At 62.1% G+C, this 55,566-nt stretch carries 56 protein-coding genes, 1 tRNA gene and 1 other RNA gene (1 of these 58 only partly in view); 43 read left to right on the top strand and 15 right to left on the bottom strand.

Annotation, left to right across the window (positions count from 1 at the left end):
* Positions 1–11 precede the first annotated feature (11 nt).
* From G6N78_RS09750 to G6N78_RS09760, 3 genes are all read left to right on the top strand, one after another.
* Complete coding sequence (locus tag G6N78_RS09750; RefSeq protein ID WP_165217845.1) at positions 12–872, top strand: D-alanyl-D-alanine carboxypeptidase family protein; 861 nt, start codon at positions 12–14, stop codon at positions 870–872.
* A gap of 63 nt (positions 873–935) precedes the next feature.
* Entirely contained in the window at positions 936–1,169 is a 234-nt protein-coding gene (locus tag G6N78_RS09755; protein WP_165217846.1) for a hypothetical protein, read from the top strand.
* A 277-nt stretch (positions 1,170–1,446) separates the two neighbouring features.
* Complete coding sequence (locus G6N78_RS09760) at positions 1,447–2,328, top strand: DMT family transporter (RefSeq protein ID WP_234905772.1); 882 nt, start codon at positions 1,447–1,449, stop codon at positions 2,326–2,328.
* A gap of 179 nt (positions 2,329–2,507) precedes the next feature.
* Here the strand turns inward: G6N78_RS09760 and rcdA are convergent, their stop codons facing one another.
* The 8 genes from rcdA to G6N78_RS09800 form a co-directional block, all read right to left on the bottom strand.
* A complete protein-coding gene (gene rcdA, locus G6N78_RS09765) occupies positions 2,508–3,020 on the bottom strand; it encodes a protease adaptor protein RcdA (protein WP_165217848.1) in 513 nt (170 codons plus the stop codon).
* Between the two features lie 367 nt (positions 3,021–3,387).
* A complete protein-coding gene (locus G6N78_RS09770; RefSeq protein WP_165217850.1) occupies positions 3,388–3,579 on the bottom strand; it encodes a DUF1192 domain-containing protein in 192 nt (63 codons plus the stop codon).
* Between the two features lie 12 nt (positions 3,580–3,591).
* The gene (locus G6N78_RS09775; RefSeq protein WP_165217852.1) at positions 3,592–4,416 is read right to left on the bottom strand and encodes a TIGR00282 family metallophosphoesterase; all 825 of its coding nucleotides are present in this window, start codon (positions 4,414–4,416) and stop codon (positions 3,592–3,594) included.
* Positions 4,417–4,426: 10 nt separating this feature from the next.
* Entirely contained in the window at positions 4,427–5,008 is a 582-nt protein-coding gene (locus G6N78_RS09780) for a 5-formyltetrahydrofolate cyclo-ligase (protein WP_165217853.1), read from the bottom strand.
* Positions 5,005–6,234, bottom strand: a complete 1,230-nt coding sequence (locus G6N78_RS09785) for a hemolysin family protein (protein WP_306416212.1) — start codon at positions 6,232–6,234, stop codon at positions 5,005–5,007. Before G6N78_RS09785 ends, G6N78_RS09780 begins: the two co-directional genes overlap by 4 nt.
* A gap of 354 nt (positions 6,235–6,588) precedes the next feature.
* A non-coding RNA gene (gene ssrS, locus G6N78_RS09790) (6S RNA) lies at positions 6,589–6,747 on the bottom strand.
* A 46-nt stretch (positions 6,748–6,793) separates the two neighbouring features.
* On the bottom strand, positions 6,794–7,171 hold the full coding sequence (locus tag G6N78_RS09795; protein ID WP_165217857.1) for a cell division protein ZapA: 378 nt from the start codon (positions 7,169–7,171) through the stop codon (positions 6,794–6,796).
* 24 nt (positions 7,172–7,195) lie between these two features.
* Positions 7,196–7,468, bottom strand: a complete 273-nt coding sequence (locus G6N78_RS09800; RefSeq protein WP_165221593.1) for a DUF4164 domain-containing protein — start codon at positions 7,466–7,468, stop codon at positions 7,196–7,198.
* Between the two features lie 318 nt (positions 7,469–7,786).
* On the opposite strand from G6N78_RS09800, the gene tkt reads away from it, so the two are divergent.
* Together tkt and gap are read left to right on the top strand one after the other, a co-directional pair.
* Complete coding sequence (gene tkt / locus G6N78_RS09805) at positions 7,787–9,760, top strand: transketolase (protein ID WP_165217859.1); 1,974 nt, start codon at positions 7,787–7,789, stop codon at positions 9,758–9,760.
* 72 nt (positions 9,761–9,832) lie between these two features.
* Positions 9,833–10,843: a type I glyceraldehyde-3-phosphate dehydrogenase gene (gene gap, locus G6N78_RS09810; RefSeq protein WP_165217861.1), complete on the top strand. Its 1,011-nt coding sequence runs from the start codon at positions 9,833–9,835 to the stop codon at positions 10,841–10,843.
* A 79-nt stretch (positions 10,844–10,922) separates the two neighbouring features.
* Here gap and G6N78_RS09815 read toward each other — a convergent pair whose 3' ends face one another.
* Positions 10,923–12,113, bottom strand: coding sequence for a pilus assembly protein TadG-related protein (locus G6N78_RS09815; protein ID WP_234905773.1), 1,191 nt, complete (start codon positions 12,111–12,113; stop codon positions 10,923–10,925).
* 455 nt (positions 12,114–12,568) lie between these two features.
* Here G6N78_RS09815 and G6N78_RS09820 point away from each other — a divergent pair, with 455 nt between their 5' ends.
* The 4 genes from G6N78_RS09820 (at position 12,569) to G6N78_RS09835 (ending at position 17,939) form a co-directional block, all read left to right on the top strand.
* Complete coding sequence (locus tag G6N78_RS09820; protein WP_165217865.1) at positions 12,569–14,473, top strand: potassium/proton antiporter; 1,905 nt, start codon at positions 12,569–12,571, stop codon at positions 14,471–14,473.
* 70 nt (positions 14,474–14,543) lie between these two features.
* Positions 14,544–15,746, top strand: coding sequence for a phosphoglycerate kinase (locus G6N78_RS09825; RefSeq protein ID WP_165217867.1), 1,203 nt, complete (start codon positions 14,544–14,546; stop codon positions 15,744–15,746).
* A gap of 221 nt (positions 15,747–15,967) precedes the next feature.
* Positions 15,968–16,867, top strand: coding sequence for a fructose bisphosphate aldolase (locus G6N78_RS09830; RefSeq protein WP_165217869.1), 900 nt, complete (start codon positions 15,968–15,970; stop codon positions 16,865–16,867).
* A 154-nt stretch (positions 16,868–17,021) separates the two neighbouring features.
* Complete coding sequence (locus G6N78_RS09835) at positions 17,022–17,939, top strand: PhzF family phenazine biosynthesis protein (protein WP_165217871.1); 918 nt, start codon at positions 17,022–17,024, stop codon at positions 17,937–17,939.
* A 12-nt stretch (positions 17,940–17,951) separates the two neighbouring features.
* On the opposite strand, the gene G6N78_RS09840 is transcribed toward G6N78_RS09835, so the two are convergent.
* Positions 17,952–18,113 (bottom strand): hypothetical protein, encoded by a 162-nt coding sequence (locus G6N78_RS09840; protein ID WP_165217873.1) that lies wholly within the window; start codon positions 18,111–18,113, stop codon positions 17,952–17,954.
* Positions 18,114–18,355: 242 nt separating this feature from the next.
* Between G6N78_RS09840 and G6N78_RS09845 the strand changes: the two genes are divergently transcribed.
* Together G6N78_RS09845 and G6N78_RS09850 are read left to right on the top strand one after the other, a co-directional pair.
* Entirely contained in the window at positions 18,356–19,612 is a 1,257-nt protein-coding gene (locus G6N78_RS09845; protein WP_165217880.1) for an MFS transporter, read from the top strand.
* 115 nt (positions 19,613–19,727) lie between these two features.
* Positions 19,728–20,546, top strand: a complete 819-nt coding sequence (locus G6N78_RS09850; RefSeq protein ID WP_165217882.1) for an MBL fold metallo-hydrolase — start codon at positions 19,728–19,730, stop codon at positions 20,544–20,546.
* A gap of 33 nt (positions 20,547–20,579) precedes the next feature.
* Here G6N78_RS09850 and G6N78_RS09855 read toward each other — a convergent pair whose 3' ends face one another.
* Positions 20,580–21,083: a pyridoxamine 5'-phosphate oxidase family protein gene (locus G6N78_RS09855; protein WP_165217884.1), complete on the bottom strand. Its 504-nt coding sequence runs from the start codon at positions 21,081–21,083 to the stop codon at positions 20,580–20,582.
* A gap of 161 nt (positions 21,084–21,244) precedes the next feature.
* On the opposite strand from G6N78_RS09855, the gene G6N78_RS09860 reads away from it, so the two are divergent.
* The 3 genes from G6N78_RS09860 to G6N78_RS09870 all read left to right on the top strand — a co-directional run bounded on the left by G6N78_RS09860 (position 21,245) and on the right by G6N78_RS09870 (position 23,628).
* Positions 21,245–21,991, top strand: a complete 747-nt coding sequence (locus tag G6N78_RS09860) for a YebC/PmpR family DNA-binding transcriptional regulator (RefSeq protein ID WP_165217886.1) — start codon at positions 21,245–21,247, stop codon at positions 21,989–21,991.
* Positions 21,992–22,143: 152 nt separating this feature from the next.
* Positions 22,144–22,887: a sulfite exporter TauE/SafE family protein gene (locus G6N78_RS09865; protein WP_165217888.1), complete on the top strand. Its 744-nt coding sequence runs from the start codon at positions 22,144–22,146 to the stop codon at positions 22,885–22,887.
* A gap of 114 nt (positions 22,888–23,001) precedes the next feature.
* Entirely contained in the window at positions 23,002–23,628 is a 627-nt protein-coding gene (locus G6N78_RS09870; protein WP_165217890.1) for a hypothetical protein, read from the top strand.
* 46 nt (positions 23,629–23,674) lie between these two features.
* On the opposite strand, the gene G6N78_RS09875 is transcribed toward G6N78_RS09870, so the two are convergent.
* A complete protein-coding gene (locus G6N78_RS09875) occupies positions 23,675–24,673 on the bottom strand; it encodes an LLM class flavin-dependent oxidoreductase (RefSeq protein ID WP_165217891.1) in 999 nt (332 codons plus the stop codon).
* 146 nt (positions 24,674–24,819) lie between these two features.
* Positions 24,820–26,133 (bottom strand): hypothetical protein, encoded by a 1,314-nt coding sequence (locus G6N78_RS09880; protein WP_165217893.1) that lies wholly within the window; start codon positions 26,131–26,133, stop codon positions 24,820–24,822.
* Between the two features lie 189 nt (positions 26,134–26,322).
* Between G6N78_RS09880 and ruvC the strand changes: the two genes are divergently transcribed.
* The 23 genes from ruvC (at position 26,323) to G6N78_RS09995 (ending at position 47,275) form a co-directional block, all read left to right on the top strand.
* On the top strand, positions 26,323–26,835 hold the full coding sequence (ruvC, locus tag G6N78_RS09885; protein WP_165217895.1) for a crossover junction endodeoxyribonuclease RuvC: 513 nt from the start codon (positions 26,323–26,325) through the stop codon (positions 26,833–26,835).
* 57 nt (positions 26,836–26,892) lie between these two features.
* Positions 26,893–27,144 (top strand): AbrB/MazE/SpoVT family DNA-binding domain-containing protein, encoded by a 252-nt coding sequence (locus G6N78_RS09890; RefSeq protein WP_165217897.1) that lies wholly within the window; start codon positions 26,893–26,895, stop codon positions 27,142–27,144.
* Positions 27,145–27,146: 2 nt separating this feature from the next.
* Positions 27,147–27,563 carry a type II toxin-antitoxin system VapC family toxin gene (locus tag G6N78_RS09895; RefSeq protein ID WP_165217899.1) on the top strand — a complete coding sequence of 139 codons (417 nt, stop codon included), beginning with the start codon at positions 27,147–27,149 and terminating at the stop codon, positions 27,561–27,563.
* A 17-nt stretch (positions 27,564–27,580) separates the two neighbouring features.
* Positions 27,581–28,198: a Holliday junction branch migration protein RuvA gene (ruvA, locus tag G6N78_RS09900; protein WP_165217901.1), complete on the top strand. Its 618-nt coding sequence runs from the start codon at positions 27,581–27,583 to the stop codon at positions 28,196–28,198.
* Positions 28,199–28,253: 55 nt separating this feature from the next.
* Entirely contained in the window at positions 28,254–28,514 is a 261-nt protein-coding gene (locus tag G6N78_RS09905) for an AbrB/MazE/SpoVT family DNA-binding domain-containing protein (RefSeq protein ID WP_165217902.1), read from the top strand.
* The gene (locus G6N78_RS09910) at positions 28,511–28,909 is read left to right on the top strand and encodes a type II toxin-antitoxin system VapC family toxin (RefSeq protein WP_165217903.1); all 399 of its coding nucleotides are present in this window, start codon (positions 28,511–28,513) and stop codon (positions 28,907–28,909) included. The genes G6N78_RS09905 and G6N78_RS09910 overlap by 4 nt, the downstream gene beginning before the upstream one ends.
* On the top strand, positions 28,906–29,946 hold the full coding sequence (ruvB, locus tag G6N78_RS09915) for a Holliday junction branch migration DNA helicase RuvB (protein WP_165217904.1): 1,041 nt from the start codon (positions 28,906–28,908) through the stop codon (positions 29,944–29,946). Before G6N78_RS09910 ends, ruvB begins: the two co-directional genes overlap by 4 nt.
* A complete protein-coding gene (locus G6N78_RS09920) occupies positions 29,947–30,843 on the top strand; it encodes a metallophosphoesterase (RefSeq protein ID WP_165217905.1) in 897 nt (298 codons plus the stop codon).
* A 1-nt stretch (position 30,844) separates the two neighbouring features.
* Positions 30,845–31,360, top strand: a complete 516-nt coding sequence (locus G6N78_RS09925) for an NUDIX hydrolase (RefSeq protein ID WP_165217906.1) — start codon at positions 30,845–30,847, stop codon at positions 31,358–31,360.
* A gap of 55 nt (positions 31,361–31,415) precedes the next feature.
* On the top strand, positions 31,416–31,634 hold the full coding sequence (locus G6N78_RS09930) for a hypervirulence associated TUDOR domain-containing protein (RefSeq protein ID WP_165217908.1): 219 nt from the start codon (positions 31,416–31,418) through the stop codon (positions 31,632–31,634).
* A gap of 108 nt (positions 31,635–31,742) precedes the next feature.
* The gene (ybgC, locus tag G6N78_RS09935) at positions 31,743–32,186 is read left to right on the top strand and encodes a tol-pal system-associated acyl-CoA thioesterase (protein WP_165217910.1); all 444 of its coding nucleotides are present in this window, start codon (positions 31,743–31,745) and stop codon (positions 32,184–32,186) included.
* Positions 32,187–32,243: 57 nt separating this feature from the next.
* Positions 32,244–33,665 (top strand): cytochrome c family protein, encoded by a 1,422-nt coding sequence (locus G6N78_RS09940; protein ID WP_165217912.1) that lies wholly within the window; start codon positions 32,244–32,246, stop codon positions 33,663–33,665.
* Positions 33,662–35,335: a CRTAC1 family protein gene (locus G6N78_RS09945; protein ID WP_165217914.1), complete on the top strand. Its 1,674-nt coding sequence runs from the start codon at positions 33,662–33,664 to the stop codon at positions 35,333–35,335. Before G6N78_RS09940 ends, G6N78_RS09945 begins: the two co-directional genes overlap by 4 nt.
* Before the next feature lie 236 nt (positions 35,336–35,571).
* A complete protein-coding gene (gene tolQ / locus G6N78_RS09950) occupies positions 35,572–36,291 on the top strand; it encodes a protein TolQ (RefSeq protein ID WP_165217916.1) in 720 nt (239 codons plus the stop codon).
* A 27-nt stretch (positions 36,292–36,318) separates the two neighbouring features.
* Positions 36,319–36,777, top strand: a complete 459-nt coding sequence (gene tolR, locus G6N78_RS09955) for a protein TolR (RefSeq protein WP_165217918.1) — start codon at positions 36,319–36,321, stop codon at positions 36,775–36,777.
* Positions 36,778–36,786: 9 nt separating this feature from the next.
* A complete protein-coding gene (gene tolA, locus G6N78_RS09960) occupies positions 36,787–37,920 on the top strand; it encodes a cell envelope integrity protein TolA (protein WP_165217920.1) in 1,134 nt (377 codons plus the stop codon).
* An 84-nt stretch (positions 37,921–38,004) separates the two neighbouring features.
* Positions 38,005–39,318 carry a Tol-Pal system beta propeller repeat protein TolB gene (tolB, locus tag G6N78_RS09965; RefSeq protein ID WP_165217922.1) on the top strand — a complete coding sequence of 438 codons (1,314 nt, stop codon included), beginning with the start codon at positions 38,005–38,007 and terminating at the stop codon, positions 39,316–39,318.
* Between the two features lie 182 nt (positions 39,319–39,500).
* Positions 39,501–40,037 carry a peptidoglycan-associated lipoprotein Pal gene (gene pal, locus G6N78_RS09970; protein WP_165217924.1) on the top strand — a complete coding sequence of 179 codons (537 nt, stop codon included), beginning with the start codon at positions 39,501–39,503 and terminating at the stop codon, positions 40,035–40,037.
* A 193-nt stretch (positions 40,038–40,230) separates the two neighbouring features.
* On the top strand, positions 40,231–41,214 hold the full coding sequence (gene ybgF, locus G6N78_RS09975; RefSeq protein WP_165217926.1) for a tol-pal system protein YbgF: 984 nt from the start codon (positions 40,231–40,233) through the stop codon (positions 41,212–41,214).
* A gap of 1 nt (position 41,215) precedes the next feature.
* Positions 41,216–42,637, top strand: a complete 1,422-nt coding sequence (gene tilS, locus G6N78_RS09980; protein ID WP_165217935.1) for a tRNA lysidine(34) synthetase TilS — start codon at positions 41,216–41,218, stop codon at positions 42,635–42,637.
* 42 nt (positions 42,638–42,679) lie between these two features.
* Entirely contained in the window at positions 42,680–44,617 is a 1,938-nt protein-coding gene (gene ftsH / locus G6N78_RS09985; protein WP_165217937.1) for an ATP-dependent zinc metalloprotease FtsH, read from the top strand.
* A 233-nt stretch (positions 44,618–44,850) separates the two neighbouring features.
* A complete protein-coding gene (glmM, locus tag G6N78_RS09990; protein ID WP_165217939.1) occupies positions 44,851–46,203 on the top strand; it encodes a phosphoglucosamine mutase in 1,353 nt (450 codons plus the stop codon).
* Positions 46,204–46,423: 220 nt separating this feature from the next.
* The gene (locus G6N78_RS09995; protein WP_165217941.1) at positions 46,424–47,275 is read left to right on the top strand and encodes an outer membrane protein; all 852 of its coding nucleotides are present in this window, start codon (positions 46,424–46,426) and stop codon (positions 47,273–47,275) included.
* Positions 47,276–47,351: 76 nt separating this feature from the next.
* Here the strand turns inward: G6N78_RS09995 and G6N78_RS10000 are convergent, their stop codons facing one another.
* On the bottom strand, positions 47,352–47,945 hold the full coding sequence (locus G6N78_RS10000; protein ID WP_165217943.1) for a DoxX family protein: 594 nt from the start codon (positions 47,943–47,945) through the stop codon (positions 47,352–47,354).
* A gap of 303 nt (positions 47,946–48,248) precedes the next feature.
* On the opposite strand from G6N78_RS10000, the gene G6N78_RS10005 reads away from it, so the two are divergent.
* From G6N78_RS10005 to G6N78_RS10015, 3 genes are all read left to right on the top strand, one after another.
* A complete protein-coding gene (locus G6N78_RS10005; RefSeq protein ID WP_165217945.1) occupies positions 48,249–49,427 on the top strand; it encodes a phosphoserine transaminase in 1,179 nt (392 codons plus the stop codon).
* Positions 49,428–49,576: 149 nt separating this feature from the next.
* On the top strand, positions 49,577–51,172 hold the full coding sequence (serA, locus tag G6N78_RS10010) for a phosphoglycerate dehydrogenase (protein WP_165217947.1): 1,596 nt from the start codon (positions 49,577–49,579) through the stop codon (positions 51,170–51,172).
* 208 nt (positions 51,173–51,380) lie between these two features.
* A complete protein-coding gene (locus tag G6N78_RS10015; protein ID WP_165217949.1) occupies positions 51,381–52,400 on the top strand; it encodes a Tim44 domain-containing protein in 1,020 nt (339 codons plus the stop codon).
* 3 nt (positions 52,401–52,403) lie between these two features.
* Here the strand turns inward: G6N78_RS10015 and G6N78_RS10020 are convergent, their stop codons facing one another.
* Complete coding sequence (locus G6N78_RS10020) at positions 52,404–52,826, bottom strand: DUF1810 domain-containing protein (RefSeq protein ID WP_165217951.1); 423 nt, start codon at positions 52,824–52,826, stop codon at positions 52,404–52,406.
* Positions 52,827–52,942: 116 nt separating this feature from the next.
* On the opposite strand from G6N78_RS10020, the gene G6N78_RS10025 reads away from it, so the two are divergent.
* From G6N78_RS10025 to G6N78_RS10035, 3 genes are all read left to right on the top strand, one after another.
* Positions 52,943–54,070 (top strand): mechanosensitive ion channel family protein, encoded by a 1,128-nt coding sequence (locus G6N78_RS10025; RefSeq protein WP_165217953.1) that lies wholly within the window; start codon positions 52,943–52,945, stop codon positions 54,068–54,070.
* 156 nt (positions 54,071–54,226) lie between these two features.
* A complete protein-coding gene (gene mnmA, locus G6N78_RS10030) occupies positions 54,227–55,423 on the top strand; it encodes a tRNA 2-thiouridine(34) synthase MnmA (protein WP_165217955.1) in 1,197 nt (398 codons plus the stop codon).
* A gap of 138 nt (positions 55,424–55,561) precedes the next feature.
* Positions 55,562–55,566: transfer RNA gene (locus tag G6N78_RS10035), tRNA-Met, on the top strand; it runs 72 nt beyond the window's last position.

Here is a 55,566-nt window from a genome sequence, read left to right on the forward strand (position 1 = left end):
CAAGGTTTGCCATGTTCTCCTTCCTTCGTTCGCTCCGCATCGCCCTCCTGTCATCCGGGATGATGGCGCTTTCGCTCTCGCCCGCCCTTGCCGGCCATGCCGCGTTCCTGGTCGATGCCAAAAGCGGCACGGTGCTGGAATCGGAAAATGCCGAGGAGCTGAACTACCCGGCCTCGCTGACGAAGATGATGACGCTCTACATGACCTTCGAGGCGCTGCATGATGGACGGCTCACCTGGGATACCCGCCTGCCGATCTCCGAGAACGCCAATAGCAAGGAGCCGTTCAAGTTCGCGATCGGCGCCGGCAACACGATCAGCGTCACCGAGGCGGTGACCGGCATGATCGTGCTCTCCACCAATGATGCGGCGGTTGCCGTGGCCGAAAAGCTCGGCGGCTCGGAGGCAAAGTTCGGCGAGATGATGACGGCCAAGGCCCGCCAGCTCGGCATGGGCCACACGGTGTTCCGCAACCCGGCGGGCCTGCCCGATCCGGAGCAGGTGACGACGGCAAAAGATCTTGCCAAGCTGGGGCTGGCGTTGATGCGCGACTATCCGGAAGAGTTCAAGCTCTTCTCGCAGAAGCGCATGGTATTTCGCGGCATGAAGCTGCGCGGCCATAACGGCGTCCTCAACACCTATCCGGGTGCGACGGGCCTGAAGACCGGCTTTACCAATGCCTCCGGCTACAATCTCGTCACCAGCGTGGAGCGCGACGGCCACCGGTTGATCGGCGTGGTGATGGGCGGCAAGACGGCGCAGGAGCGCGACGAGGAGATGAAGGCCATGCTGGACAGGCATCTGCCGCAGGTTAAGGCGGCGGTGAGCCCGAAGCCGGTGACGAAAGCCGCGATGGTCGCGGCCAAACCCTGACCGACACCGCCGAAAGGCGCGGAATTGCCCATCCCGATTTCAGAAGACTTGCCACAGGAGTGAATGATGAGTGAACCGACCGTCGCTGAGGCGACAGACCGCATCTACCAGTCGCTGCAGAACGACAACGCGGACATCGACCAGCATATCGCCACGCTGAAGGCAGCGCTCGCCAAAGCCGGCCAGAAGCAAGCCGTGTTCGACCCCGCCCGCCTCGAGCAGAACAACCGCGCCGGCCGCAAGCTGATGCAGGCCTATTTTCGCCAGCGCGGGGTGGCGGTGGTGTTTGAGGGGTGATGGGGGGAGGGGGTTGGGTCGCGTGATGGTGAGAGGCAGCTAAGCGCCCTCATGTCGGTCGTAGCGCTCGTCATCTCCCGCGCCTGAACGCGGACACGGCCTGGCGGCATGCCGGGCGTAAAGAAGCCGCAACTCTCAAGGAGAACGTGGATGCGGGGGGCATGACTTTGCGCCTGCAGCAGCTTAAGAGACGGCCGTGTCCCAGAACAAAGTTCCTTGTGATCCAACGCTGGGAAACCGATCCCGAACCGTCACTCGAAACCTGAAAGCTCACCACATGGATAACAGTCGACCGACGGCCAAGGCGGCGGCGTGGATGGTGGCATCTGTGTTGTTGATACTGCTCATGTCCGTTTCGGGTCGAATTATTACCCGCGAGCTTGACGTTTTCCAGGCAATGGAAATGCGTTCCGTCATCGCCTTTTTTCTGCTGTTGCCGTTGGTTTATCGAGAGGGCGGAATCCGGGCAATGCGAACCAGGATTCTGCCCAGGCACATCGGCCGCAACGTTGCCCACTACGCAGGCCAATATGCCTGGTTGATGGGACTGACGCTAATTCCATTGGCCCAGCTCATCTCGATAGAATTCACAGCGCCCATCTGGGCTGCTTTTCTGGCTGCGATATTCCTGAATGAGCAACTGACATGGCGGAAGGGAGTCGTAATCCTTTTTGGTCTGGCGGGCGTCGCGCTCATTGTGCGTCCGGGCGTAGCCCCTCTCAATCCGGGCCATTTGATAGCGCTTGGAGCGGCTGCCGCATTCGCAATCTCGTTCATCTCCACAAAGGCTCTGACGCGGTCCGACAGTGCCACAAAGATCATTTTCTGGATGCTCGTGATCCAGTCGATCATCGGAATCGCTCCGGCACTGAATGTGTGGCTTTGGCCGTCGGCTTCAACATGGCCATGGATATTTCTGTTCGCGTTCGCCGGTTCATTTGCCCACTTTTGCATGGCAAAGGCGTTGGCCCTTGCAGATGCTACGGTCGTGATGCCGATGGACTATCTGCGGGTGCCGTTATCAGCTTTAATCGGGTATCTCTTGTATGCCGAGGCCATAAATGGCTTCACCGCAGTCGGCGCGGGTCTGATCGTGGTTGGGAATCTGTTCAACCTGCAACGACCCAATGCTAAGGAAATTGAATCGACACCGAGTTGAAGGTCCGCGTTGAGCCCGGCTCAGATTTCGACCAAAAGAACTACGATGTCGATTTTACCCGCTGGGCGTCGTAAAGCCGACAGTCGATCCCCGGCCCCAAATCACCACCCCATCCCCCGCGCACAAAAAAAGCGGGCACCCGGCCCGCTTTCCCCATTCCAAAACTGTCCGTCCCCCGCTCAGTTGGCGGTAAACGCCGTGCGCAGAAGGTCGAGCTGGGCGCGGACGCCGTTTTCGTTGTCGGGAACGATGGCTTCCTGCGGGCGGTAGATTTCGCGGTCGAGGATGGCGACGCGGTTCTGCAGGCGCAGCGAGCGTTCGACGAGATCGCGGAAGGATTCCGGCAGGTCGCCCCAGCCGGGGGCCATGCGGTCGACGTTGAAGCCGTCGAGGCGCACCTTGCTCTTTTCCGACAGCACCTGCTCGTAGCTCATCTCGCCATTGTTGACGGCACGCTGCAGGAGCAGCCAGGAAGCCATCTGCATCAGGCGGGTGGTCAGCCGCATGGATTCGGCTGCATAGAGCACGGTTGCCTGGCGCGGCAGAACCTTGGACGCAGCGCGGCCCGGGCCGTCGAGATAGGCGGCGGTCTCTTCGACCAGCGACATGCCTTCCGTGTAGAGCGCCTTGAACTGCGGCGAGTTAGCGGCGCGGCCGGCGAAACTGACGGTATTCAATACCTGTTCTGACATCGAGATTATCCTGCTAACGCATCCACTTGATCAGGCAATGAAGGAGGACAGAAAAAGTTCCGCGTTCCTTCGTTCATGCTCGGAGGATGATACCAGTAGCCGAAATCCGCAAGCCGATTCTTAAGGAAAGGTTAATTCCCACAGTTTACATGGGGGTGAAACACGCAAATGTGCATAAAAAAGAAGAGCCGCAAAAGCGGCTCTCAAGGTAAAACAGGGAGAAATCAGACCTATTCGCCGACTGGAGAAACCGTCTGAGCCTGGGCAAACCAAGCATGATCATCATCGGATAGAATGCTTAATGGACGGTTAACGTAGATGATCCAAGTATAGTTTTTGCTTGCCAATCGTATTATTTCCGTCCGCTTCAGCGTTTGAAGAAACTGTCCGCGGCGACGCGTCCGGCCTGTTTTTGCGCCCTGTCTGTCCGCAAGCGTACGATCTCCTCCTCCAAGAGCGCGATTCGCCGGTCGATCTCCTCGACGGAGAGGGAAGAGAGGTCTGAGCCCACCTCGTGCGAGACCGGTTTCTTCGGTCTGTCGTCGTCCAGAAAGCTCATGTCTCCTCCTCCTTATCGCCAGAACGACGGGATTGTTTCGGCAAGCCTGGGGCCGATGCGCAAGGGTTCGATCTTTTCCGCCAGCCCCGTCGCATCGGAAATTTCCACGCCGACGCCGCAGATGGTGGCCGGACCGGACGCGGCCTCGAAACGGCCCTTCGGCATCTTGGAAATGAAGCGGTTCAGCGGCTCTTCCTTCTCCATGCCAAGCGAGGAATCGTAATCGCCGCACATGCCGGCATCCGACATGTAGGCGGTGCCGCCGTTCAGGATCTGGTGGTCGGCAGTCGGCACATGGGTATGGGTGCCGACGACGAAGCTTGCGCGGCCATCGACGAAATGGCCAAAGCACTGCTTTTCGCTCGTCGCCTCGGCGTGGAAATCGAAGACGATGGCGTCGGCCTGTTCCTTCAGCGGGCAGGCATCGAGGATGGTTTCGGCGCTCTTGAAGGGGTCGTCGAGTTCCGGGTGCATGAAGACGCGGCCCATGATGTTGGCGACGAGAATGCGCGCGCCGTTGCGGGCGTAGAACAGGCCCGAGCCGCGGCCGGGCGTGCCGGCGGGATAATTGGCCGGCCGCAGGAACTGGTCGTGGCGTCCGGCAAAGGCCACCGCATCCTTCTGGTCCCAGACATGGTTGCCGGTGGTCACCACATCGGCGCCGGCATTGATGGTCTCGAGAAAGATGTCTTCGGTGATGCCGAAGCCGCCGGCGGCATTTTCGCCGTTGACGATGACGAAATCCAGCTTGAGATCCGAAATGAGGCCCGGCAGGCGATCCCAGACGGCCGTCCGGCCCGTCTTGCCTACCATGTCGCCGAGAAACAGAAGTCGCATACCTGTCCGATCAAGGGTTGACGCGTCTCAGCCCGCTTTCGGTCAAGATCGCATGCAGCCGGACGTCGTGTTGTTCTACCGGAACTGATGCCACCTCCTGGCAATCAAAGGCAATGCCGATCAGCTCCGGAAAGAGGCCTTTTTTGTGCAATCGGTCAATCGCCCTGTCATAATAGCCGCCACCATAGCCGATCCGCTGGCCTTGCGCATCAAAAGCGGAAAGGGGAACCAGCATCAGGTCCGGGTCGAGTTCTTCGGCGTCCGGGCCGGGGCCGAAGGTACCAAAACCCATCGGCACGAGGTCCGCGCCGGGCACAAGTTCGCGGAAAATGATGGTCTGTTTGTCGAGGATCACCGGCAGGCAGAGCCGGGCGCCCTGCCGTTTGAGATCGGCCATCAGCGGGCGGATATCGGCCTCAGAGCGGATCGGCGAAAAGCCGGAGACGATGGTGCCGGCCTCGACGGCGATCGACCGGCTGCCGTGGTCACAGAGTTCGAGGCTCTTTTCGATGCGCAGGTCCGCCGCAAGCCGGTCGCGTTCGGCAAGCCGCTCGGAGCGCAGGCGGCTCTTTTCGAGCGTCACCTCGCTCATGCGGGCTCGGCCATCTTCTGCACGAGCAGCTTGTCGATCCGGCGGCCGTCGAGATCGATCACCTCGAAGGACCAGCCGTTCCAGGTAAACCGCTCGCCAAGGTCCGGCAGGCGTTTCAATTCGTCGAGAACGAAACCGGCGACCGTCTCGTAGTCCGGATCGTCCTTCATGTTGAAGCCCATCTGATGGGCGAATTCGTCGACCGGCATCCAGCCGGCGACCAGGAAGGAGCCGTCTTCCCGCTGCAGCAGTGCCGGCTCCTCGACCTCGTCCTCCTGGAAGACGCCGGTGATGGCTTCCAGAATATCGCCGGAGGTGATGATGCCTTCGAAATGGCCGTATTCATCATAGACCAGCACCATCTGCGCCGGAGCGCGGCGCAGCGCCTGGATCACGTCGATGGCGCCGGTCAGATCGGAGACCACCGGGGCCTGGCGCATGTGCTGGCGCACGTCGAGCGCCTCGCCGCGGCTGATCACCTCATAGGCATCCTTCAGGAACAGAACGCCGAGGATCTCGTCGGAGGCACCGTTGCGCACCGGCAGGCGGGAGCGTTGCGTCTTTCTGAGCTGCTCGCGGATTTCCGTGGCGTCGTCCTCGATGTCGATGACCTCGACATCACGGCGCGGGGTCATCAGGCCGCGGGCGGCGCGGTCGGCAAGCCGCATGACCCCGGAGATCATCGCCGATTCCTCGGTTTCGATGACGCCGGCACTCTGGGCTTCGGCCAGCACGTTGCGGATTTCCTGGTCGGTCATCCGCTCCTCCGTCTCGCCCTTCTGGCCAAGCAGGGCAAGAACGGCGCTGCCCGAGGCATTCAGCAGCCAGACGAGCGGCAGGGCGAGCTTAGAGAGCAGCACCATGGCCGGGGCCACCCGCGCGGCAATCGCTTCGGGTGCTCGCAGCGCAATCTGTTTCGGCACCAGTTCGCCGATGATGAGCGAGAGATAGGTGATGGCGACAACGACGGACCCGACGCCGAGGCCATCGGCAACGCCCCGGGTAAAGCCTTGCAGCTCCAGCCAGTCGGCCAGGCGAGCCCCCAGCGTTGCGCCGGAAAAGGCGCCGGAGAGAACGCCGACGAGCGTGATGCCGATCTGCACGGTGGAGAGGAACCGGCCGGGATCATCCGCCAGCCGCATGGCAAGTGCGGCTCCCTTGTTGCCGTCATCGGCAAGGATCTTCAGGCGAACGGTTCTGGCAGACACCACGGCCAGTTCCGACATGGCAAGAACGCCGTTCAGGAGGGTGAGAAAGACGACGATGAGAATTTCGGTTATCAAAACGCGCTCATTGGGTATCGCCAAGGATCAGGACCGGCGAAATGCAGCCGGTCTTCCCGGATCGGCACGATGAACCGGCCAACCCTGCCGCATCCACTGCAGGTCGACGATGGATGACCTTGCAGCGCGGCTGGCGTGGGCGCAATAATAGGGGCGGCCCGTGTCATTTGCAATCAGCCAGGCCCGCGAAAGCGCATCCCACCGGATTTGATGTGCTCTTCGCCAGCCTCATGGCTGCAGCGACGGTCACAGCCGTCGTGCGCAGAGGTCGTGGCAAGCGTGTTCCGGAAGGAAAAGGTGCGATCCACGGCGACCGATGGAGATTTACGATCCTGGGTGCCTACAAACGTAGGTGGGCGCCATATGTCCAAGCCCACGGGCCTGGTCAGGGACAGCTCCCTTTGGATCGAGTATGGCCCCAGGGATTGTGGTTCCTGTCGGGAAGCGCAGACCGCACTTTTAATATAGGGGATGTGGATGATGTCCGCCAGAGGGCAGGCGATCAATTCACCGGGGTTTGCGGACGGGCGTTCAGCTTGGCGGTGATGCCGTTCAGCTTGACGGCGAGTTCGCCTAAAACCTCCACGACGGCCGCTTCGCTCTTCTGTTTTGCAGCGGCGGCGCCTTCGCCCACATTGCGCAGCGATTCCACCTCGCGCTCGAGGTTCGCCAGGCGGCGGTTGGTCTCGGCCAGCTCGTCCATCACCATGATGCCGGCCATGACGGTGACGCGCAGATCGCCGATCTCACCGAACTGGGTTTTCAGATGGCCGACATAGCGGTCGAAACGCTGCGCAAGCTCCTCCAGATGGGCTTCCTGGCCTTCCTCGCAGGCCATGCGATAGGCCTTGCCATCGATCGTTACGGTCACTTGCGCCATGGAGCTGTCGATCCCTTGTTCGGATTACCGGTCGAGGACCGCACGGATGGTTTCCATCGCCGTCACAAGCCTGCGGGAGACTTCGCGATTGACCTCTTCCAGGCGGTTGGCCCTGAATTCGGACTGGTCCAGTTCCTGTGCCAGGCGCGCCCGGTCGGCATGCACCCGGCGGACCTCGTTTTCCGCATCGACCGCCTCGCGCTGGCGCTCGATACGGGCATCCACAGCACTGTCGAGGCTGTTGACCGCGGCCCAGAGGTCTGAAATGGCAGCGTCTAAGGTCTTTTCCACCGGCATCCTGCTGGTACTCGGGTCCACGCGACGATCAGGCGCGAATCGCATTCCGTCGTCTACTGATATGCTCGGCACCCTAAGCGGGGTGCATCGGGCGGTCAATAAAGTGGCGGGATGGGCCAGGCCCTAGGCTGTGGATCGCCATGGTGCGCGCTCTTTACGATGGCTCGGCGAGGCCTAGATAAGAAGGCGCGAAATACTGTCGCAATGCGTCAGCGCCGGCGCCTTTTGTTGACTTGGCCGTTGCACCTGCTAAGGATCAGCCGCGCCTCACTTGGTCCGTCCAGGGCCGTGATTGACACCGAAAACAGCGGACTAGCCATGACCTCTCGCGAAAAACATAACCGGATGGCAAATGCGATCCGTTTCCTCTCGATGGATGCTGTCGAGAAGGCCAATTCCGGCCATCCCGGCCTGCCTCTCGGGGCCGCCGATGTCGCCACGGTCCTTTTTAGCCGCTACCTGAAGTTCGATCCGAAGAACCCGCTCTGGCCGGATCGCGACCGTTTCGTGCTGTCGGCCGGCCATGGCTCCATGCTTCTTTATTCGCTCCTCTACCTTACCGGTTACGAGGACATGACGATCGAGGACATCAAGCAGTTCCGCCAGCTGGGCTCCAAGACTGCCGGCCATCCGGAATACGGCCATGCATCCGGCATCGAGACGACGACCGGCCCGCTCGGCCAGGGCGTTGCGAATGCCGTCGGCATGGCGATCGCCGAACGCAAGCTTGCGGAAGAATTCGGCGCCGGCCTGCAGAACCACTTCACCTATGCGCTCGTCGGCGACGGCTGCCTGATGGAGGGCATCAGCCAGGAAGCGATTGCGCTCGCCGGCCACCTGAAGCTCAACAAGCTGATCGTCTTCTGGGACAACAACAACATCACCATCGACGGCGCCGTTTCGCTGTCGGACTCGACCGACCAGATCGCCCGCTTCAAGTCGGTGCACTGGAACACGATCGAGATCGACGGCCATGACCCGGATGCGATCGCAGCCGCCATCGAAGCCGCGCAGAAGTCCGACCGCCCGACCTTCATTGCCGCCAAGACCATCATCGGCTTTGGCGCGCCGAACAAGCAGGGCACGCACAAGGTGCATGGCTCGCCGCTCGGTGCCGAGGAAATCGCGGCCACGCGCAAGGCTTTGAACTGGGAGGCGGAAGCCTTCGTGGTTCCGGCCGATGTGCTGGATGCCTGGCGCCTCGTCGGCCTGCGTTCCACCAAGGCCCGCAAGGAATGGGAAGAGCGCCTGGCTGCTGCCGAAACCCGCGCCGAATTCGTGCGCCGTTTCGCCGGCGACCTGCCAGGCGGCTTCGACAGCGCGATCGACGCCTTCAAGCAGAAGGTCGCCGCCAACCCGCCGACGGTTGCCACCCGCAAGGCGTCGGAAGACGTGCTCGAAGTCATCAACGGCTTGCTTCCGGAGACGCTGGGCGGTTCGGCTGACCTGACGCCGTCCAACAACACCAAGACCAGCCAGATGAAGGCGATCACGCCGACGGATTTCTCCGGTCGCTACATGCACTGGGGTATCCGCGAGCATGCGACGGCTGCCGCGATGAACGGCATTGCGCTGCATGGCGGCCTGATCCCGTACTCCGGCGGCTTCCTGATCTTCTCGGACTATTGCCGTCCGTCCGTGCGCCTGGCGGCCCTCATGGGCATCCGCGTCGTGCATGTCTGGACGCATGATTCCATCGGCGTCGGCGAAGACGGCCCGACCCACCAGCCGGTCGAGCATGTGGCGGCGCTGCGCGCCATCCCGAACCTGCTCGTCTTCCGTCCGGCCGACGAGATCGAGACGGCGGAATGCTGGCAGATCGCGCTGAAGACGAAGGATCGTCCGTCGGGCCTGGCGCTGACCCGCCAGAACCTGATGCCGGTGCGCAAGGAATATGAAGAGAAGAACCTCTCTTCACACGGCGCCTACGAACTCGTGCCCTCTGCCGATGCGAAGGTGTCGATCTTCGCCTCCGGTTCGGAAGTCGAGATTGCCGTCAAGGCCGCCGAAGTGCTGGAAGGCAAGGGTGTTGCCACCCGCGTCGTCTCCGTTCCCTGCGTCGAATTGTTCTTCGAACAGTCGGAGGACTACCGCGAAGCGATCCTCGGCACCTCGCCGGTCAAGATCGCCGTGGAAGCGGCTGTCCGCGAAGGCTGGGATGCCTTCATCGGCAGCGACGGCACCTTTATCGGCATGAAGTCCTTTGGTGCCTCCGGCCCGGCCAAGGATCTCTACAAGCATTTCGGCATCACGGTGGACGCCGTCGTTGCTGCGGCGGAAGCCAAGCTCTGAGCCATTCTGGGAGGCGCCTTCGGGCGCCTTTCCGCGATTTCAGAAAAGCCCATGTTAAGGGAGTGGACGTAAATGACTGTGAAGGTTGCCATCAATGGCTTCGGCCGCATCGGCCGCAACGTGCTGCGTGCCATCGTCGAGTCGGGTCGTACCGATATCGAAGTGGTCGCGATCAACGATCTCGGTCCGGTTGAGACCAATGCGCACCTGCTGCGCTACGATTCGATCCACGGCAAGTTTCCGGCCGATGTGAAGGTCGAAGGCGACACCATCGTCGTTGGCGGCGGCAAGCCGATCAAGGTGACGGCCGTGCGCAACCCGGCGGAACTGCCGCATGGCGAACGTGGCGTCGATATTGCCATGGAATGCACCGGTATCTTCACCGCCCGCGACAAGGCCGCCGCTCACCTGACGGCTGGCGCCAAGCGCGTCATCGTTTCGGCTCCGGCCGACGGCGCCGACCTGACGGTCGTCTTCGGTGTCAACCATGACCAGCTGACCAAGGACCACCTGGTCATCTCCAACGCCTCCTGCACGACGAACTGCCTGGTTCCGGTCGTCAAGACGCTCGACGAAGCCGTCGGCATCGACCACGGCTTCATGACCACGATCCACTCCTATACCGGTGACCAGCCGACGCTCGACACCATGCACAAGGATCTCTACCGCGCCCGCGCGGCAGCGCTCTCGATGATCCCGACCTCGACGGGTGCCGCCAAGGCTGTCGGCCTGGTGCTGCCGCACCTCAAGGGCAAGCTGGACGGCACCTCGATCCGCGTTCCGACCCCGAACGTTTCGGTCGTCGATTTCAAGTTCGTCGCCAAGAAGACTACGTCGGCGCAGGAAATCAACGAGGCCATCATCGCCGCCTCGAACGGCGCGCTGAAGGGCATTCTCGGCTACACCGACGAGCCGCTGGTCTCCCGCGACTTCAACCACGACAGCCATTCGTCGATCTTCGCGCTCGACCAGACCAAGGTTCTGGAAGGCAATTTCGTCCGCATCCTGACCTGGTACGACAACGAGTGGGGCTTCTCCAACCGCATGTCGGACACGGCCGTGGCACTCGCCAAGCTGATCTGATCGGACATTGCGGTCATCTTTATGCAGAAAGGGCGGTCCGGGTTCCGGGCCGCCCTTTTCAATTTGGGGGACTATCCTGTTACTTCGTCAGCCGAACCGTCTGCGAGCCGCTGCCACCCGTCGAGGGACCGCCGTCATAGGGTTCGAGCATCCAGTTGGATGAGTTCATGATCACCGTATTCGCCACGAGACTGATCCTGGCCGTCTGGTTGGTGGTCGAATTGTAGGTCACGTCGCGGTTTGGCAGGTAGATGATGCCTTCCAGGGTTTCGCCCTTGGAGCCGTTGAAGATGTATTGCTGCTTGTTGGCATTGTTGGCGGCGTTCGAGGTCTTCTCGAACATCAGGATGCCCTTGTAGGTACCGCTCGTCGGGGCCGTTCCCGTGAAGGTCAGTCCGCCATTGGCGCGCAGTTCGCTATTGACGTCCGGAAAATAGAAGGTCACGCCACTGGCGATGATGGTGGAGCCCGAGTTGGCGATCATTCGGCCCTTGATGATGTGCAGGCCCGGCTTGAACGTGATCGTCGGGCTGCCGTTGAAGGTCACGTCGCAGTGGACGCCCGGCTCCAGTGTGATCGTCCTGCCATCCTTGACGCCGCTCGTGGTGCAGGTGGAGGGAACCGTCGGCTCCGGGAGCTTGCCGGCATAGGGATCGGCATTTGCCAGGCAGCCGACTTCAAGATTGGTCAGCGTGCCGCCGTTCTTGATGTAGTTCGTGCCCCTGACGCAGAACTTCGCCGTCTGCACGGTCGATCCGCTGTTCATGATGAAGGCCGGGGCGGAGGTCGAGGCGACATCGACGCGGCAATTGGTGGACTTCAGGTTGACGCCGGAATTGATCAACACCGCCTGGCTCTGATTTCCAAGCACATAAATGCAGGAGGCCGGCGTGCTGGTTGCGGTGGAGACCGAACCCATGACGGAGGATTCGACGCTCAGCGGCAGAGCGGAGACGCCGATTAGCCCCAGGAAACTGGTCGGGTAGTTCTGCGCGTAACCGCCGGTCAGGCTGCCATCCTTGTTCGGCGTCACCTGCAGGCGCTCGGCGAGCGAGACCGTCTCCTCCGTATCGTTGGTCTCTTCATCGAAGGCGGACAGGAAGTCGGTGACCGTCTGCTTCTGTTCGTCGTAATCGCTCTCGCGGGCTGCCGCCAGCATGGCGCCGTCGAGCTGATTTTGCATATGCAGACGTTGATTATAGGCGGCGTAGAGATCGACCGATCCGCCGGCTGCCACGAGAAGGAGCGGCAACAGAAGCGCTGTCAGCATTCCGAAATTGCCATCGCGGTTTGCAAGACATGATGCAGTCAATGATCTTGAACGCGGCCTATTCGACAACATGGTGCTCTCATCCCTGGAATTTAGAATTTGCTACTCAACCAAATACTGCAGGATTGCTGCTTTTCGGTTGTTCGCATCGTTCAAATTGAATTCGTTCCTCCTTTTGTACAGTCCCCCGCGTCGAGCGGTTTCGGCGTGGAACTTTCTGAAAGGAATGGTCGCTTTGCCCTTCTCTTGCCGGATTTGAACGGGTCTAATAGGCGGTCGCCTGATTCCCGCCGTTGCGACACATCTCTCATGCCAAGTTTAGCAGATGTCTCGTGCCGGATACGGGAATGGCGGGCAGGATGGCGTCTTGTGCAGGGAGATGCGTGGGAGCGTGCGGCTGACGCGCTGCTGCTGCGGATCAAGGCAACGGGCCAGTTTGGAAAGAGGGTGTCAGGTTGGAGGCTTTTTATCTCATCGTTTTGGTCGGCACGATCCTTGTGCTGGTCGCGGCCTTCTCCAGTCTGCTTGCCTTTCGGTTCGGTGCCCCCCTGCTTCTCGTCTTTTTGATGATCGGCCTTGTTGCCGGCGTCGATGGTCTGGGGATCAACTTCAACAACTTCCCCTTGGCCTACATGCTGGGGTCGCTGGCACTGGCGGTGATCCTGTTCGATTCCGGGTTTGGCACCTCTCTGCATTCCTTCCGCATTGCGGCGGTGCCGGCGATCACCATGGCATCGATGGGGGTCGTGCTAACGGCTGCCATTTTTGCCTTCGCCGCCTCTCTGCTTCTCGGCTTCAGCTGGCTGGAGGGCATGCTTCTCGGCTCGATCGTCGCCTCGACGGATGCCGCGGCCGTCTTCTTCCTGCTGCGCATCGGTGGCATCCACATCCGCGACAAGGTGCGCTCGTCGCTGGAAGTCGAATCCGGCACCAACGACCCGATGGCGGTGTTCCTCACGATCGCGCTTGTGGAACTGATCAGCTCGGGGCAGGGGAGCAGCGGCTTCAATCTCGAGCTCTTCGCGATGTTCGTGAAACAGATGGGGCTTGGCGGCGTGATGGGCCTGCTGGGCGGCATCATGATCGTCAACGTGCTCAACCGCCTGCCGGTGGACCGGGGCCTGGCGCCGATCTTCGTGCTCGCCTTGGCGCTTCTCGTCTTTTCCTTCACCGGCGCTCTGGATGGCAGCGGTTTTCTCGCCGTCTACATTGCCGGCATTTACGCCGGCAATCGCAAGATCTTTGCCAAGGAAGCCATTTCCCGTTTCCAGGACGGCATGACCTGGCTTGCCCAGATCATCATGTTCCTGCTGCTCGGTCTGCTTGCGACACCATCGGAATTCCCGTCGATCCTGCTGCCGGCGGTCGGGCTTGCGCTGTTTCTCATTTTCGTCGCACGACCGATCGCGGTGTGGCTCAGCCTGCTGCCCTTCGATTTCACGCAGCAGGAAATCGGTTTCGTCGCCTGGGTCGGTCTGCGCGGTGCCGTGTCCGTCCTGCTCGGCATCATGCCGATCCTCGGTGGGATCGACCATGCCCATGTCTATTTCAACAGCGCCTTCATCATCGTTCTCGTTTCGCTGCTCCTCCAGGGCTGGACCATCAAGCCGGTTGCCGAACGGCTCGGCCTCATCATCCCGCCGCGCATCGGCGAGGTGGACAAGGTGGAACTCGACCTGCCGGGGCGCGCCAACCACGAACTGATCTCCTACCGCGTCATCAAGGACAGCCCGGTCCTGCGCGGCGAGCGCATTCCGCGCTGGGCAGCGCCCTCCCTCGTCATCCGCGATGGGCGCAGCATGCGTTATCAGTATGCCGGACGGCTGCGGGAAAATGATCAGGTCTATCTGTTCATCGCGCCCGGCTATTCGCGCCTGCTCGACCGGCTGTTTGCCAGCCGCGCACCGGTGGACGAGGACGATGCGGATTTCTTCGGTGCCTTTGCAATCTCGCCCTCGCGTCCGGCGAAGGAACTGGATGCGGCCTACGGGCCCGGTCTTCTCAGCGTTGCCGAGCAGGCCATGTCGATCGGCGACCTGCTGACCTACAGGCTTGGCGGGCGGGCGGAATATGCCGACCGCGTGCGTTTGGGTTCCATCATCCTGATCGTGCGCGATCTCGACGAGAACGGGCATATCGGATCGGTCGGCATCTCGCTGGAAGCCGTCGAGCCGGCCACCCGACTGCCGATCTTCATCAACATGCGCGAAATCGCCCACCGGGTGCGCGACACGTTGAGGCGCTATCGCGGCAAGGCGGTGGTGGCTGCATCGCCGAAGCCGGCATCGGAGGCACCCGAAAAAGCAGCTGCCGAAGCATCGCCCGCGGTCTCGTCCGGCGAGGGTGAAAAACGGGGCTGAATGGCTTTGCGTCCCCGGTCAGGTCGGTTATGGTCCGCTTCGAAATTCAACACCAGAACGGATCCATACCATGCCGGCCTTCAAGACCCTTGACGACCTCTCCGACATCGCGGGCAAGCGCGTTCTCGTGCGCGTCGATCTCAACGTTCCGGTTTCGGACGGGAAGGTGACGGACGCAACGCGTATCGAGCGCGTGGCGCCGACCATTCTCGAACTGTCCGGCAAGGGCGCCAAGGTGATCCTGCTCGCGCATTTCGGTCGTCCGAAGGGCGCGCCCGTCGCCGACATGTCGCTGAAACTGATCGCACCGGCCGTCGAGGCGGTTCTTGACCACGCCGTGCTGTTTGCCGATGACTGCATCAGCGAGGCGGCCGCGTCCGCCGTTGCCAAGATGGAAAACGGCGACATCCTGCTTCTGGAAAACACCCGCTTCCACAAGGGTGAGGAAAAGAACGACGCGGATTTCACCGCGGCACTGGCTGCCAATGGCGATATCTTCATCAATGACGCCTTTTCGGCGGCTCACCGCGCGCATGCCTCCACCGAAGGTCTTGCCCACCACATGCCGGCCTATGCCGGCCGCACCATGCAGCAGGAACTGGAAGCGCTGGAAAAGGGCCTCGGCAATCCGGTCCGTCCGGTGGTCGCCATCGTGGGTGGCGCAAAAGTCTCGACCAAGATCGACCTCCTGATGAACCTCGTGAAGAAGGTCGACGCGCTGGTGATCGGCGGCGGCATGGCCAATACCTTCATCGCCGCGCGCGGCACCAATGTCGGCAAGTCGCTCTGCGAGCATGACCTTGCCGAAACCGCCAAGCAGATCATGATCGAGGCGGCGAGCGCGCAGTGTGCCATCATCCTGCCGATCGATGGCGTAGTGGCCCGCGAGTTCAAGGCCGGTGCCGCAAATGAGGTGGTTGCGATCGATGCGATCCCGGCCGATGCCATGGTGCTCGACGTCGGGCCGAAGTCGATCGAAGCGATCAATGACTGGATCAGCCGGGCCCACACCCTGGTCTGGAACGGCCCGCTCGGCGCATTCGAAATCGAACCCTTCGATGCGGCAACCGTGGCCGCCGCAAAGCATGCGGCCGAGCGGACCAAGGCCGGTCAACTCGTTTCCGTCGCCGGTGGCGGTGATACGGTCGCGGCCCTCAACCATGCGGGTGTCGCTGACGACTTTTCCTATGTCTCGACTGCCGGTGGTGCGTTCCTGGAATGGATGGAAGGCAAGGAATTGCCGGGCGTTGCCGTGCTCGCCAAGGCGGGTTGAGGTCATTGGCTGACGATTGGGGAGCGCACCTATATAGGTGGGTGCGCTCTTCCGTAAATCGGTTTTAAACATTTTTTGATATTTTAAACGATTGAAAGAATTTCAATCGTTTCAAGGCCTAAGCGTAGGATTTCCTTGCAAAAAAACTTCTGTTATCCGCGGGTGATATCCATCGGGTGATGGACGCATTGTGCGCCGACTTAAGGGACAGGAGTGTAAGCATGGGGTACGCCAAGATGTTGGACAAGATGAGCTCTGCGCCCGGATTCATTGCGGCGCTGGACCAGAGCGGTGGTTCAACACCGGGAGCGTTGCGCCTGTACGGGGTGTCTGACTCCGATTACCAGACCGAAGAAGACATGTTCCGCCTGATGCACGCGATGCGCGTGCGCATCATGAGCGCGCCGTCGTTTACCGGTGACAAGGTGATCGGCGCGATCCTGTTCGAACGGACGATGGACGGCGACGTCGATGGCGAGCCGGTTCCCTCCTACCTCTGGCAGAAGCGCGGCGTCGTTCCGTTCCTGAAGGTCGACAAGGGGCTGAATGCCGAGGAGAACGGCGTGCAGACCATGAAGGCCATGCCGGATCTCGATGCGCTGTTGATCCGTGGTCGCGACAAGGGGATCTTCGGCACCAAGATGCGGTCCGTCATTGCGCATGCGGACAAGGCCGGCATCGCAGCGGTCGTCAAGCAGCAGTTCGAGGTCGGCCGCCAGATCATTGGCCAGGGCCTGATGCCGATCATCGAGCCGGAAATCTCGATCAAGAGCCCGACGAAGCAGGAAGCCGAAGCCATCCTGCGCGACGAAATCGCCAACCAGCTCGACAAGCTTCCTGCTGGTGAAACCGTCATGCTGAAGTTGACGATCCCGACGGTCGCTGATTTCTACGCGCCGCTCGTCGCGCACACGTCCGTGGTGCGCCTCGTGGCACTCTCCGGCGGTTACAGCACCGCGGATGCCTGCGAAAAACTCAGCCACAACCACGGCATGATCGCCAGTTTTTCGCGCGGCCTGACGGAAGGCCTGCGCGTGTCGATGAGCGATGCGGAGTTCAACGCCAGCATCGCCCAGACGATCGACCAGATCTACGCCGCCAGCGTCAACAAGGTCGGCTGATCTTCAAAACCCTTCTGGAGGGGAGGCGAAAGGTCGCTCGCGCAAGGGGGCGGCCTTTCACTGTTTCTGATAGGTCGCGTCACAAACTTTCGTTGGTCAGCCGCGAGCCTCTTCGGTAGCCATGCCATTCTCAGGGTTTTGGAGGAAGAGCAGGATGGGCAAGGCAGATTTCGTGACGGTCGATGTCTTCACCGCCGAGCGGTTCACCGGCAATCCGCTCGCCGTCATTCTCGATGCACGCGACATGGCGGACGGGGACATGCAGCGGGTGGCGGCCGAATTCGGCTATTCCGAAACCACTTTCATCCTGCCGCCGGAGGATCCTGCCCATCACGCCAGGGTGCGCATCTTCACGCCCATCGTCGAAGTGCCCTTTGCCGGCCATCCGAACGTCGGCACCGCCTATGTGATTGGCCAGAGGAGCGAGATCTTTGGCAAGCCGGTCGGCGACCGGTTGGTGTTCGAGGAAAAGGCGGGGCTGGTCGAGGTCACGCTGCAGAAGCACGAGGGGAGGGTGGTCAGTGCGGCCATCCGGGCGCCGAGGGCACTCGAGATCGGCGCCCCTGTACCGGCCGAGGTGGTTGCCGCGTGCCTGTCGCTCGATCCGTCGCAGATCCGCGCCGCCAACCATCCGCCGTGCATCGCCTCCGTCGGGCTTGCCTTCGTGATGGTCGAGCTTGCCGATCTGGCTGCACTTGGCGCTGCCCGCACCGATCGTGCGCTGTTCGAAAAAGCGCGGGAGAGCCATCCGACGCCGGAGAACGATTTTCCGGTCTTCCTCTATGTCCGCGATCCGGCCGAGCCGTTCCGGCTGCGGGCCCGCATGTTCGCGCCCCTCGACAACGTGGCCGAGGACCCGGCGACGGGAAGCGCGTCCGGTGCGCTCTCGGCGTTGCTGGCGCGCCTCGATCCGCGCGCTGACGGGCTGTTCGAGGTGGTGATCGAGCAGGGCGTGGAAATGGGTCGGCGCAGCGTGATCCAGGTGACGGTCGAAAAGCGGGACGGGACGCTCGGCTCCGTGATCATTTCCGGCGAGAGCGCTTTCGTGATGCAGGGCCAGATCGCCTTCTGACACCAGCGGCTGTCAGGTGAGGTCGCGCAACAGCAGCGTGATGGCCCAGAGTGCAAACGCCAGCACCGCGAGCTTCCAGAAATCGGCACGGCGCCGGAGGCCCGGCCATCCGAGCGGCTTGATGATCTGAACGATCATCGCCAGGATGAGCAGGAGGCCGATGAGCTTGGTCATGATTTTCCTGTCGCTTCATCACGTCAGCCACAGGCTGGACATTTTTGCACGCCACCACAGATAGCCTTCGGGGGAGAGATTCGGAACCGTCAATCGTTCCGGGTGTAGGGAACGTTGTTTCCGATCCTGTCCCCCACCCATGTCGTTTTTCTTTATCCGGCCGGGTTCCCGGCGGAGCAAGATTAACGATTGTCGTGCAACATCTTCGGGACACCTGAACCGGAACGCAAACGGTCTATTCCATGCCTCGTAATATCCTGCCTGTCCTCAGCCTCCTTCTTGGCACGCTTTTCCTGTTTCTCGGCAACGGTCTGCAGGGACTGCTGCTGCCGGTTCGCGGAACGCTGGAGGGCTATTCGAACGAGGTTCTGGGCCTTCTCGGGACCACCTGGGCCGGCGGTTTCGTGGCGGGATGTTTTGTGGCGCCGATCCTGGTTCGCCGCATCGGCCATGTGCGGGCCTTTTCCGGTTTCGGCGCGGTGATCTGCCTCAACGTGCTGTTGACCGGCATCGTCGTGCATGACGTGGCCTGGCTGAGCTTGCGGGCCGTGACCGGCTTCTGCACCGCCGGCACCTCAATGATCATCGAAAGCTGGCTGAACGAACGGGCGACCAACGAAAGCCGCGGGGCGATCTTTTCCTTCTACATCGCCATCACCCTTCTCGGCGTGGTCGGCGGCCAGTTGCTGGTCGGCCTGATCGATGTCTCGACCCCGATCCTGTTCATGATCTGCGGCATTCTCTATTGCATCGCGATCCTGCCGACGACGCTGTCGACTGCGGCCTCGCCGCAACCATTGAAACGTGTCAGTCTGGATTTGCCGGGGCTCTATCGCAATTCGCCCGTCTCCTTCGTCGGCATCCTGATGATCGGCATCGCCAACGGTGCCTATGGCACGCTGGTGGCAGTCTTTGCCGCACAGGCTGGCCTGCACCAGGGAACCATCGCCGTCATGGTGTCGATCACCATCTTCGCCGGGGCGATCATGCAGTTTCCCGCCGGCCGGTTGTCGGACCGCATGGACCGCCGTTACGTGCTGGCGGCTCTGTCATCGCTGTCCGCGCTCGCTGCCGTCCTGCTCGTGATGCTGGAGCCGATGAACGTCTACGTCATCATCGTGCTGGTCGCCGTTTATGGTGCGGCGGCAAACGCGCTCTACCCGATCGCAGTGGCGCATGCGAACGACTTCGCGGCGCCGGAGGATTTCGTCAAGATTTCCGGCGGCCTGCTGTTGCTCTTCGGCATCGGCACGATCATCGGCCCGACGATCGGCGGCCCGGTGATGACGCATTTCGGTCCGCATGCGCTGTTTGCGGTGACCGCACTCGCCCATGTCTCGGTGGTGGTGCATGCCATTCTGCGCAGCCGTATCCGTCCCGCGATTGCCACGGCCGACAAGGACAATTACACGACCGCGCCAACCGCCACCGCGCCGCTTGCCACGCCCGAAAGCCTCATGCTCGATCCGCGCGCGCCGGCGGATGGAGAGGCACGTTGACGCCTCAACCGCTCCGGAAATGACACGAATGTGAGGCGCGGGCTGCAAGTTCGCGCTTTACGCTCTTCCTCCGCTGCCGCATCCTTCCCGTACGGAAGAGGCAAGGGAGTGGCATATGCTGCGGACTGTCGCATTCGCTGTGGTATCAACGGTGTGGTCGGCAGGGCTGGCATTGGCCCAATCGGCCCAGATGCCCGTCAGTCAGTGCCAGGCCATCGCCGAAGCCATTCCCAAGGTCACCTTCGTCAGCTTCAAGCCGCTGCAACTGGCGCAACGGCAGTTGAAGGAAGACGTGACGATCACCTTCGTCGGTCACTCCACCTACCAGATCGAAAGCCCGGACGGCATCGTGATCGCCACGGACTATTCCGGCGTTCACCGCACCACGCTGCTGCCCGATGTCATCACCATGAACAAGGCGCATTCGACGCATTACACGCTCAATCCCGATCACGGCATCGAGCATGTGCTTCCAGGCTGGAGTGATGTTCCGGGGGAGAAGGCGATCCACAACGTGCTGGTCGGCGACGCGTACATCCGCAATGTCGCAACCGACATCCGCGCCTATGGCGGCTTCGAGGAAAACGGCAATTCGATCTTCATCTTCGAGATCGCGGGCCTGTGTATCGGTCACCTCGGCCATCTGCATCACGAACTCACCGATGACCATTATACGGAGATCGGGCGTCTCGACATCCTGATGGTGCCGACGGATGGCGGGTTGACGATGGGGGCTGACAGCATGAGCCGGGTGGTGCAGCGGCTCCGGTCCTCCCTGATCCTGCCGATGCATCGCGGCGGGCCGCCACTCGACCGGTTCCTCGCAATGTTCGATGGACGGTTCGATATCGTGTATGGCCAGTCGAATGCGATGACCGTCTCGATGCGCAGCCTGCCGCGCAAGCCGCAGATCGTCGTCCCGCCGGGATTGTAGGCCATGCCCGGCGAGACGGTGTGATTGTTCGCCTCAGGCGAAGGTGAGGTGCTGTTTGACGCCGACATCCGGCATCTTTTCCTCGTTCATGTTGGCTTTTGCGATTTCCCAGCCGAATTTCAGGCTGCTGTCGGTGGACGCCCAGATTTCCGCGTCATCCACATGCAGCGCCAGCAGCGTCAGATGCGGATCGGACTTGCCGTGTTCGTACCAGGCGGCGGTGACGGAACTCCAGTATTCGTCGATCTTGGCAGAATCCTTGCGCACCTCGATCACGCCGGCGAGGCAGGCATGGTAATCGTGCTCCTTGCCGACCACGCAGAAATGCGCCCGCGTGCCCGGGCGGATCGCCTGGACGAGGTCGGTATCGTTTCTGCTGAAGAACCAGACGGTGTTCGTCTTGGGATCGGCATGCGGGGCCATGGGCTGCATGTGCATCGATGAGCCCTCGATCCCGAGCATGCCGGCGTGAACCGCATCGATCTCGCTCCACAGCTGGCGGGCGGGGGCTTCGCGTGCTTCCGTCAGACTGACCATTGACAATCCTTTCTTGATGAATGGGTCGCGGAGAAAACGCCGGCTGAAAGCCTTTGTTCCGCAGCAGGGCAGGCGGCGGACAGCCGCTTTTTTCTTGAATGCCTTCCGTTTCGTGCCTATAAGCCGGCCATTCCAGACATATTACGCGATGAAGGGGTGCCATGGCTGGCCATTCACAGTTCAAGAACATCATGCACCGCAAGGGCCGCCAGGATTCCATCCGGTCGAAGATGTTCTCCAAGCTTGCACGCGAAATCACCGTCGCCGCGAAGGCCGGTCTGCCTGACCCGACCATGAACGCGGCCTTGCGCCTGGCGATTCAGAACGCCAAGGCGCAGTCGATGCCGAAGGACAATATCGACCGCGCCATCAAGAAGGCCTCCGGTGCCGATGCCGAAAGCTACGATGCGATCCGTTACGAAGGTTACGGCCCGGGTGGCGTTGCCGTCATCGTCGAGGCGCTCAGCGACAACCGCAACCGCACGGCCTCCAACATCCGCTCGATCTTCACCAAGGCCGGCGGTGCACTCGGCGAAACCGGCTCGGTGTCCTTCTCCTTCGATCACGTCGGCGAAATCGTCTACAAGGTCTCGGCTGGCAGCGCCGATGCCGTCATGGAAGCGGCCATCGAGGCCGGTGCCGATGACGTGATCTCGGAAGAAGACAGCCACACGATCATCTGTGGTTTCGAAAGCATTGGCGACGTCTCCAAGGCACTCGAAGCGACACTCGGCGAAGCGGAAACCGTCAAGGCCGTCTGGAAGCCGCAGAACACGGTGCCGGTGGACGAGGAAAAGGCGCAGTCGCTGATGAAGCTCATCGACAGCCTGGAAGACGATGACGACGTGCAGAACGTCTATTCGAACTTCGAAGTGTCGGACGAAGTGATGGCGAAGCTGTCCGCCTGAGCGGGTTGTTCCACGGCAAGATTTTTAGCAAGACGCCGGCCCGGTTTCGGGGCGGCGTTTTTCGTTTTGCGCGATAGGAATAGATTTCGGTTCCTTTTTCGGCTCTTCTGTTTCGAGTAGCTGTGTCAGCCTCGCCAACAGGAGCTGCGTGGATGCCCGATTTTCTGGGTTCGGAATTTCTCACCTTCGTCGCCATCGGGTTCTTTGCGCAGATTGTCGATGGTGCGTTGGGCATGGCCTTCGGGGTGCTCTGCACGACGGCGCTCTTGTCCGTGGGCGTACCGCCGGCGGTTGCCAGCGCGATGACCCACATCACGGAATGTTTTACGACGGCCGCCTCCGGGCTGTCGCATGCCTATCACCGCAATGTGGACTGGCGGCTTGTCGCACGGCTGGCGCCGGCCGGCATGCTGGGCGGCGCCATTGGCGCCTACCTGCTGTCCAGCATCGACGGTTCGGCCATCTCGCCGTTCATTTCCGTCTATCTCATCTGCATCGGCCTTTACATTCTCTACAAGGCCTTTCGCCCGCGCTGGCCGCGCGATGTCAGCGACTGGATCATCCCTTACGTCGGCGGATTCGGCGGCCTGATGGATTCGATCGGCGGTGGGGGCTGGGGGCCTGTCGTCACCAGCACGCTTCTGGGGCGCGGTCACGATGCCAAGAAGGTGATCGGTTCTGCCAATTTCACCGAGTTCGCGGTCACCATGGTCATTTCGCTGACGTTCATCCTGACGCTTGGGTGGACGCAGCTGAGTTCTGCCGCGGGGCTTATCGTTGGCGGCGTGCTGGCGGCACCCGTGGGCGCGATCCTGGTCAAGCATCTGCCGGTCCGCCCGCTGATGATCGGCGTGTCGCTTCTCATCGTCGCCACGGCGATCATCCGCCTGCTCTGAGGGGCCAGCAAGCCTCGGGCATGCCTGACGTGCCAGCCTTCTCCTGCATTTGAGCCCTTTGTCCGATTCCACCATCCACAGCGGAGCCGGGCCTCTCGTTTTCAGGAGATATCCATGGTTTCTGCCCTTGATTCCACCCGTCTCTGGTCGATGCAGACCACGCTTCGGATCATGAAGGATGAGGAGGCCAAAACCTCCCAGCAGGGCAGGAGCGATGGAGCCGCCAGCAGCATTCTGGCGCAGTACGGCATCGACGCGTCCGAAGACGATGGCAGTGACACTTCGACCTATACGCTTGCCGATTACCTGACCGGCACCAAAACCTCGGATAGCGAGGAAACCTCGGAGAAGACCGTCTCCGACGACATCGAAAGCGTCTCCTTCATGAAGGGCTTGAAGGCGAAGCTCGAGGAGATGAAGGGCACGCCATCCACGAAGGCACAGGCCGAGGCGATGCTTGCCGCCCTTGATGCCGGCACGTTGACGGTGACCGATGCGCAAAAGGGGCAGGCGATCACCGCCTGGGATGCCGAGGCCAAGGACGCAACCGCCAATACCGCAGCCACCACCGACATATCCGAGTGGAGTTCCTATCTGCGCGACCATCTTTCACGTGAGAGTGGCGGCAAATACGCGCTGAACGCGGATGGCAGCTATACCGACAAGGCCACCGGCCACAGCGCCTCTTTCGGCATGATTGGCGACCACTACTATTACCTCAGCTGGCCGACCGGCAGCTGAGGTCTTCATCGGACGGTCTGCCGTGGCTTTGAAGGCTCAGGCGCGCTCAGTGCATCTTCTGCATGAGCGGCAGGCTCGCGAACAGTTCCACTGATCTGAGGCGCGCCTTGATGTCGTGGATCGGCATCGAGATGATCAGCTCGTCTGCACCGGTTGTGGCAATGAACTCGTCGAGCTTCCCGTGGACCGTCTCCGGCGAACCGACGGCGGCATAGCGTAGCGTGTGTTCGACATTGATGCGCTCCATGTCCGTCCAGAAACCATCCATGTCCTTCACCGGTCGCGGGAACCGGCCACGGACATTGCGCCGCAGATTGACGAACTGCTGCTGGGCCGAGGTGAAGTGGTACTGCGCCTCCTCGTCCGTCTCGGCCGCAACCCCCATCAGGCCGGCGATCACGTAAGGCCTGTACAACCGGTCGGAGGGCTGGAAGCGCTCGCGGTAGATCGCCAGCGCATCCAGCAGCATGTCGGGTGCGAAGTGCGAGGCAAAGGCATAAGGCAGGCCAAGGGCTGCGGCGAGATGCGCGCTGTAGAGGCTGGAGCCGAGCAGCCAGATCGGCACTTTCGTGTTCATACCGGGCACGGCCAGGATTGCCTGATCCTCGCGCGGAGCATCGAGAAGCTGCTGAAGTTCGACGATATCATGCGGGAAATTCTCGGCGCCGGCCTCCAGATTGCGCCGGAGCGCCCGCGCCGTGCGCATATCGGTTCCCGGTGCGCGGCCGAGGCCCAGATCGACACGGCCCGGAAACAGGGCCTCCAGCGTGCCGAACTGTTCAGCGATCACCAGCGGCGAATGGTTGGGCAGCATGATGCCGCCGGAGCCGATGCGGATGCGCTTGGTGGCAGCCCCGACGTGGCCGATGACGATGGAGGTCGCAGCACTGGCAATGCCCGGCATGCCGTGATGTTCGGCCAGCCAAACGCGGTTGTAGCCCTGTTCTTCCGCCGCCTGCGCCAGCTGGCGCGAGTGGTCGAGCGCCTGGCTTGCATCCGCGCCGTCCGGAATGGGAGAAAGATCGAGAATGGAAAAAGGGATCATGGCACTGCTTTGCGTGTTCGTTTCATCATCAATGGTGTGTTGACTGCCATGTAGTCATTCGACGGCGAAAACGAAGGGCCGAACCCCGATTTCCGAGGTCCGGCCCTTATTGTAATTGCCCGGGGAAGGCCCCCGGGGAACGCCTGTCAGGTAATGCAGCGCAGGTTCGGCTTTTCGCCGGCTCTGGCGCGACCCGCCTGGGCAGGGGCTGCGAACTGGAAAGCAGCAAGGCGTGTCTCCACCGCGCTCACCTCGCTCATCATGCGGATCATCGCGCCTTCGTTGGCCTGGACGATATCCAGCGATCTTGCAAGCACGGTGTCGGTTTCCGCCGCGGCCAGATGCGCCAGCGACAGACGCTGCATCTCGAGGTCTGCATTGCGGCTCAGGCGTTCCGCAGGCTCCTTCAGGTCGGCGATGGCTGCGCCCGCATGGAGCGCCACGCGCTCCAGACGAAGGGCTTCGCGATTGCATTCCGCCACCTGCTGCTCGGCTTCCCGGCACTGCTGCAGCAGGTCCTGGGCCGTGCGCATGCTGGCATCGGCCAAGGCACGGGTCATCTGCAGAGGGCGATCACTGTCAAACCCAGCCTCCGCTTTGCCATGTGCTTCCTCCGGTCGCAGAACGACCGACAGGTGTTCTGCCTGGATGGCGATGTCGCCCACCGCGTGAGCCAGTTCCGTCAGGCGATCCAGTGCATGGCTGGCGCCATCGCCGGCATCCCGGATTGCGGCGGCCATCTGTGTCAGTTGAGCGTCGGTGCCAGACAACGTGTCCACCCGGCGAACGATCAGCTCGGCATCGTCATGGCGCATCCGTGCGGCCCGCTGCAGAACCTCGATTGCCGCCGAGGCCTTTTTCGCGGTCGGAATGGCATTTGCGATCCGGTCCCCGATGATCGCCAGATCGCCCTGGCTGCTGCGCGCCTGTTCTCGCAGCAGGGCGTTGTTTTCCCGCACTGCATAGAGATTGACGTTGAGCATGGCGGCCAGGCGATTGACGCGCATGCGAAGCGCTTCGAAGGGACCTTCGAGTTCCTCCTGGATCTGGCAGTTCAGGTCGCCGTTCGACAGACGCCGCAGCGCCTCATCGATCCGCCGCACCGTTTCCTCCGATGCCGCGGGAGCTTCGGGTGGAGCCGGCTGCGGATGCAGCAAGGCGCGTGCCAGAGCACCGATTTCGTCGCGCCGCATGGTGTCGCGGCCGCTTTCGTGGACATGGCCGGCACGTTGCGATGCGTCCGCATCGCGCGCCAGCCTCTTCAGGGGCGCGTCAATCGAAACCGCGATCATGACCATCGCGGCGCATGCGGACAAAGCCGCGAGGATGCTGAAGCCCAGGATCTCCGGTGATATCCGCATGGCCGAAACGGCGATGAGGACAGCAGCCACGAGATTGAACGCGACGAAAAACAGGATCGTCTCGATCGGCCGGATCTTCAAGCGGGTGAACATCATCATGATGACCTCCAATCTTGGTTCCTGGGAACCCCTAATGCGATTCGGGCGCGCCAGTTGCCTCTCTTTAACGGTACGGGCGAGGTCCCAATTCGTAACTTTAATACTTGGTTAATATTCCTCCGGCTTTGTTTCGTTTTTGTTCACATCGCTGCTGGCCCGGATGCCGGCAAACGGAGTAGGATTGCGGACATGAGCAACACGATTCGGATCATCGGCATCGATCCCGGCCTGCGCCGCACCGGCTGGGGCATCATCGAGACGCTGGGCAACAGCCTCAAGTTCGTCGCGTCGGGCACGGTGACCTCGGACGGCGACATGGATCTCGCCTCGCGCCTCTGCCAGTTGCACGATGGCCTGGCGGAGGTGGTGCATGCCTACCAGCCGGACGAGGCGGCGGTGGAGCAGACGTTCGTCAACAAGGATGCGGTTGCGACGCTGAAGCTTGGCCAGGCGCGTGGCGTGGTGATGTTGGTGCCGGCGCGTGCGGGGCTTCCGGTAGCCGAATATGCGCCGAATGCCGTCAAAAAGGCGGTCATCGGCGTCGGCCACGGCGAAAAGCAGCAGATCCACATGATGCTGAAGATCCTGATGCCTAAGGCGGAATTCAAGGGCAACGACGCCGCCGATGCGCTCGCCATCGCCATCTGCCACGCCCACAATCGCGGCGGCCACCGCATGCGCCAGGTGCTGGCTTCGGCATAGATGTTCTTGACTTGTTCTCATGGTAAGGATATTTCTTACTGGAAAGGGAGCCCGTCAATGCGTGTGACGTCTAAAGGTCAAGTAACGATACCCCGTGATCTGCGCGAAATGGTGGGCATTGCGCCCAATTCCGAGGTCGTATTCGCGATTGAAAATGGTAGGCTGACGCTTGCCCCCAAGCAGATGGTTCACCCCGAGGCAGAACGTGACCGACTTGCCCGGTTCATCGAGACCCTCGACCGGCTTGAAGGGACTGGCGCGCAGGATATCGATGCAGATGCCCTGATGCGTCTGACGCGGGACCGATAGTCGTGGCGGTTCTGGTTGATACGAATGTGCTGGTGGATCTGGCCGTTCGGGATCCTGCCTGGTACGGCTGGTCGCGAAGCCGTCTCATGAAGCTTGCTGGGCGCGAACCGCTTGTCATCAACCCGATTATCTATGCCGAGTTCTCTGTTCGCTACCGGGATATCGATGAGGTGGATCGGCTCCTGCCGCCGGACGAGTTTCATCGTGAGAGCCTGCCATGGTCCGCGGCATTCGCTGCCGGTGCCGCCTTTCGTGTTTACCGTGCAGCGGGTGGATCGAAGGATCGCGTCCTGCCTGACTTCCTGATCGGAGCGCATGCCGCGATCGGCGGATACGCAATCCTGACGCGCGATCCGAAAGGTTACCGAGCCTACTTCCCCGACGTGCCCCTGATCTCTCCCGAAACCCATCCGCTTTAACCCTTGGACCTCTTTCCATGATCGGCAAACTCAAAGGCACCATCGACGAGATCGGTGAGGACTATGTTCTGGTGGATGTGCATGGCGTCTGTTACGTCGCCCATTGCTCGTCGCGCACGCTGTCGCGCATCGGCTCGGTGGGAGAGGCGGTCATCCTCTTCATCGAAACCTATGTGCGGGAGGACCAGCTGAAGCTCTTCGGCTTCATGAGTGCCTTGGAGCGGGAATGGTTCAACCTGCTGCAGAGCGTGCAGGGGGTCGGCGCGAAGGTGGCCCTTGCCGTACTTTCGACGCTGACGCCGTCGGAACTCGCCAATGCGATCGCGCTGCAGGACCGTGCGGCGGTCTCCCGCGCGCCCGGTGTCGGCCCGAAGGTCGCCACGCGCATCGTGACCGAGCTGAAGAACCGCGCCCCGGCCTTCGCGGGCGAGGCGAGTGGCACCATCGGCCTGAAACAGGAACTGGGCGAGGGTGTGGCTGCGGCGCCGGTTGCCGATGCGGTCTCGGCGCTCACCAATCTCGGCTATTCGCGCGACCAGGCCGCCAATGCGGTTGCGGCGGCGCTGAAGACCGCTGGCGAGGGGGCCGATAGCGCCAAGCTGATCCGGCTGGGCTTGAAGGAGCTTTCGCGGTGAATTCCTTGCGCAAGACACAATTCCTTACTATTCTAAAAAAGTAAGGAGATCCGTTATGAATGTCTTTTACGGAACGATGACCTCGAAGGGGCAGACCACCGTGCCTGCCGAAGTGCGGGAATTGTTGAAGCTGAAGCCGGGTGACCGGATCCGCTATGTCGTTCAGGATGGCAAGGTGAGCCTGAAGGCGAAAAACAAGCGCCTGCGCGATCTGGCTGGCATTTTGCATCGTCCCGGTATGGCGCCTCTGACGCTCGGGGAGATGGACGATGCTGTCGGGGACGCGGTGTCGGACCACGTGATGCGCAGCGAATGATCGGCATCGACACGAATATTCTCTTGCGCTTGACCTGCCAGGATGACGAAACGCAGTCCAGGCTTGTTATCCAGTGGGTGGAAGGCCTGACAGTCGAAGAGCCGGGTTTCATCAACAGCGCGGTCCTGCTCGAATTCGTCTGGACCGCGCGCCGGCGTCTCAAGATGTCGCGGGAGGAGCTGAAGCTGATCCTGTCCGGACTTCTTGATTCGGACAACCTTGTCATGGAAGACGAGAGCGTCATTGAACTGGCCCTCGATGAAATGGATCGTTCGACCGAGGAATTTGCAGACATTTACATCGCTCTCAAGAACCGGGAGCTAGGATGCCGGACCACCATGACGCTGGACAAAAAAGCCGCGGAGCGAGTCCCCGGCATGGAACTGCTCGCATGACCTTACCCAATCCCATCCTGTCGCCGGAAAAGAAGGGCGAAGACCTCGATGCGGCGTTGCGCCCGCAGACGCTGGACGAGTTCACCGGCCAGGCGGAGGCACGCGCCAATCTGAAGGTCTTCATCGAAGCGGCGAAGAACCGCGGCGAGGCGCTGGATCACGTGCTGTTCGTCGGTCCTCCCGGTCTCGGCAAGACGACGCTGGCGCAGATCATGGCCAAGGAACTCGGCGTCAATTTCCGCTCCACCTCCGGTCCGGTGATTGCCAAGGCCGGGGATCTGGCGGCGCTTCTCACCAATCTCGAAGAGCGCGACGTGCTGTTCATCGACGAAATCCACCGGCTGAACCCGGCGGTGGAGGAAATCCTCTATCCCGCCATGGAGGATTTCCAGCTCGATCTCATCATCGGCGAGGGGCCTGCGGCCCGCTCGGTGAAGATCGACCTGTCGAAGTTCACCCTGGTCGCCGCCACCACGCGTCTCGGCCTTCTGACGACGCCGCTGCGCGATCGGTTCGGCATTCCGGTGCGGCTCAATTTCTATACGGTCGATGAACTGGAACTGATCGTGCGGCGCGGGGCGCGGCTGATGGGGCTCGGCATGACCGATGCCGGCGCGCGCGAGATTGCCCGCCGCGCGCGTGGAACGCCGCGCATTGCCGGCCGGCTGTTGCGCCGCGTGCGCGATTTTGCCGAGGTGGCGCGTGCCGAGGCCGTGACGAAGGAGATCGCCGACGAGGCGCTGACCCGCCTGCATGTGGACCATGCCGGCCTCGACCAGTTGGACAAGCGTTACCTCAGCATGATCGCCGTCAATTTCGGCGGAGGGCCGGTGGGCATTGAGACGATTGCCGCGGGCCTGTCGGAACCGCGCGATGCGATCGAGGATATCATCGAGCCCTACATGATCCAGCAGGGGTTCATCCAGCGCACGCCGCGCGGGCGGGTGCTCACGGCAACCGCCTGGCGGCATCTCGGCCTGCAGCCGCCGAAGGAACTGGAGGCGGCGCAATTCCGTCTGTTCAGCGAGGACGACTGAGTGCTTACACGCCGTTCTCTCATCAAGCTGCTCGCCGGCGGTTTTGTCGCGGCTGTCGGCACGGTCGCCTTCCCGTTTCTCGAAGCCTTTGCAAAGCCGCGCATCGAGACCTATCGGTTGACGCCTAAACGCTGGACGCCGGGTCTTTCCCTGAAGATCTGCGTGATCGCCGACATCCATGCGTGTCGCCCGTGGATGGATGGGCGGCGTGTCGCCAGCATCTGCGCCCAGGCGCAAGGCCTTGATGCCGACATGGTCCTGCTGCTCGGGGATTACATGCCCGGCATGCACAAGCTGGCCGAGCCTCTGGCGATGGAGGAGTGGTCGAAGCCGCTTGGCGAACTCAGCGCACCGCTTGGCGTGCATGCCGTACTCGGCAATCACGATTACTGGTCCGACATCGCCTTCCAGCGTGACCCGTCCCGAGAGCCGGTCGTCATCCAGGCGCTGCAGGCGGCGGGTGTCTCCGTTCTCGTTAACCGGGCGCTCCGGCTGGAAAAGGATGGTCGTGCCTTCTGGCTCGCCGGCCTGGGGGACCAGATCGCTCTGCTCGCACGGTACGGGCACGGTTATGACACCGGCGTCGATGATCTGACCGGCACGCTCTCGCAGGTAACCGACGACGCGCCGGTGATCATGATGGCGCACGAGCCGGACGTCTTTCTCAACCCCGATCCGCGGATCAGCCTGACCCTGTCGGGGCATACGCATGGCGGGCAGGTCAATCTGTTCGGCTGGCGGCCGATCAATGCTTCCTACGGCTCGGCGCTTTATCCGGCGGGCCTGTTCCGCAAGGCGGAGGGCGACCTCATCGTCTCGCGCGGGCTCGGCTGCTCCTCGCTGCCGATGCGGATCGGCAACTGGCCAGAAATCCTGCTGATCGAACTCGGAGCATGACATGGGCACCCGCATCCGCATCAAGACGAAACCAAAGCGGACGTTTCAGATGCGGATCGCCGGGCTCGGTTTCCGCAATGGTCACGTTCTGGTGCACCGCGCGACGCATGAGAGCTTCTGGACCTTTCCGGGCGGCGGCGCGGAGATCGGCGAGACTTCGGAAGAGACGCTGAAGCGGGAAATGGTGGAGGAACTCGGCGTCGAGGTGCAGGTGGAGCGGCTGCTCTGGATGGTGGAGAACTTCTTCCGTTACGAGGGTCGCGACTGGCACGAACTCGGCCTCTATTACCTGATGCAGATCCCCGTCAGCTTTCCGTTTGCGTCCGACACCATCATCCACCGGGTGCAGGATGGCGACAACGACCTCGAGTTCAAATGGGTGGAAGCGACGACCGCCGCTCTCAATGCCCTCGATATCCCGCCCTATTTTATCGCCGGAGAGATCGAGGCGCTGCCTCCCGCGCTGCGCCATCTCGTCTGGGACGACCGCGACCTGGATGCGAAGCCGCCCCGTTGACGGGAACGCCATTCACCTGATGCCGTTTGTCTCCTGAAACCAGAGGAGACGATCGATGAGCAAGATCAACAAGGGCGATGATGTTGCCTGGTCCTGGGGACGCGGCACCGCGGAGGGTACCGTGACGGATACCTTCACCGAGGATGTGACCCGCACGATCAAGGGGAAGAAGATCAAGCGCAAGGCGGATGAGAAGGAGCCCGCCTATTTGATCAAACAGGAGGATGGCGATCGAGTGCTGAAAAGCGCGTCCGAGGTGCACAAGTCGGGCTGAAGGCTCGCCTCGGAACCGCAAGAAGACTTGCCACAGGCTTCGCGGTCAGTATGACAGGGGCGCGGGCGTGACGCCTGTTTCTGATGTCAGATGATGGTGGCGTACCTCATGTCGGATCTTACCGTTTCCCTGTCCGGTGACCTTATCGACGGCGGCCACCGCCTCGTTCAGCGGGTCTATTACGAGGACACGGATTTCTCCGGCCTCGTCTACCATGCCCGCTACCTGCATTTCCTGGAGCGGGGCCGCACGGATTACCTTCGGTGTCTCGGCTGCGAGCAGAGCGCGCTTCTATCGGTCGATGACGAAGGGCTCGTTTTTGTCGTGCACCGCATGGAGATCGACTTCAAGGCGCCGGCCCGCATGGATGATATCCTCACCGTCCTGACCCGCACGGAAAAGGCGGGCGGCGCGAAGATGGTGCTGACGCAGGAGATCCGCCGCGGCGAGACCCTGCTGATCGCCGCGAAGGTCATCATCGCCGTCATCAACAAGCACGGCCGTCCGCGGCGCCTGCCGGACACCATCGCGACCTCCTTCCTCGCTGGTTGAACAGACGGCTGACAGTGCGCCCTGCCTGATGTATCAAAGGTGCGGGGAGGATTTTTCATGCCGCACGCTTTCTGTCGCGCGGTTGCCGTCGTGGTGTGTGCACTGGCTGGCAACCCGGTTCTTTCTGCCGAGCCGTGGGAGGAGCGAACGCCGGAGATCGGGCAGGCGGGGTCCGAGGTTTCGGGCCTTCTCGATGCCGCACAACTGGCGCGTCTGACCGCGCTTGGCGAAAAGCTGTTTGCGGCGCGGTTCACCAGCCTTGACGGCAATGGACGCCCCTTTGCCACGCAGGCCATCGTGCCGACCCGCCGCAAGCATCCGCCCGCCGCCGGTGAATTTTCCCGCACCGCCGGCATGGATGCCAATGGCTGTTCCGGCTGCCACAACCTGCCTTTTCCGGGTGGCGCCGGCGAATTCGTCACCAATGTCTTCGTCTCGGAGGGGTTCGAGAGCGCGGATTTCGATTCCACCGATCCGCAGTTTTCCAATGAACGCGGTACGAATTCCCTGTTCGGGGCCGGCCTCGTCGAACTTCTGGCGCGCGAGATCACAGAGGATCTGCACCGGCAACGGTCCGAGGCCAGAAGCGAGGCGGCGCGGCGGGGCGAAACGGTGCGCGTGCGGCTTGTCTCCAAGGGCATCGACTACGGTTTCCTCACCGTCTCGCCGGACGGCATGGTGGATATGCGCGAACTCGACGGCATCGATATGGATCTCGTCATCCGTCCCTTCAGCCAGAAGGGTGTGATGACCTCGCTGCGGCAGTTCACGGTCAATGCGCTGAACCATCATCATGGCATGGAGGCCCGCGAACGGTTTGGCGCCCGCTGGACCGGCACGCTGGATTTCGATGGCGACGAGAAGCCCGACGAGATCTCCGACGGTGATGTCTCGGCGCTCGTCGCCTGGCAGGCGACCCTTTACGCGCCACGGCAAGCGGCGCCCGAGAATGCCCGATGGAAAGAGATGGCGGCGCGCGGCGCAAAGACCTTCGAGACGCTGGGCTGTGCCGTCTGCCACAAGCCGAGCCTGCCGCTCTCCTCGCTCAGTTTCGCCGATCCGGGGCCCTTCGATGTGGCGGGCACGCTGAACGACCGGCAGGTGCGCGAGCCCGCCATCTACGATCTCAACCTGTTTGGATGGGCAAAAACCTTGCCGCGCAACGAGAAGGGTGAGGTTCTGGTGCCGCTCTTCGGTGACCTGAAGCGGCATGTGATGACGGATGGCGGTCGCGAGACGCTCGGCAACGAGCTGATGGCGCAGCGTTTCGTCGATCGCAACATCTTCATGACGGCGGAACTCTGGGGTGTCGCCTCGACGCCGCCCTATGGTCATCGCAACGACATGACGACGCTGGACGAGATCATCCGCGCGCATGGCGGGGCCGGCCGGACGGCCAGCGACGCCTATCAGGCGGCGGAAGAGACCGACCGCCAGGCCATCATCGCTTTCCTCAAGACCCTGGTGATCGGACCATGAAGTTCTTGTCCCCTCTTCTCATTGCCATCGCCTTCGGGCTGTCCCCTCTGCCGGCTGCGGCTGACGAAAAGGCACCCTTTCTGATGGACGTGCCGCACTTCCAGGAAGAGGCGGCATCCGCCGGGATCGATCATCGCTATACCGGCCCCTGGGAATATTTCGTCGGCGGCGGGGTCGCGAGCTTCGACTGCAATGGCGACCGGAAACCGGATCTGTTTCTGGCCGGCGGCAGCAGTGCGGCAGCCTTCTACGTCAACCATTCCCCCACCGGCGGGGCGTTGCGCTTCGAAAGGACCGATGCCGGGATCGATCCGAAGGACCTGGAAAAGGTGCTCGGCGCCTATCCGCTCGATATCGACAATGACCGCATCCTCGATCTCGTCGTGCTGCGGCTCGGGGAAAACCTCGTGCTGCGCGGCAGGGGGGAGTGCCGGTTCGAAAAGGCCAATCGCAGCCTCTCCTTCGAAGGCGGGCGGGAGTGGACCACGGCCTTTGCGGCGACCTGGGAGCCGGAGCAGCGGTTTCCGACGCTTGCTTTCGGCAATTATGTCGATCGGTCGGCCCCCGGCACACCCTTTGGAACCTGTGCACCGAACGTGTTGATGCGCCCGCGCGCGGGCGAGGTTGCCGATTACGGCGACCCTCTGTCGCTTGAGCCGGGTTACTGCGCGCTCTCCATGCTGTTCACCGACTGGAACAATACCGGCGAGCGGGATCTGCGCATCACCAATGACCGCCAGTATTATCGCGGCGGGCAGGAGCAGTTGTGGTCCGTTCCGGCGGCGCGTGCACCAAAGCTCTATTCGGCAGGGCAGGGTTGGAAGGCCTTGACCATCTGGGGCATGGGCATTGCGGAAACGGACATCAATGGCGATGGCCGTCCCGATTACGCGCTGACTTCGATGGGCGACACGAAGCTGCAGACGCTGGACGATGATGCGGAGGAGGATCGGCCGACCTACCGCGACATCGCGTTCGAGCGGCAGGCCACCGCCCACCGCCCCTATACCGGCGCCGACGTCAAACCCTCCACCGGCTGGCACGCGCAGTTCGCCGACATCAACAACGACACCAACATCGATCTCTTCATCGCCAAGGGCAATGTGGAGGCCATGCCGGAGTTTGCCTCAGAGGACCCGAACAACCTGCTGCTCGGCGATTTCAACGGCCTCTTTCACGAGGAGGGGCTGGAGGCCGGACTTGCGGATCGTGCCCGCAGCCGCGGTGCGGCCGTCGATGACTTCAACAATGACGGTATGCTGGACATGGTAATCGTCAACCGCATGGCACCCGTCAGCCTGATGCGCAATCTCGGCGCCCGCACGGATTGGGGCCACCGGCCGCTCGGCAACTGGACGAAGATCGCGCTCGACAATGGCACGGTGAACCCGTTCGGCGTCGGGGCGAAGATCAATATCCGGATCGGAACGCGCACCATCACCCGCACCGTCTCGGTCGGCGGCGGTCATGCATCCGGCCAGGCGGGCTTCGTTCATCTCGGTCTCGGGGTCAACGAACGGGCGGTCGTTCGGGTGCAGTGGCCGGATGGCGAGTGGAGCCAGCCCTACCGGATCTTTGCCAATAACCATGTCGTCATCGAACGGGGTGCGACGGCGGCGAAGTACTGGCTGCCGCTGGATGGAGAGCCTGCGGTGGCAAGCCGGCAATAGAGATCGAGGCGATTGCCGGCTGCCGCGTCAACACATCCTTAACCATAATATTGTCTTACTGACTGCCATAGCGTTTGTGCGGTGCACGCCTTCCTTTGACCAAATTTAACGGTCAGAAGCAGGCTGAAATCTCAGGCAAACGGGCAATTCTGCGCAAGTCGCGTCTTCTGGATGAGAACTGGCGAACCGGTCCGTATTGGTACGTGCCGGGTAATTTGATTCGGGGTAGTGGGTAGATGGAACACGCGGATTTGGCAGCTGCGGCAAGCTCGGTGAGCCTCTGGTCTCTCTTCATGCAGGCCGGCTTGATCGTCAAGCTCGTCATGATCGGGTTGATCGGCGCATCGGTCTGGACCTGGGCGATCGTGATCGACAAATACATGACCTTTGCCAAGGCAAAGCGCCAGTTCGACCAGTTCGAGCAGGTTTTCTGGTCGGGCCAGTCGCTGGAGGAACTCTACCGCACGCTGGCCGAGCGGCAGAACACCGGTCTTGCGGCGATCTTCGTTGCCGCCATGCGCGAGTGGAAGAAAAGCTTTGAGCGCGGCGCGCGTTCGCCGATCGGCCTGCAGATGCGCATCGACCGTGCGATGGACGTGACGATTGCCCGGGAAAGCGAACATTACGAGGCGCGGCTTCCGTCGCTCGCCACCATCGGTTCTGCCGGCCCCTTCATCGGTCTCTTCGGTACCGTCGTCGGTATCATGACGTCGTTCCAGGCGATTGCCGGCTCGAAATCGACCAACCTTGCCGTCGTGGCGCCCGGTATCGCCGAAGCGCTTCTGGCAACCGCCATCGGTCTCGTCGCGGCCATTCCCGCCGTCATGGCCTACAACAAGTTCATGGGCGATGCCGGCAAGCTGTCGTCGCGCATGGAAGGATTTGCCGACGAGTTCTCGGCCATCCTGTCGCGCCAGATCGACGAGAAGCTGCAGCCGCGTCAGGCGGCCCAGTAACCCCGTCCGGATCCAGGAGAGCGTAACATGGGTATGTCTGCAGGAGGATCGAAGGGCTCGGGCGGCGGCAGGCGCCGTCGTGGCGGCCGTGGCCGGGGCGGAGCGATCAGCGAAATCAACGTCACGCCACTCGTCGATGTCATGCTCGTGCTTCTGATCATCTTCATGGTCGCCGCCCCGATGATGACGGTCGGCGTGCCGATCGACCTGCCGGAAACGCAGGCGAAGGCGATGAATTCCGACACGCAGCCGATCACGGTCTCCGTCAATCCGGAAGGCCAGATCTATCTGCAGGAAACCCCGATCGCGCTGGAAGAAGTGGTGCCGAAGCTCGAGGCCATCGCCACGACCGGCTACAATGAACGTATCTATGTGCGCGGCGATACGGCTGCCGCCTATGGCGTTGTCATGAAGGTCATGGCGCGCATCTCTGCAGCGGGCTTCAAGAATATCGGTCTTGTGACGCTGCAGGAAACGCAGAACTGACGGGTCGACATGAAGACTAGTCTCGGCACATCGCTGGTTATGCATACGCTCGTGCTGAGCTGGGCGCTTCTGTCCCTCAGCGCGCCGGCCTCGTTCGAGGTCGCGCCGGTGGATGCACTGCCCGTCGATATCGTTCCCGTCGAGTCGATCACCCAGACGCAGAAGGGCGAAGAGACCGCGCCCAAGACGGAAAAGCCGGCGCCGAAGGAAACCAAGAACCAGAAGGTCGTCGAAAACGCCGAGCATGCCGGCGACAACGATGTCGATCTAAAGAACCCGCCGACGCCTGCCAAACGTCCGGTCGAGACCGAGGTTGCGGCGGCCCCTCCCAAGGTCGAGAAGCCGCTTCCCAACCCGACCAACGAAAACAACCAGGTGAAGGAGATCGCGCCGGAAGAGACGGTCGAGAAGCCGCAGGAGGTCGCAGCCCTTCCGCAGCCGAAGCCGGAGATCACGCCGCCGACGCCGAAACCCGAACCGCAGCCGGAACCCAAGCCCGTCGAGAAACAGGCCGAGGAAATCCCGCTTCCCGATGCGGCGCCGATACCCGCTGCCCGCCCGAAGCCGGAGCCGCCGAAGCCGCAGGAAGCGAAGCCTGCGGAAAAGCCGGCCGAACAGAAACCGGATACGAAGGCTGCCGAGAAGACCCCGGACAAGAAGGTGTCGGACAAGAAGCAGGAGGTCGCAAAGGCCACCTCCTCGCAGCAGAGCGATTTCAATGCGAACGAGATTGCGGCGCTGCTCAACAAGCAGGAATCGGCTGGCGGCGGCGCCAAGCGCTCGACGGAAGTGGCCTCACGCGGCGACAAGAAGACCATCGGCGTCGGCCTCAGCGCGACCGAGATCGATTCCGTCAAGGGCCAGATCCAGGGCAACTGGTCGCTGGTGGCGGGTCTGACCGGCGTGCAGGAAGTGCGTGTCAAGATCCGCGTCCAGCTCGACCAGGCCGGCAACATCGTCGGCCAGCCGGAAGTGACCGCGACCGGCGGGCCGGAGGGAACGCGCCGGGCGGTCGAAAGCAGCACCCGCCGCGCGCTTCTGAAGTCCGCCCCATTGAAGAATTTGCCGCCCGAGAAATATGAGGGCGAAAAAGGATGGAATGTTCTCGTCCTGAACTTCGATCCGTCCGAATTCGCTCTTTAAGCTGGCAGGTTTTGGAACGATGAAAAACTGTCCGATCCGAAAGCCTCGCCTCAATATCCGTGCAAAGCTGAAAGGCTTGTCTCAATGATCAAGAGTTTTCTTCTCCGTGCCGTGATGGTGGCGGCGAGCCTGCTGACCGCCTCTGCGGTCGTGACTGCGGCCAAGGCCGAGGTCGTGATCAACATCAACAAGGGCAATGTCCAGCCGCTGCCGATCGCGATCACCGACTTCCAGTCGAGTGGGGATCTCGGCGCCCAGGTGTCGAGCGTCATTGCCGCCGACCTGCAGCGGTCGGGTCTGTTTGCGCCGATCAACAAGGCCGCCTTCATCCAGAAGATCTCCGATCCCAACCAGATGCCGCGGTTTGAGGACTGGAAGGCGATCAACGCCCAGGCCCTGGTGACCGGCCGCGTGACGCGGGAAGGCGATGGCCGCCTGCGTGCCGAATTCCGCCTGTGGGATACCTATGCCGGCCAGCAGATGACCGGCCAGCAGTTCTTCACCCAGCCGGAAAACTGGCGCCGCGTCGCCCACATCATCGCCGATGCGATCTATGAAAAGATCACCGGCGAGAAGGGCTATTTCGATACCCGCGTCGTCTTCGTTTCGGAAAGCGGACCGAAGACCGCCCGCCAGCGCCAGCTGGCGATCATGGACCAGGACGGGTTCAACGTGCGCATGCTGACGGATGCCAAGAACATCGTTCTGACGCCGCGGTTTTCGCCGAACCGCCAGGAAGTGACCTATATGTCATTCGAGGGCCAGCAGCCGCGCGTCTACCTGCTCCAGCTGGAGACGGGACAGCGCGAGGTGGTCGGCAACTTCCCGGGCATGACGTTCTCGCCGCGCTTCTCTCCGGATGGCCAGAAGGTCATCATGAGCCTGCAGCAGGATGGCAATTCGAACATCTATACGATGGACCTGCGCTCGCGCACGACCACGCGTCTGACGAGCACGGCGGCGATCGATACCTCGCCCTCCTATTCGCCGGACGGTTCGCGGATCGCCTTCGAAAGCGACCGCGGCGGACGCCAGCAGCTCTACGTGATGAATGCCGACGGCACGGGCCAGACCCGCATTTCCTTCGGCGACGGCGCCTATTCGACACCGGTCTGGTCGCCGCGCGGGGATCTGATCGCCTTCACCAAGCAGTCCGGCGGCAAGTTCTCGATCGGCGTGATGAAGCCGGACGGGTCCGGCGAGCGTATCCTGACGAGCGGCTTCCACAACGAGGGCCCCACCTGGGCGCCGAACGGCCGCGTGCTGATGTTCTTCCGCCAGGCATCCGGTGCCGGTGGGCCGCAGCTCTACTCGATCGACCTGACCGGTTACAACGAGCAGCTGATCAAGACGCCGGCCTTTGCATCCGACCCGGCCTGGTCGCCGCTGCTCGAATAACGGCAACATTCGGACCATGTGCCATGGTCATGCCGCATTCTCCTGAGAATTCGGCATGATAGCTGATCTTCACATCCTGTTAACCATACTGGTTGGGAATGGGTTAACCAGGAAAGCATACAGTCCGGAAACGATAAAATCCCAGACCCCGCTTCCTATTTGTGATCAAGGAGAGACCGGCGATGAGCCGCAACCACACCCCGGCCATGAGCCGCATGCAGAACCTGGCCCGTAATCCGGCCGTTATCGCACTGACGCTTGCTCTTGCACTGGCTGGCTGCGCCAACAAGAAGAACATGCCGAACAGTGCCGGCGAGCTTGGCCTCGGCGCCGGCGCCGGTGCCGCGACCCCGGGTTCCTCGCAGGACTTCACCGTCAACGTCGGCGACCGCATCTTCTTCGACACCGATTCCTCGTCGATCCGCGCCGATGCCCAGCAGACGCTCGACCGTCAGGCGCAGTGGCTGATGCGCTACCCGAACTACGCAATCACCGTCGAAGGCCATGCCGACGAACGCGGCACGCGCGAATACAACCTTGCACTCGGTGCCCGTCGTGCGGCTGCGACCCGTGACTACCTCGCCTCGCGTGGTGTTCCGGCCAACCGCATGCGCACCATTTCCTACGGCAAGGAGCGCCCGGTTGCGGTGTGCGACGACATCTCGTGCTGGTCTCAGAACCGCCGCGCCGTCACCGTTCTCGGTGGCGCCGGTTCCTGATCAGCCGCCGATGGCATAGGGAAAGGCGGCCGAGGGTCGCCTTTTTCTTTTCAACCAGACATAGCCTCTTCATAGTTTGGCCGAACTTGGCCTGTTGTTGAGGTTTTGACATGGTTATTCTTCTGCGAGCTATTCGAAGGACCATCTGTCTGCGCTTCAAGGGAGCAGCTTCAGGATGAGCAGGACGAAACACATGAACAGATTTGTCTTGGCAACCGCACTGGGTTTTGCCGCCATGGGCGGAACGGCATCTGCCTTCACCCTTTCCGACGTCTTCCAGGGCGGGCAGCGGCCCGTTGCGCCGCAGCAGGCGCCGGTCGTGCGTGCGCAGAGCGCGGGCGATGCCGTGCGCATTCAGCAGCTGCAGGAAGAAATCCGCCAGCTGAACGGGCGTGTCGAGGAAATGAGCTTCCAGCTGCTGCAGATGCAGGAGCAGATGCGCAAGACACAGGAAGACAACGAGTTCCGGTTCCAGGAGCTCGAAAAGAGCCGCTCGGGAAGCACCTCTGCTCCCTCAGTCGCTGCCGCTCCGGCAGCCGGCTCAAAAAAAAACAGTAGCGATCAGGTAGGGGCGATCATCGAGAGCGCGCCGCCGGTGGCCGGCGCCTCTCGTCCTGGCGCCTCAGCCGGCCAGACGGCGCCGGGCCAGACGACGCTCGGTTCGCTTGAGGTGGACAAGAGCGGACAGCCCGTTGGTGCGAACATCAACAAGGCCACCCGCAATTCGTCCGAGCTGCCGGGTGTCGATCTCGGCCCTTCCGCAAAACCTGCCGAACAGCAGACCGCCTCGCTGGGTAACGAAAGCGACGCCTATCGCGGCGCCTACAATCATGTGCTCTCGGGCGACTACAAGCTCGCCGAAAGCGAGTTCACCCAGTATCTGCAGAGCTTCCCGAAAAGCGCGCGCGCGGCGGATGCCAATTTCTGGCTGGGCGAGGCGCAGTATTCGCAGGGCAAGTACAGCGACGCGGCCAAAACCTTCCTCAACGCACACCAGACCTATTCCACCTCGCCCAAGGCACCGGAAATGCTCTTGAAGCTCGGCATGTCGCTTGCCGCGCTCGACAACCGCGATACCGCCTGCGCGACGTTGCGCGAAGTGGGCAAGCGTTACCCCAACGCCTCCAAGCCGGTTCTGGGCAAGGTCGCGAGTGAACAGAAGCGGCTGAGCTGCTGACGTGACCGGTCCGGCGCAGGCACATGGCCCGTCGCCGCTTTCGCCGGTCGAGGCCGTGACACGCTTCCTGGCGGATCTCTCCAGGTCTGCACGTATCCTCGTCGCCGTCTCCGGTGGCAGCGATTCGCTTGGCCTTTTATATCTCCTGCATCAATTGTCCGCCTCGATGGGTGCCCAACTGGATCTGCTGGCAGTCACCATCGACCATGCGCTGAGGCCGCAATCGGCGGCGGAAGCCCGTGACGTCGCCCGTTTCTGCGAAGCGCTCGGTATCCGCCATATCATCGATCGCTGGGACGGCATCAAGCCGACAGGCGGTCTCTCTGCCGCTGCGCGCGAGGCGCGCTACGACCGCCTGTGCCGGATCGCCATGGCGGAACGGGCGAGCCTGATCGTCACCGGCCATACGCTGGATGACCAGATCGAGACGGTGCTGATGCGCGCCGGACGCCCGGGAAGCGAGGGCACTCCCGGCCTTTCCGGCATGGCGCCCTCGGTGCTGATCAATCACGCTGTCTGGCTCAGCAGGCCTCTGCTCGCCTCGCGCCGGCAGGCGATCAGGAACTGTCTGTCGGACGCCGGGATCGGCTGGGTCGATGATCCGAGCAATACCGATCCCCGCTTCGAACGGGCGCGTCTGCGCGCCGATCTCCGGCTCGGCGACGAGGAGGTGCGTGCGCATCTTGCCGACATTTCCGCCGCTTCCCTGCAGCGCGCGGCACTGGGGGATGCGGCATCGCAGCTGCTTGACGAGCACCTGACCTTCCACCGCGGGGTCGCCGCCGCGCTGTCCACAACCATGCTCCACACTGACGAGACGGTCTGGATGCATGCGCTCGGCGCTCTTGCGGCCGTGGTGGGCGGGCGCCCACATGCACCCTCGCGGGGCAGCCTCACGCGCCTTGCGGCATTTCTGAAAAGCGGCAGGGCAGGGCGGATGACGGCTGGGCGCGTCGTGTTCGATTGGCGTCGTGACCATCTCTTCCTCGTGCGGGAAAGCCGCAACCTGCCTGAACAGGCGGTCCTGCCGGGTGAGGCGGTGCGATGGGACGACCGCTTCTGCGTGACGAATGCAGGAACCGAAGCGCTGACCATTGGCCCGCATGCCGCGGATCGTGACGCGGCGCGCGATGCCTTTCCCTTGCTGCCGGGCAGTGTGGCGTTGCAAGCTTACCGGTCGCTTCCGCAGGTGATCCCGGACGAGGCGGCGGCAAACGGACGCACGGGGATCAGGCCTCTTCTCGGGCCATACGATCGCTTCTTGCCGCAATTCGATCTGAAACTTGCGATATCACTGGCAAAACAGGCGGGACTGGATGAATTTCCGCCATCGCCGCTTAACGTTTTCATGCGTAAAACATCAGGACTGAGTGGTGTTGCCTTGGCAACGCCTTGTCGCGATCCTATGTTAGACGGCAAGTAAGACGGCTGCCTCCAGAGCAGGCGTTATTGTCCGGGGAGTTCGATGAACCCAAACTTTCGTAATTTCGCCCTCTGGGCGATAATCGCCCTGTTGCTGATCGCTCTGTTCAGCATGTTCCAGACGGCGCCCACACAAACGAGCTCACGAGAAATCGCGTATTCGCAATTCCTGCGCGACGTTGATTCCGGTCGCGTGCGTGACGTCATGGTCACCGGCAACCGCGTCACGGGCACCTATAGCGACAGCGGTGCTGGCTTCCAGACCTATTCCCCCGTCGTGGATGATGGCCTGATCGATCGGCTCCAGTCCAAGAACGTGACGATTGCCGCCCGCCCGGAAACCGATGGTTCGTCCGGCTTCCTCAGCTATATCGGCACCCTTTTGCCGATGCTGCTGATCCTCGGCGTCTGGCTGTTCTTCATGCGCCAGATGCAGGGTGGTTCGCGCGGCGCCATGGGCTTCGGCAAGTCGAAGGCAAAGCTTCTGACGGAAGCGCATGGCCGCGTCACCTTTGACGACGTCGCCGGCGTCGATGAAGCCAAGCAGGATCTTGAGGAAATCGTTGAATTCCTGCGCGATCCGCAGAAGTTCCAGCGGCTTGGCGGACGTATTCCGCGCGGCGTGTTGCTGGTTGGCCCTCCGGGCACGGGTAAAACGCTCCTCGCCCGCTCAGTGGCCGGTGAAGCCAATGTTCCCTTCTTCACGATTTCCGGTTCGGACTTCGTCGAAATGTTCGTCGGTGTCGGTGCAAGCCGCGTCCGCGACATGTTCGAGCAGGCCAAGAAGAATGCGCCCTGCATCATCTTCATCGACGAAATCGATGCTGTCGGTCGTCACCGCGGCGCCGGTCTCGGCGGCGGCAATGACGAGCGCGAACAGACGCTGAACCAGTTGCTGGTCGAGATGGATGGTTTCGAAGCCAATGAAGGCATCATCCTGATCGCTGCGACCAACCGCCCCGACGTTCTCGACCCGGCGCTTCTGCGTCCCGGCCGTTTCGACCGCCAGGTCGTCGTTCCGAACCCGGATATCGTCGGTCGCGAGCGCATCCTCAAGGTGCATGCGCGCAACGTGCCGCTCGCCCCGAATGTCGATCTCAAGGTTCTGGCCCGCGGTACTCCCGGTTTCTCCGGTGCGGACCTGATGAACCTCGTCAACGAAGCCGCCCTGATGGCCGCCCGCCGCAACAAGCGTCTGGTCACCATGCAGGAATTCGAGGACGCCAAGGACAAGATCATGATGGGCGCCGAACGCCGCTCGTCTGCCATGACCGAAGCCGAGAAGAAGCTCACCGCCTACCATGAAGCGGGCCACGCCATCACGGCCCTTGAAGTGCCGGTCGCCGACCCGCTGCACAAGGCAACGATCATCCCGCGCGGTCGTGCGCTCGGCATGGTCATGCAGCTGCCGGAAGGCGACCGCTACTCGATGAGCTACAAGTGGATGGTCTCGCGTCTCGTCATCATGATGGGCGGACGCGTTGCCGAAGAACTGACCTTCGGCAAGGAGAACATCACCTCCGGTGCCTCCTCGGATATCGAGCAGGCCACGAAGCTCGCCCGCGCCATGGTGACCCAGTGGGGCTTTTCCGATATCCTCGGCCAGGTTGCCTACGGCGAGAACCAGCAGGAGGTCTTCCTCGGCCATTCGGTGTCGCAGTCGAAGAACGTTTCTGAAGCCACGGCCCAGAAGATCGACACGGAAGTCCGCCGCCTCATCGACGAGGCCTATACCGAGGCGCGCCGGATCCTGACCGAAAAGCACGACGAGTTCGTCACGCTGGCGGAAGGTCTTCTCGAATACGAGACGCTGTCCGGTGAGGAAATCAAGGCGTTGCTGAGGGGCGAAAAGCCCTCCCGCGATGCCGGCGACGACACGCCGACGGCCCGCGGATCCGCCGTACCGAAGGCCGGCCCCAAGCGGGACGAGCCGAAGAGCGACGGAGAGCCGGAAAGCGGGCTGGAACCCCAGCCGCACTGAGACCTGTCTCCTTCTGAACATCAGGGCCGTCGGGGCAACCCGGCGGCCTTTTGCGTCTTGATCTTCAGCAAAGATTGCAACGTCGGTAACGGGATATAATCGATTTTGACGGTAATTTAGATGCTGGCCCGGAGTTTCTGTGGCAAGAGCGAGCATGGATGCTGGCGCGATGGTGCCGGCTGACGTCAAAACAAGACGCGCGATGAAGAGCGCGCAGCACGCAAGGAGCACGTATGGCACGTCGTTACTTTGGCACGGATGGCATTCGCGGACAGTCGAACGTTTTCCCCATGACCCCGGACCTCGCCATGCGGGTGGGGATCGCGGTGGGGACCATCTTCCGGCGCGGCAACCATCGCCATCGCGTCGTCATCGGCAAGGATACGCGCCTGTCCGGCTACATGCTGGAGAATGCGCTGGTGGCCGGCTTCACTGCCGCCGGTCTCGATGTCTTCCTGCTGGGTCCGATCCCGACGCCGGCCGTTGCCATGCTGACCCGGTCGCTGCGCGCCGATATCGGCGTGATGATTTCGGCCTCGCACAATCCGTTTGCCGATAACGGCATCAAGCTGTTCGGTCCCGACGGCTACAAGCTGTCGGATGAGCTGGAGCTGGAGATCGAGGAGCTTCTCGACAAGGATCTTTATTCGCAGCTCGCCAAGCCGAGCGAGATCGGTCGGGCCAAGCGCGTCGATGGCGACATCTATCGCTACATCGAATTCGTCAAGCGCACCCTGCCGCGTGACGTCACGCTGTCGGGTCTGAGGATCGCCATCGACTGCGCCAATGGCGCGGCCTACAAGGTGGCACCGGCAGCGCTGTGGGAACTCGGCGCCGACGTCGTCACCATCGGCAATACGCCGAACGGCACGAACATCAACCTCGACTGCGGTTCGACGAGCCCGGAGGCGCTCCGCAATAAGGTGCATGAGGTGCGGGCCGATATCGGCATCGCGCTCGATGGCGATGCCGACCGCGTCATCATTGTCGATGAGAACGGGGCCATTATCGACGGCGACCAGTTGATGGCGGTGATAGCCGAAAGCTGGGCCGAGGACGAGAAGCTGCGGGGCGGCGGCATCGTCGCAACGGTCATGTCGAACCTCGGGCTTGAGCGGTTCCTGCACGGCAAGGGCCTGACACTGGCGCGCACCAAGGTCGGCGACCGTTATGTGGTCGAGCACATGCGCAACCATGATTTCAATGTCGGCGGCGAACAGTCCGGCCACCTCGTTCTGTCTGATTTTGGCACGACCGGGGACGGCCTTGTTGCGGCGCTGCAGATTCTTGCCCGCGTCAAGCGGCTGGGTCTCTCGGTCAGCGAGGTCTGCCGTCGCTTCGAGCCCGTGCCGCAGCTTCTGCGCAATGTCCGCATCGGCGGCGGAAAGCCGCTGGAGGATATCATCGTGCGCCAGGCGATCGAGAGCGCGGAAGCGGAGCTTGGGGCGAGGGGGCGGCTCGTCATCCGTCCCTCCGGCACCGAACCGCTCATCCGGGTGATGGCGGAAGGTGACGACCGCGCCCAGATCGAACGGATCGTCGGTGATCTCGTTGGTGCGATCTCGAACGTGCGCACCGCCGCCTGAGCGCTGCAGGACGGCCGTTGAACCAAACATGTCTGACGAAGGCCCGCCGCGTGCGGGCCTTTTTCGTCTTTCGATCGTCATGCGCCGTACAATGATGCGCTCAACCTTTACGGGTTGTTATCCTTAAGTGCTCCTTAACCTTTATCGTTAATGATCACCTTCAGATTTGAGGACGACCGTCGCTTCGCGCGCCGCACATTTCGAACCTGGAGTTGGAGCCATGAACAAGACCTTGATGGGCGCGCTTGCTATTGCCTTGGCAGCGAGCGCGGCGCACTCGGCAGACCTTTATCAGCCGCAGCCTGAACCGATCTACAATGATGTTCCGGAAGTCGCCGTCCAGCAATCGTCCAGCGGGTGGTACCTGCGCGGCGATATCGGCTACGGTTTCACCGATTTCGACGGGGCGAATTTCTACCAGGGCAATTATACGGGCTCCAAGGCGGATTTTCACACTGCCAAGCTGCGTGACGGTCTGACGCTCGGCGTCGGTGTGGGGTACCAGGTCAACAGCTATCTGCGCACCGATCTGACCTTCGACTACCTGAACAAGACCGATTTCGAAGGCTCGACGAAGGGCAGCGGCGCATCGTTCGGCGCTTGCGTTGGTCCCTGCACCTCGCGTGACACGTCCAGCATGCGCGCCTACAGCCTGCTCGCCAACGCCTATGTCGATCTCGGCACCTATGGCTACATCACGCCTTATGTCGGCGGCGGTCTCGGTGGCACCTATGTGAAGTGGGACAAGCTGCGCAACACCTCCTGCGCCGACAATGGCTCGGGCTGCGATTCCACCGTCGAGCACGGCGGTAAGGGCAGCTGGCGCTTCACCTACGCTCTGATGGCCGGTGCGACGATCGATGTCACCTGCAACCTGAAGGCGGATGTCGGTTATCGTTATCGCCACGTCCAGGGCGGCGACATGTTCGGCTACGCCCAGAACGGCGGCCCGGGCTTCGACAAGGGCTTCGACGTCCACGAAGCACGCGTGGGTGCCCGTTACACCTTCGGCGGCTGCGCAACGCCTTACGTTCCGGAAGAGCCGGCACCGGCGCCGATCATCTACAAGTAAGATCTGCCAGACAGCAGAAAGGCCGCCCGGAGTTTTCGGGCGGCCTTTCTGCATGTGTCGTTCATCCCCTGTCGGATCAGAATTCGCGCTTCATCAAGAGCTTGTCCACTGACCAGGCACCGCCGCCATGGGCGGCAAAGAAGAAGGCGCCGCCTGTCCAGAAGAGCGAGGCAAGTTCCGCTTTCGTCTGCACCTGCTCCAGGAATGTTACGCCGCCATCCATCAGCCGCTTCGCCCCTTCGGGAGTGAAGAATGGGCTGCCGGCCTTCAGTGCCGCGATGCCGTCGCTCGTCAGGAACGCGTGGCCGTAAGGATAGGCAAAGTGGAACCACAGTGTGATTGTCAGCATCACAGCGTTGGCGAGCGCGACCGGGCGGGTGAAGAGGCCAAGCGCAATCAATGCGCCGCCGAAGAACTGCATGGCAGCCAGGGTCGGCGACCACAGCCAGCCGGGATGGAAGCCGAGGTTTTCGACGAAGCCGACCTGCGCCATCGGCGCCATGATTTTCGGATAGCCTTCGATCATCAGCATGCCGCCGATCGCGACACGGAACGCAGTCCAGGCGAAGGGTTGTGCAATCTTTTCATAGAAGCCGGCGAGGAACGGCAAGTAGAACCGACCGTTTTCGGTGGTCTGCGTTTGCGTGGTGAATGTGGTGTTCATGGCCATGATGGGTAATCCTTTGCGTTCAAATATAGTTTCGTCATAGGGTCTCGTCCGCACGTTCCCTGCTTCCGGACATTCTTCCGGCGCGCGTGCCCGCATCGGTGTTCCCGCAGCCGATACCTGATCCTACAAAATCACGATCTATTGTTGTTGATTCAGGTCAAGTTTTTGATCGTTGCAGCGACCTGCGCAAAAAAGACAGTGACGGTCCCGGTTGCGACTTGACCAAATCGGTCTGTTCCACTAACACCGACGGCGGGACACCCTTCCCCAACGAAGGGCTTTCTATCTGGAAGGATAGCCAAGATGGCGAACATCGCGAAGCCGGACGTACGTCCGAACAATACCCATTTCTCTTCTGGCCCTTGCTCGAAGCGCCCCGGTTGGACGCTCGATGCTCTCTCTGATGCCCCGCTCGGTCGTTCGCACCGTGCCAAGGTTGGCAAGACGAAGCTGAAGCAGGCCATCGATCTTACCCGTGAAATTCTGAACGTGCCGACGGATTACCGCATCGGCATCGTGCCGGCCTCCGATACGGGCGCCGTCGAAATGGCCATGTGGTCGCTGCTCGGCGAACGTGGCGTGGACATGCTCTCCTGGGAAAGCTTTGGTGCCGGCTGGGTCACCGATGTGGTGAAGCAGCTGAAGCTTACTGATGTCCGCAAGTTCAATGCCGATTACGGCCTGCTGCCGGATCTGACCCAGGTCGATTTTGACCGCGACGTCGTCTTCACCTGGAACGGCACGACGTCTGGCGTGCGCGTGCCGAACGCCGATTTCATCCCGGCGGACCGCAAGGGCCTGACGATCTGCGACGCCACCTCGGCTGCGTTCGCGCAGGACATGGATTTCTCCAAGCTCGACGTCGTGACCTTCTCCTGGCAGAAGGTTCTGGGCGGCGAGGGCGGTCACGGCGTGATCATTCTCTCCCCGCGTGCCGTCGAGCGCCTGACGACCTATGTTCCGGCCTGGCCGCTGCCGAAGATTTTCCGCATGACCTCCGGCGGCAAGCTGATCGAAGGCATCTTCGTCGGCGAGACGATCAATACGCCCTCCATGCTCTGCGTCGAGGACTATATCGATGCCCTGAACTGGGCAAAGTCGATCGGCGGCCTCGAGGCTCTGATCGCCCGGGCCGATGCCAATGCCAAGGTCATCTTCGATTTCGTCGATGCCAATGACTGGATCGCCAACCTGGCCGTCGATCCGGCAACCCGTTCCAACACTTCGGTCTGCCTCAAGATCGTCGATGCGGACGTGGTGGCACTCGATGCCGACAGCCAAGCAGCCTTTGCCAAGGGCGTCGTTGCGCTGCTCGAAAAGGAAAATGTCGCGCTCGATATCGGCGCCTACCGCGATGCGCCGTCCGGCCTTCGCATCTGGGCCGGTGCGACCATCGAGACCGCCGACATGCAGGCCCTCATGCCGTGGCTGATCTGGGCTTTTGAGACCCAGAAGGCAGCGCTCGCCAAGGCCGCCGCCTGATCCTTTTTCAACGCATGACATCGTCATCCTCGGCCTTGTGCCGAGGATCTTATCCCATAAACAAGACCGATCGGTCGTAGATGCTCGGGACAAGCCCGAGCATGACGGCGGAACGGTTTCAGCCTGAACCCCTTTAAGGAGCCCATACCATGGCACCTCGCGTTCTCGTGTCCGACGAACTGTCGGAAACCGCCGTCCAGATCTTCCGCGATCGCGGCGTCGAAGTCGATTTCCAGCCAAAGCTCGGCAAGGACAAGGACAAGCTTGCCGAAATCATCGGCAATTACGACGGTCTTGCCATCCGCTCGGCGACCAAGGTCACCGAAAAGCTGATTGCTGCTGCCACAAACCTGAAGGTTGTCGGCCGCGCCGGTATCGGCGTCGACAACGTCGATATCCCGGCTGCCTCGAAGCGCGGTATCATCGTGATGAACACGCCGTTCGGCAACTCCATCACGACGGCCGAACATGCCATCGCGCTGATGTTTGCCGTTGCCCGCCAGATCCCGGCTGCCGATTCCTCGACCCAGGCCGGCAAGTGGGAAAAGTCGAAGTTCATGGGTGTCGAAATCACCGGCAAGACGCTCGGCGTCATCGGCGCCGGCAATATCGGCTCCATCGTCTGCTCGCGCGCCATCGGGCTGAAGATGCATGTTCTGGCCTATGACCCCTTCCTGTCGGCCGAGCGCGCCCAGGAAATGGGTGTTACCAAGGTCGAGCTGGACGAACTGCTGGCGAAGGCCGATTTCATCACGCTGCACGTGCCGATGACCGACAAGACCCGCGGAATCCTCAACAAGGAGGCTCTCGCCAAGACGAAGCCGGGCGTGCGCATCGTCAACTGCGCCCGTGGTGGCCTGGTTGATGAGGCAGCACTCGCCGAAGCGATCAAGTCCGGCCATGTCGCCGGTGCCGCCTTTGACGTGTTCGAGGTCGAGCCCGCCACCGAAAGCCCGCTCTTCGGCCTGCCGAACGTCGTCTGCACCCCGCATCTTGGCGCCTCCACGACGGAAGCCCAGGAAAACGTGGCGCTGCAGGTGGCCGAGCAGATGGCGGACTACCTGGTTAAGGGTGCCGTTTCCAACGCCATCAACATGCCCTCGATCACCGCGGAAGAAGCGCCGATCCTGAAGCCGTTCATCCGTCTGGCGGATGTGCTGGGTTCGTTTGCCGGCCAGGTGACGGAGAACCCGATCAAGGCGATCGAAATCCTCTACGATGGCGTCACCGCCACCATGAACACCAAGGCGCTCACCTCGGCGCTGCTCGCCGGCCTCATCCGCAACCAGGTGTCGGATGTGAACATGGTTTCGGCGCCGATCATGATCAAGGAAAAGGGCATCGTGCTTTCCGAGGTCAAGCGCGACAAGACCGGTGTCTATGACGGCTACATCAAGCTGACGGTGACGACCGAGAAGCAGACGCGCTCGGTGGCCGGTACCGTGTTCTCCGACGGCAAGCCGCGCTTCATCCAGATCAAGGGCATCAACCTGGATGCGGATGTCGGTCAGAACATGATCTACATCTCCAACACCGACGTTCCGGGCATGATCGGCTTCATGGGCACGACCCTCGGCAATGCCGGTGTCAACATCGCGAACTTCCAGCTCGGCCGGGAAAAGGAAGCCGGCGATGCGATCGCGCTTCTCTATGTTGACGGCCAGGTGGACAAGGCGGTTCTGGACCAGCTGACCGCCAATCCGGCGATCAAGCAGGCCAAGCCGCTGACCTTCAACGTCGATTGATTGGGATCGACCTCTCCCAAGACTTGAAAAGCCCGGCGCGAAACCTCGCGCCGGGCTTTTTCGTGTCGCTTCCGGTTGGGAAGGCACCGTTTCCCGGTCAACTTTTCTCACAATTCCGAAAAATCGGATCGAACCCCTAAAAGCATCAACCGTTGATCGCTATATGGGAGCCATAACCCGCGGAAAGCGGAACTGTGAGGAGAGAGAAATGTTTTCGACGCTTCGGCGCTTCAAGCATGCTGCATCGGTGTTGGCGATCGGGATGGTGGTGTCTCTGGCTGCCGTTGACTATGCCGAGGCGCGCCGCGCCGGCTCGAGTGGTTTCGGCAGCCGCGGCACGCGCACGTTTGCAGCGCCGCCCGCCACCAGCACGGCGCCGGCTCCGGCTGCCCCGATCCAGCGCACGATGACGCCGAACCAGGCGACAAATCCGGCAGCACAGAATGCAGCGCGCCCGCAAAACGCGGCCCAGCCGCAGCAGCGCCGCGGCCTCTTCGGCGGTCTTGCGGGCGGCATTCTGGGCGGACTTTTCCTCGGCGGCCTGTTCGGCATGCTGATGGGCCATGGCTTTGGCGGTCTTGCCGGCATGCTCGGCCTGATGTTCCAGATGCTTCTGATCGGCGGCGCGATCTTCCTGCTGATGCGCCTGTTCGCCCGTCGTTCGCAGCCGGCGGCCCAGTCGGCCAGCGGCATGGGCCGCAATGCCTATCAGGCCCCGAACGCGCAAGGGTCCGGTTTCAAGATCCCGCAGATGGGCTCGATGGCCGGTGGTGCGGCGGCAGCCGCTGCCACCAAGCCGCGCGCGCCGGGCGTGACCGACGAGATCGGCATCACGTCGGCGGATCTGGATGCCTTCGAGCGCCTGCTGACCGAGGTGCAGACGGCCTACGGTGCCGAGGATTACGCCAAGCTGCGCGCGCTCGCTACGCCGGAAGCCATGTCCTATCTCGCGGAAGAACTGGGTGAAAACGCCACCCAGGGCCTGCGCAACGAGGTGAAGGACGTGAAGCTGCTGCAGGGTGATCTGGCTGAAGCCTGGCGCGAAGACGGCAAGGAGTTTGCCACGGTCGCGCTGCGCTACGAAAGCATCGACGTCATGCTGAACCGCAACTCCGGCAAGCTGGTGCAGGGCAATGCCGAAACCGCGAGCGAAAGCACCGAGATCTGGACTTTCGTGCGCGCGCCGGGCGGCGAGTGGAAGCTCTCCGCCATCCAGGGCACGGATTGAGTGTCACAGCCGGGCGCGCGTCGCTTCGTCCGGTTGTCCATCATAAAATTGCAGAAGGGCTTGGCCAAAGGCTGAGCCCTTTTTGCTGACCGCATCAAACAGTGTCATCGACGAGCGGAATTTGAGATCGTCCGGCGAGCCGAGGATGGCATGCGCCGAGCGGTGCTTATGGATCAGCATGGCGTCGGTGCAGTCCAGAAGCCGTTTTCCAAGCAGGGGATGGACAAGATAGGCTTCGGCCTCCGCCCGACTGACGATCGCATAACGCTCCGCCATCGGAGAATGACCAAGTCCCCGGATCTGCGGAAAGATGAACCACATCCAGTGGGAGCGCTTGCGCCCATCCTTCAGTTCCTGCAGCGCTTGCGCATAAACCGGCTGCTGGGCGGAAAGAAAGCGGGAGAGGTCGTGCGGATCATCGGTCATTGCGGGGTCTCCTTCTTTGACCCAACGGTTTTCTGCCACGGCGGTTGCCGGTGTCTTCACCCTTTTGTCAGCACCGTTCTCTTTTCCTTGCTGCATTGCACCCTAATTCATGCCGCATGGAACAACGTCTGGAAAACACAATCGAGCTGGTGATCCGCTGGCTGCCCGACTGGCTGCTGAGCATGATGACGCTGATTGCCGCCGTCTTGATCGGCTGGCTGATCCACCGCTTAGTCTTTCGGCTGCTGACCCGCATCGTCGCCAATCGCGATCTCTTCTGGCGCTCACTGGTCTCGCGCACCGAGCGACCGCTCCGTCTTGCGATCGTCACCTGGGTCATGGCGCCGGCCGTCTCCATCGCGCCGCTCAGCGACAGTGAGACCGGTATTCTGCGGCATGTCCTGCTTTTGTGTTTCATCGTGCTCGTCGGCTGGATGGCCCGTACCACGCTGCATATCTGGACCACCGTCTACCTCAGGCGTTTCAAGCTTGACGCGGAAGACAATCTGCTTGCGCGCAAACATGTCACGCAGTCGCGGATCATGGAACGGGTGGCGGCAACGCTGATCATTGCGTTTACGCTGTCGGCAGCGCTGATGACGTTTCCGGCGGTGCGTCAATACGGCGTCTCGTTGATGGCGTCTGCCGGTGTGGCCGGCATCGTGCTTGGCCTGGCGCTTCAACCGGTTTTGAAGAACCTGTTCGCCGGCATTCAGCTGGCGATCACCCAGCCGATCCGCATCGATGACGCGCTGCTGGTGGAAGGCGAGTGGGGCAAGGTGGAGGAAATCACCTCGACCTATGTGGTCGTCAAACTCTGGGACTGGCGCCGCCTCATCCTGCCGCTCGGCTATTTCATCGAAAAGCCGTTCCAGAACTGGACCCGGGAGGGCGCATCGCTGATCGGCACCGTGATGATCTACCTGGATTATACCGTTCCCGTCGCAGACGTCCGTCGCAAGGTCGAGGAGATTGCTGCCGCTTCCGCCCTTTGGGACCGGCAGGTGGTGAATGTCGCCGTGACCGATTTCCGCGAAGCCGTGATGGAGGTGCGCATCCTCGTCTCCGCCAGCGATGCCGGCAAGGCGTTCGATCTGCGCTGCGAGGTGCGCGAAAAACTGATTGCCTTCATCCAGCAGGACTATCCGGCCTCGCTGCCCAAGGTGCGGGCCGAGCTTGCCGAAGGCCAGGAGCTTCGCACCCAGCCGGCGAGCGACGGCGCTACCCGGGTGATGCAGTCGTGATCCGTCACTGAGCGGAGCAAATGCCGAAAACCTTGCGTTTTGGTCGCGTCCTTTCTATATCCGCGGTTCAGATGAAGGGCGGCCGACCCCGCCCACCGAGAATGAGCTTGAGCCGGCGCTGGTTGTTGCGCGGCAGTGTCGAGCGAGAGAGTTCCTGTGAATACGCTGGATTTTGACAAGAAGCCGGAAGATACGCGCATTGTCGTTGCCATGTCGGGCGGCGTCGATTCCTCAGTGGTGGCCGGGCTCCTGAAACGCCAGGGCTATGACGTGCTCGGCATCACGCTGCAGCTTTACGATCATGGCGCGGCCGTGCACCGCGCCGGTTCCTGCTGCGCCGGCCAGGATATCGAAGATGCGCGACGTGTCTCGGAAACGCTCGGCATTCCGCATTACGTTCTGGACTACGAAAAGCGGTTCCGCGAAACGGTGATCAATCCGTTTGCCGAAGCCTATGCCATGGGCGAAACGCCGGTGCCTTGCGTGGCCTGCAACCAGACGGTCAAGTTCGCCGATCTTCTGGCGACCGCCCGCGAGCTCGGCGCCGATGCGCTGGCAACCGGCCATTATATCCGCTCCAGCCGCAATCCGTCCGTCGACAACCCGAACCGCCGCGCGCTTTACCGGCCGATCGATGCGGATCGTGACCAGAGCTGGTTCCTGTTTGCCACCACGCAGGAGCAGATCGATTACCTGCGCTTCCCGCTCGGCGGCATGTCGAAGGCCGAGGTGCGGCTGCTTGCCGAGGAGATGGGGCTCGTTGTCGCCAAGAAGGCCGACAGCCAGGACATCTGCTTCGTGCCGCAGGGAAAGTATGCCGACATCATCAGCAAGGTGAAGCCGAATGCGGCGCTCGCCGGCGAGATCGTGCACCTCGATGGCCGTGTGCTCGGTCGCCATGAAGGCATCGTGCATTATACGATCGGCCAGCGGAAGGGGCTGGGCGTCGCCACCGGCGAGCCGCTCTACGTCGTCTATCTCGACGCCCGCTCGCGCCGTGTCATCGTCGGGCCGAAGGAGGCGCTCGATACGCACCGCGTCTATCTGCGCGACATGAACTGGATCGGCGACCGGGCCTTGGCAGACGATGCGGGCCAGGGTTTCGCCTGCTTCGCCAAGGTGCGTTCCACCCGTCCGCCGACACCGGCAACGCTTTTTGCCGACGAGAAGGGCATCTATGTCGATCTTGCGATCGGCGAAGCGGGCGTGGCATCGGGCCAGGCCTGCGTGCTCTATTCGGCGGAAGGGGCCGATGCACGCGTCTGGGGCGGCGGTTTCATCGAGCGTTCGGAACGCGCCGCGGAGGCGGAAGCCTCGCTGAAGGCACTTCTTGCGACACCGGTCGCAGCTTGAGGCCGCCTCTCTCCAAGCTTGCGGAAAAGCGACAGTTTTTTGACGCAAGCGTGCTTGACTTTGGTCTGAGCATCACTCTATAAGCCCCCCATCGCGCCGGACGGAGACGCTTTTTGAAAGCGGACCGAAGCGCGGTGTGGCGG

Origin of the sequence: Allorhizobium pseudoryzae, from assembly GCF_011046245.1 — a bacterium.
GTDB classification, from domain to species: domain Bacteria; phylum Pseudomonadota; class Alphaproteobacteria; order Rhizobiales; family Rhizobiaceae; genus Neorhizobium; species Neorhizobium pseudoryzae.

Coding starts and splice junctions, on each gene's coding strand:
- G6N78_RS09750 (WP_165217845.1), top strand. CDS start 12: ATGTTCTCCTTCCTTCGTTCGCTCCGCATCGCCCTCCTGTCATCCGGG.
- G6N78_RS09755 (WP_165217846.1), top strand. CDS start 936: ATGATGAGTGAACCGACCGTCGCTGAGGCGACAGACCGCATCTACCAG.
- G6N78_RS09760 (WP_234905772.1), top strand. CDS start 1,447: ATGGATAACAGTCGACCGACGGCCAAGGCGGCGGCGTGGATGGTGGCA.
- rcdA (WP_165217848.1), bottom strand. CDS start 3,020: ATGTCAGAACAGGTATTGAATACCGTCAGTTTCGCCGGCCGCGCCGCT.
- G6N78_RS09770 (WP_165217850.1), bottom strand. CDS start 3,579: ATGAGCTTTCTGGACGACGACAGACCGAAGAAACCGGTCTCGCACGAG.
- G6N78_RS09775 (WP_165217852.1), bottom strand. CDS start 4,416: ATGCGACTTCTGTTTCTCGGCGACATGGTAGGCAAGACGGGCCGGACG.
- G6N78_RS09780 (WP_165217853.1), bottom strand. CDS start 5,008: ATGAGCGAGGTGACGCTCGAAAAGAGCCGCCTGCGCTCCGAGCGGCTT.
- G6N78_RS09785 (WP_306416212.1), bottom strand. CDS start 6,234: ATGTCGGAACTGGCCGTGGTGTCTGCCAGAACCGTTCGCCTGAAGATC.
- G6N78_RS09795 (WP_165217857.1), bottom strand. CDS start 7,171: ATGGCGCAAGTGACCGTAACGATCGATGGCAAGGCCTATCGCATGGCC.
- G6N78_RS09800 (WP_165221593.1), bottom strand. CDS start 7,468: ATGCCGGTGGAAAAGACCTTAGACGCTGCCATTTCAGACCTCTGGGCC.
- tkt (WP_165217859.1), top strand. CDS start 7,787: ATGACCTCTCGCGAAAAACATAACCGGATGGCAAATGCGATCCGTTTC.
- gap (WP_165217861.1), top strand. CDS start 9,833: ATGACTGTGAAGGTTGCCATCAATGGCTTCGGCCGCATCGGCCGCAAC.
- G6N78_RS09815 (WP_234905773.1), bottom strand. CDS start 12,113: ATGCTGACAGCGCTTCTGTTGCCGCTCCTTCTCGTGGCAGCCGGCGGA.
- G6N78_RS09825 (WP_165217867.1), top strand. CDS start 14,544: ATGCCGGCCTTCAAGACCCTTGACGACCTCTCCGACATCGCGGGCAAG.
- G6N78_RS09830 (WP_165217869.1), top strand. CDS start 15,968: ATGGGGTACGCCAAGATGTTGGACAAGATGAGCTCTGCGCCCGGATTC.
- G6N78_RS09835 (WP_165217871.1), top strand. CDS start 17,022: ATGGGCAAGGCAGATTTCGTGACGGTCGATGTCTTCACCGCCGAGCGG.
- G6N78_RS09840 (WP_165217873.1), bottom strand. CDS start 18,113: ATGACCAAGCTCATCGGCCTCCTGCTCATCCTGGCGATGATCGTTCAG.
- G6N78_RS09845 (WP_165217880.1), top strand. CDS start 18,356: ATGCCTCGTAATATCCTGCCTGTCCTCAGCCTCCTTCTTGGCACGCTT.
- G6N78_RS09850 (WP_165217882.1), top strand. CDS start 19,728: ATGCTGCGGACTGTCGCATTCGCTGTGGTATCAACGGTGTGGTCGGCA.
- G6N78_RS09855 (WP_165217884.1), bottom strand. CDS start 21,083: ATGGTCAGTCTGACGGAAGCACGCGAAGCCCCCGCCCGCCAGCTGTGG.
- G6N78_RS09860 (WP_165217886.1), top strand. CDS start 21,245: ATGGCTGGCCATTCACAGTTCAAGAACATCATGCACCGCAAGGGCCGC.
- G6N78_RS09865 (WP_165217888.1), top strand. CDS start 22,144: ATGCCCGATTTTCTGGGTTCGGAATTTCTCACCTTCGTCGCCATCGGG.
- G6N78_RS09870 (WP_165217890.1), top strand. CDS start 23,002: ATGGTTTCTGCCCTTGATTCCACCCGTCTCTGGTCGATGCAGACCACG.
- G6N78_RS09875 (WP_165217891.1), bottom strand. CDS start 24,673: ATGATCCCTTTTTCCATTCTCGATCTTTCTCCCATTCCGGACGGCGCG.
- G6N78_RS09880 (WP_165217893.1), bottom strand. CDS start 26,133: ATGATGATGTTCACCCGCTTGAAGATCCGGCCGATCGAGACGATCCTG.
- ruvC (WP_165217895.1), top strand. CDS start 26,323: ATGAGCAACACGATTCGGATCATCGGCATCGATCCCGGCCTGCGCCGC.
- G6N78_RS09890 (WP_165217897.1), top strand. CDS start 26,893: ATGCGTGTGACGTCTAAAGGTCAAGTAACGATACCCCGTGATCTGCGC.
- ruvA (WP_165217901.1), top strand. CDS start 27,581: ATGATCGGCAAACTCAAAGGCACCATCGACGAGATCGGTGAGGACTAT.
- G6N78_RS09905 (WP_165217902.1), top strand. CDS start 28,254: ATGAATGTCTTTTACGGAACGATGACCTCGAAGGGGCAGACCACCGTG.
- G6N78_RS09910 (WP_165217903.1), top strand. CDS start 28,511: ATGATCGGCATCGACACGAATATTCTCTTGCGCTTGACCTGCCAGGAT.
- ruvB (WP_165217904.1), top strand. CDS start 28,906: ATGACCTTACCCAATCCCATCCTGTCGCCGGAAAAGAAGGGCGAAGAC.
- G6N78_RS09925 (WP_165217906.1), top strand. CDS start 30,845: ATGGGCACCCGCATCCGCATCAAGACGAAACCAAAGCGGACGTTTCAG.
- G6N78_RS09930 (WP_165217908.1), top strand. CDS start 31,416: ATGAGCAAGATCAACAAGGGCGATGATGTTGCCTGGTCCTGGGGACGC.
- ybgC (WP_165217910.1), top strand. CDS start 31,743: ATGTCGGATCTTACCGTTTCCCTGTCCGGTGACCTTATCGACGGCGGC.
- G6N78_RS09940 (WP_165217912.1), top strand. CDS start 32,244: ATGCCGCACGCTTTCTGTCGCGCGGTTGCCGTCGTGGTGTGTGCACTG.
- G6N78_RS09945 (WP_165217914.1), top strand. CDS start 33,662: ATGAAGTTCTTGTCCCCTCTTCTCATTGCCATCGCCTTCGGGCTGTCC.
- tolQ (WP_165217916.1), top strand. CDS start 35,572: ATGGAACACGCGGATTTGGCAGCTGCGGCAAGCTCGGTGAGCCTCTGG.
- tolR (WP_165217918.1), top strand. CDS start 36,319: ATGGGTATGTCTGCAGGAGGATCGAAGGGCTCGGGCGGCGGCAGGCGC.
- tolA (WP_165217920.1), top strand. CDS start 36,787: ATGAAGACTAGTCTCGGCACATCGCTGGTTATGCATACGCTCGTGCTG.
- tolB (WP_165217922.1), top strand. CDS start 38,005: ATGATCAAGAGTTTTCTTCTCCGTGCCGTGATGGTGGCGGCGAGCCTG.
- pal (WP_165217924.1), top strand. CDS start 39,501: ATGAGCCGCAACCACACCCCGGCCATGAGCCGCATGCAGAACCTGGCC.
- ybgF (WP_165217926.1), top strand. CDS start 40,231: ATGAACAGATTTGTCTTGGCAACCGCACTGGGTTTTGCCGCCATGGGC.
- ftsH (WP_165217937.1), top strand. CDS start 42,680: ATGAACCCAAACTTTCGTAATTTCGCCCTCTGGGCGATAATCGCCCTG.
- glmM (WP_165217939.1), top strand. CDS start 44,851: ATGGCACGTCGTTACTTTGGCACGGATGGCATTCGCGGACAGTCGAAC.
- G6N78_RS09995 (WP_165217941.1), top strand. CDS start 46,424: ATGAACAAGACCTTGATGGGCGCGCTTGCTATTGCCTTGGCAGCGAGC.
- G6N78_RS10000 (WP_165217943.1), bottom strand. CDS start 47,945: ATGGCCATGAACACCACATTCACCACGCAAACGCAGACCACCGAAAAC.
- G6N78_RS10005 (WP_165217945.1), top strand. CDS start 48,249: ATGGCGAACATCGCGAAGCCGGACGTACGTCCGAACAATACCCATTTC.
- serA (WP_165217947.1), top strand. CDS start 49,577: ATGGCACCTCGCGTTCTCGTGTCCGACGAACTGTCGGAAACCGCCGTC.
- G6N78_RS10015 (WP_165217949.1), top strand. CDS start 51,381: ATGTTTTCGACGCTTCGGCGCTTCAAGCATGCTGCATCGGTGTTGGCG.
- G6N78_RS10020 (WP_165217951.1), bottom strand. CDS start 52,826: ATGACCGATGATCCGCACGACCTCTCCCGCTTTCTTTCCGCCCAGCAG.
- G6N78_RS10025 (WP_165217953.1), top strand. CDS start 52,943: ATGGAACAACGTCTGGAAAACACAATCGAGCTGGTGATCCGCTGGCTG.